The 56,029-nt window shown below is 70.2% G+C and carries 53 protein-coding genes (1 of these 53 cut by a window edge); 25 read left to right on the forward strand and 28 right to left on the reverse strand.

Going from position 1 to position 56,029, the window contains the following annotated elements:
* From RS86_RS14435 to RS86_RS14445, 3 genes are all read right to left on the reverse strand, one after another.
* Positions 1–337: biotin/lipoyl-containing protein (locus RS86_RS14435; RefSeq protein WP_045272984.1), on the reverse strand; the 337-nt coding region annotated here is incomplete at its 3' end.
* Between the two features lie 97 nt (positions 338–434).
* Positions 435–1,808 carry a dihydrolipoyl dehydrogenase gene (lpdA, locus tag RS86_RS14440; RefSeq protein ID WP_045272985.1) on the reverse strand — a complete coding sequence of 458 codons (1,374 nt, stop codon included), beginning with the start codon at positions 1,806–1,808 and terminating at the stop codon, positions 435–437.
* Positions 1,805–3,283, reverse strand: a complete 1,479-nt coding sequence (locus RS86_RS14445) for a leucyl aminopeptidase (protein WP_045272986.1) — start codon at positions 3,281–3,283, stop codon at positions 1,805–1,807. The genes lpdA and RS86_RS14445 overlap by 4 nt, the downstream gene beginning before the upstream one ends.
* A gap of 110 nt (positions 3,284–3,393) precedes the next feature.
* Between RS86_RS14445 and RS86_RS14450 the strand changes: the two genes are divergently transcribed.
* The 4 genes from RS86_RS14450 (at position 3,394) to RS86_RS21100 (ending at position 6,706) form a co-directional block, all read left to right on the forward strand.
* Positions 3,394–4,329 (forward strand): proteasome assembly chaperone family protein, encoded by a 936-nt coding sequence (locus RS86_RS14450; RefSeq protein WP_045272987.1) that lies wholly within the window; start codon positions 3,394–3,396, stop codon positions 4,327–4,329.
* Positions 4,330–4,555: 226 nt separating this feature from the next.
* Complete coding sequence (locus RS86_RS14455) at positions 4,556–5,800, forward strand: RNA polymerase sigma factor (protein ID WP_045272988.1); 1,245 nt, start codon at positions 4,556–4,558, stop codon at positions 5,798–5,800.
* The gene (locus RS86_RS14460; protein ID WP_045272989.1) at positions 5,797–6,501 is read left to right on the forward strand and encodes a coenzyme F420-0:L-glutamate ligase; all 705 of its coding nucleotides are present in this window, start codon (positions 5,797–5,799) and stop codon (positions 6,499–6,501) included. Before RS86_RS14455 ends, RS86_RS14460 begins: the two co-directional genes overlap by 4 nt.
* A gap of 76 nt (positions 6,502–6,577) precedes the next feature.
* Positions 6,578–6,706: a hypothetical protein gene (locus RS86_RS21100; RefSeq protein WP_268747850.1), complete on the forward strand. Its 129-nt coding sequence runs from the start codon at positions 6,578–6,580 to the stop codon at positions 6,704–6,706.
* 84 nt (positions 6,707–6,790) lie between these two features.
* Here RS86_RS21100 and RS86_RS14465 read toward each other — a convergent pair whose 3' ends face one another.
* The gene (locus tag RS86_RS14465; RefSeq protein WP_045272990.1) at positions 6,791–7,813 is read right to left on the reverse strand and encodes a sugar-transfer associated ATP-grasp domain-containing protein; all 1,023 of its coding nucleotides are present in this window, start codon (positions 7,811–7,813) and stop codon (positions 6,791–6,793) included.
* A 118-nt stretch (positions 7,814–7,931) separates the two neighbouring features.
* Here RS86_RS14465 and RS86_RS14470 point away from each other — a divergent pair, with 118 nt between their 5' ends.
* Together RS86_RS14470 and RS86_RS14475 are read left to right on the forward strand one after the other, a co-directional pair.
* On the forward strand, positions 7,932–8,654 hold the full coding sequence (locus RS86_RS14470; protein WP_235281790.1) for an alanine racemase C-terminal domain-containing protein: 723 nt from the start codon (positions 7,932–7,934) through the stop codon (positions 8,652–8,654).
* Complete coding sequence (locus RS86_RS14475; protein WP_152642187.1) at positions 8,642–9,691, forward strand: alanine racemase; 1,050 nt, start codon at positions 8,642–8,644, stop codon at positions 9,689–9,691. The genes RS86_RS14470 and RS86_RS14475 overlap by 13 nt, the downstream gene beginning before the upstream one ends.
* Positions 9,692–9,783: 92 nt before the next feature.
* Here RS86_RS14475 and RS86_RS14480 read toward each other — a convergent pair whose 3' ends face one another.
* Positions 9,784–9,996, reverse strand: coding sequence for a DUF7455 domain-containing protein (locus tag RS86_RS14480; RefSeq protein ID WP_045272992.1), 213 nt, complete (start codon positions 9,994–9,996; stop codon positions 9,784–9,786).
* A gap of 183 nt (positions 9,997–10,179) precedes the next feature.
* Here RS86_RS14480 and RS86_RS14485 point away from each other — a divergent pair, with 183 nt between their 5' ends.
* Genes RS86_RS14485 through RS86_RS14495 form a run of 3 tightly spaced genes read left to right on the forward strand, consistent with a single transcriptional unit; the run spans position 10,180 to position 13,715 of the window.
* Positions 10,180–12,315, forward strand: coding sequence for a DNA gyrase/topoisomerase IV subunit B (locus tag RS86_RS14485; RefSeq protein ID WP_082076808.1), 2,136 nt, complete (start codon positions 10,180–10,182; stop codon positions 12,313–12,315).
* On the forward strand, positions 12,315–12,791 hold the full coding sequence (locus tag RS86_RS14490) for a GNAT family N-acetyltransferase (RefSeq protein WP_045272993.1): 477 nt from the start codon (positions 12,315–12,317) through the stop codon (positions 12,789–12,791). The genes RS86_RS14485 and RS86_RS14490 overlap by 1 nt, the downstream gene beginning before the upstream one ends.
* 12 nt (positions 12,792–12,803) lie before the next feature.
* Complete coding sequence (locus RS86_RS14495; RefSeq protein WP_082076809.1) at positions 12,804–13,715, forward strand: arginase family protein; 912 nt, start codon at positions 12,804–12,806, stop codon at positions 13,713–13,715.
* Between the two features lie 53 nt (positions 13,716–13,768).
* Here the strand turns inward: RS86_RS14495 and RS86_RS14500 are convergent, their stop codons facing one another.
* From RS86_RS14500 to RS86_RS14510, 3 genes are all read right to left on the reverse strand, one after another.
* A complete protein-coding gene (locus tag RS86_RS14500) occupies positions 13,769–15,040 on the reverse strand; it encodes an LCP family protein (RefSeq protein WP_045272994.1) in 1,272 nt (423 codons plus the stop codon).
* A gap of 81 nt (positions 15,041–15,121) precedes the next feature.
* On the reverse strand, positions 15,122–15,643 hold the full coding sequence (locus RS86_RS14505) for an AAA family ATPase (RefSeq protein WP_045272995.1): 522 nt from the start codon (positions 15,641–15,643) through the stop codon (positions 15,122–15,124).
* Complete coding sequence (locus RS86_RS14510) at positions 15,640–18,087, reverse strand: DNA gyrase/topoisomerase IV subunit A (protein WP_045272996.1); 2,448 nt, start codon at positions 18,085–18,087, stop codon at positions 15,640–15,642. The genes RS86_RS14505 and RS86_RS14510 overlap by 4 nt, the downstream gene beginning before the upstream one ends.
* Before the next feature lie 81 nt (positions 18,088–18,168).
* Here RS86_RS14510 and RS86_RS14515 point away from each other — a divergent pair, with 81 nt between their 5' ends.
* Complete coding sequence (locus RS86_RS14515; RefSeq protein WP_045272997.1) at positions 18,169–19,296, forward strand: alkaline phosphatase family protein; 1,128 nt, start codon at positions 18,169–18,171, stop codon at positions 19,294–19,296.
* Positions 19,297–19,352: 56 nt separating this feature from the next.
* On the opposite strand, the gene sepH is transcribed toward RS86_RS14515, so the two are convergent.
* Positions 19,353–20,414: a septation protein SepH gene (sepH, locus tag RS86_RS14520; RefSeq protein WP_045272998.1), complete on the reverse strand. Its 1,062-nt coding sequence runs from the start codon at positions 20,412–20,414 to the stop codon at positions 19,353–19,355.
* Between the two features lie 197 nt (positions 20,415–20,611).
* On the opposite strand from sepH, the gene RS86_RS14525 reads away from it, so the two are divergent.
* Complete coding sequence (locus RS86_RS14525; RefSeq protein WP_045272999.1) at positions 20,612–20,905, forward strand: DUF4193 domain-containing protein; 294 nt, start codon at positions 20,612–20,614, stop codon at positions 20,903–20,905.
* Between the two features lie 137 nt (positions 20,906–21,042).
* On the opposite strand, the gene RS86_RS14530 is transcribed toward RS86_RS14525, so the two are convergent.
* Positions 21,043–21,540, reverse strand: a complete 498-nt coding sequence (locus RS86_RS14530; protein ID WP_045273000.1) for a DUF3093 domain-containing protein — start codon at positions 21,538–21,540, stop codon at positions 21,043–21,045.
* A gap of 12 nt (positions 21,541–21,552) precedes the next feature.
* On the opposite strand from RS86_RS14530, the gene dut reads away from it, so the two are divergent.
* The 4 genes from dut to acnA all read left to right on the forward strand — a co-directional run bounded on the left by dut (position 21,553) and on the right by acnA (position 26,381).
* On the forward strand, positions 21,553–22,008 hold the full coding sequence (gene dut / locus RS86_RS14535) for a dUTP diphosphatase (RefSeq protein ID WP_045273001.1): 456 nt from the start codon (positions 21,553–21,555) through the stop codon (positions 22,006–22,008).
* Positions 22,005–22,613 carry a DUF3710 domain-containing protein gene (locus RS86_RS14540; RefSeq protein ID WP_045273002.1) on the forward strand — a complete coding sequence of 203 codons (609 nt, stop codon included), beginning with the start codon at positions 22,005–22,007 and terminating at the stop codon, positions 22,611–22,613. The genes dut and RS86_RS14540 overlap by 4 nt, the downstream gene beginning before the upstream one ends.
* Positions 22,610–23,386 carry a DUF3159 domain-containing protein gene (locus tag RS86_RS14545; protein WP_045273003.1) on the forward strand — a complete coding sequence of 259 codons (777 nt, stop codon included), beginning with the start codon at positions 22,610–22,612 and terminating at the stop codon, positions 23,384–23,386. Before RS86_RS14540 ends, RS86_RS14545 begins: the two co-directional genes overlap by 4 nt.
* Positions 23,387–23,516: 130 nt before the next feature.
* Positions 23,517–26,381, forward strand: a complete 2,865-nt coding sequence (acnA, locus tag RS86_RS14550) for an aconitate hydratase AcnA (RefSeq protein WP_200892818.1) — start codon at positions 23,517–23,519, stop codon at positions 26,379–26,381.
* A gap of 185 nt (positions 26,382–26,566) precedes the next feature.
* Here the strand turns inward: acnA and RS86_RS14555 are convergent, their stop codons facing one another.
* Both RS86_RS14555 and RS86_RS14560 read right to left on the reverse strand, forming a co-directional pair.
* Complete coding sequence (locus tag RS86_RS14555) at positions 26,567–27,862, reverse strand: serine hydrolase domain-containing protein (RefSeq protein WP_200892819.1); 1,296 nt, start codon at positions 27,860–27,862, stop codon at positions 26,567–26,569.
* A gap of 144 nt (positions 27,863–28,006) precedes the next feature.
* Complete coding sequence (locus RS86_RS14560; RefSeq protein ID WP_045273005.1) at positions 28,007–29,248, reverse strand: MFS transporter; 1,242 nt, start codon at positions 29,246–29,248, stop codon at positions 28,007–28,009.
* 82 nt (positions 29,249–29,330) lie between these two features.
* On the opposite strand from RS86_RS14560, the gene RS86_RS14565 reads away from it, so the two are divergent.
* Entirely contained in the window at positions 29,331–29,786 is a 456-nt protein-coding gene (locus RS86_RS14565) for a winged helix-turn-helix transcriptional regulator (protein ID WP_045273006.1), read from the forward strand.
* A 30-nt stretch (positions 29,787–29,816) separates the two neighbouring features.
* Here RS86_RS14565 and RS86_RS14570 read toward each other — a convergent pair whose 3' ends face one another.
* Positions 29,817–30,977 (reverse strand): citrate synthase, encoded by a 1,161-nt coding sequence (locus RS86_RS14570; protein WP_152642188.1) that lies wholly within the window; start codon positions 30,975–30,977, stop codon positions 29,817–29,819.
* Between the two features lie 131 nt (positions 30,978–31,108).
* On the opposite strand from RS86_RS14570, the gene RS86_RS14575 reads away from it, so the two are divergent.
* Together RS86_RS14575 and dxs are read left to right on the forward strand one after the other, a co-directional pair.
* Positions 31,109–32,413 (forward strand): citrate synthase, encoded by a 1,305-nt coding sequence (locus RS86_RS14575; protein WP_045273007.1) that lies wholly within the window; start codon positions 31,109–31,111, stop codon positions 32,411–32,413.
* A gap of 61 nt (positions 32,414–32,474) precedes the next feature.
* Positions 32,475–34,457, forward strand: coding sequence for a 1-deoxy-D-xylulose-5-phosphate synthase (gene dxs, locus RS86_RS14580; RefSeq protein ID WP_045273008.1), 1,983 nt, complete (start codon positions 32,475–32,477; stop codon positions 34,455–34,457).
* 21 nt (positions 34,458–34,478) lie between these two features.
* Here the strand turns inward: dxs and RS86_RS14585 are convergent, their stop codons facing one another.
* The 7 genes from RS86_RS14585 to RS86_RS14610 form a co-directional block, all read right to left on the reverse strand.
* Positions 34,479–35,045 carry a hypothetical protein gene (locus RS86_RS14585; protein WP_045273009.1) on the reverse strand — a complete coding sequence of 189 codons (567 nt, stop codon included), beginning with the start codon at positions 35,043–35,045 and terminating at the stop codon, positions 34,479–34,481.
* A 95-nt stretch (positions 35,046–35,140) separates the two neighbouring features.
* Complete coding sequence (locus tag RS86_RS14590; protein ID WP_152642189.1) at positions 35,141–35,695, reverse strand: hypothetical protein; 555 nt, start codon at positions 35,693–35,695, stop codon at positions 35,141–35,143.
* Complete coding sequence (locus RS86_RS20445) at positions 35,692–35,874, reverse strand: hypothetical protein (RefSeq protein ID WP_152642190.1); 183 nt, start codon at positions 35,872–35,874, stop codon at positions 35,692–35,694. Before RS86_RS20445 ends, RS86_RS14590 begins: the two co-directional genes overlap by 4 nt.
* Positions 35,871–36,419, reverse strand: coding sequence for a hypothetical protein (locus RS86_RS14595; protein WP_045273011.1), 549 nt, complete (start codon positions 36,417–36,419; stop codon positions 35,871–35,873). Before RS86_RS14595 ends, RS86_RS20445 begins: the two co-directional genes overlap by 4 nt.
* Positions 36,416–37,108: a TetR family transcriptional regulator gene (locus tag RS86_RS14600; protein WP_045273012.1), complete on the reverse strand. Its 693-nt coding sequence runs from the start codon at positions 37,106–37,108 to the stop codon at positions 36,416–36,418. Before RS86_RS14600 ends, RS86_RS14595 begins: the two co-directional genes overlap by 4 nt.
* 66 nt (positions 37,109–37,174) lie before the next feature.
* Positions 37,175–38,701: a glycerol-3-phosphate dehydrogenase/oxidase gene (locus RS86_RS14605; protein ID WP_045273013.1), complete on the reverse strand. Its 1,527-nt coding sequence runs from the start codon at positions 38,699–38,701 to the stop codon at positions 37,175–37,177.
* Entirely contained in the window at positions 38,698–39,297 is a 600-nt protein-coding gene (locus tag RS86_RS14610) for a TetR/AcrR family transcriptional regulator (protein ID WP_045273014.1), read from the reverse strand. The genes RS86_RS14605 and RS86_RS14610 overlap by 4 nt, the downstream gene beginning before the upstream one ends.
* A gap of 20 nt (positions 39,298–39,317) precedes the next feature.
* On the opposite strand from RS86_RS14610, the gene RS86_RS14615 reads away from it, so the two are divergent.
* The 3 genes from RS86_RS14615 to RS86_RS14625 are packed head-to-tail and all read left to right on the forward strand — an operon-like array spanning position 39,318 to position 43,516.
* Positions 39,318–40,976, forward strand: a complete 1,659-nt coding sequence (locus RS86_RS14615) for an FAD-binding oxidoreductase (protein WP_235281791.1) — start codon at positions 39,318–39,320, stop codon at positions 40,974–40,976.
* 3 nt (positions 40,977–40,979) lie between these two features.
* Positions 40,980–41,882, forward strand: coding sequence for a diacylglycerol/lipid kinase family protein (locus RS86_RS14620; RefSeq protein WP_045273015.1), 903 nt, complete (start codon positions 40,980–40,982; stop codon positions 41,880–41,882).
* Positions 41,879–43,516 (forward strand): GMC oxidoreductase, encoded by a 1,638-nt coding sequence (locus RS86_RS14625; protein ID WP_045273016.1) that lies wholly within the window; start codon positions 41,879–41,881, stop codon positions 43,514–43,516. The genes RS86_RS14620 and RS86_RS14625 overlap by 4 nt, the downstream gene beginning before the upstream one ends.
* Before the next feature lie 181 nt (positions 43,517–43,697).
* Here the strand turns inward: RS86_RS14625 and RS86_RS14630 are convergent, their stop codons facing one another.
* The 4 genes from RS86_RS14630 to RS86_RS14645 all read right to left on the reverse strand — a co-directional run bounded on the left by RS86_RS14630 (position 43,698) and on the right by RS86_RS14645 (position 49,060).
* Positions 43,698–45,842 (reverse strand): 3-hydroxyacyl-CoA dehydrogenase NAD-binding domain-containing protein, encoded by a 2,145-nt coding sequence (locus RS86_RS14630; protein ID WP_045273017.1) that lies wholly within the window; start codon positions 45,840–45,842, stop codon positions 43,698–43,700.
* 8 nt (positions 45,843–45,850) lie between these two features.
* The gene (locus RS86_RS14635) at positions 45,851–47,056 is read right to left on the reverse strand and encodes a thiolase family protein (RefSeq protein ID WP_045273018.1); all 1,206 of its coding nucleotides are present in this window, start codon (positions 47,054–47,056) and stop codon (positions 45,851–45,853) included.
* Positions 47,057–47,289: 233 nt separating this feature from the next.
* Positions 47,290–48,486, reverse strand: a complete 1,197-nt coding sequence (locus RS86_RS14640) for an HRDC domain-containing protein (protein WP_045273019.1) — start codon at positions 48,484–48,486, stop codon at positions 47,290–47,292.
* The gene (locus tag RS86_RS14645; protein WP_045273020.1) at positions 48,479–49,060 is read right to left on the reverse strand and encodes a DUF3000 domain-containing protein; all 582 of its coding nucleotides are present in this window, start codon (positions 49,058–49,060) and stop codon (positions 48,479–48,481) included. Before RS86_RS14645 ends, RS86_RS14640 begins: the two co-directional genes overlap by 8 nt.
* Positions 49,061–49,085: 25 nt before the next feature.
* Between RS86_RS14645 and RS86_RS14650 the strand changes: the two genes are divergently transcribed.
* Positions 49,086–50,246 carry an alpha/beta hydrolase family protein gene (locus RS86_RS14650; protein ID WP_045273021.1) on the forward strand — a complete coding sequence of 387 codons (1,161 nt, stop codon included), beginning with the start codon at positions 49,086–49,088 and terminating at the stop codon, positions 50,244–50,246.
* Positions 50,247–50,331: 85 nt separating this feature from the next.
* On the opposite strand, the gene RS86_RS14655 is transcribed toward RS86_RS14650, so the two are convergent.
* Both RS86_RS14655 and RS86_RS14660 read right to left on the reverse strand, forming a co-directional pair.
* On the reverse strand, positions 50,332–50,781 hold the full coding sequence (locus RS86_RS14655; RefSeq protein ID WP_045273022.1) for a SufE family protein: 450 nt from the start codon (positions 50,779–50,781) through the stop codon (positions 50,332–50,334).
* 18 nt (positions 50,782–50,799) lie between these two features.
* Positions 50,800–51,693, reverse strand: coding sequence for a sulfurtransferase (locus RS86_RS14660; RefSeq protein WP_045273023.1), 894 nt, complete (start codon positions 51,691–51,693; stop codon positions 50,800–50,802).
* Between the two features lie 178 nt (positions 51,694–51,871).
* Between RS86_RS14660 and zapE the strand changes: the two genes are divergently transcribed.
* The 3 genes from zapE (at position 51,872) to RS86_RS14675 (ending at position 54,923) form a co-directional block, all read left to right on the forward strand.
* Entirely contained in the window at positions 51,872–52,924 is a 1,053-nt protein-coding gene (gene zapE / locus RS86_RS14665; protein ID WP_045273024.1) for a cell division protein ZapE, read from the forward strand.
* A 131-nt stretch (positions 52,925–53,055) separates the two neighbouring features.
* Positions 53,056–54,291 (forward strand): ammonium transporter, encoded by a 1,236-nt coding sequence (locus RS86_RS14670; RefSeq protein WP_045273025.1) that lies wholly within the window; start codon positions 53,056–53,058, stop codon positions 54,289–54,291.
* A 41-nt stretch (positions 54,292–54,332) separates the two neighbouring features.
* On the forward strand, positions 54,333–54,923 hold the full coding sequence (locus RS86_RS14675; protein ID WP_419177705.1) for a type II toxin-antitoxin system PemK/MazF family toxin: 591 nt from the start codon (positions 54,333–54,335) through the stop codon (positions 54,921–54,923).
* 209 nt (positions 54,924–55,132) lie between these two features.
* Here the strand turns inward: RS86_RS14675 and RS86_RS14680 are convergent, their stop codons facing one another.
* Together RS86_RS14680 and RS86_RS14685 are read right to left on the reverse strand one after the other, a co-directional pair.
* Positions 55,133–55,534: a hypothetical protein gene (locus RS86_RS14680; protein ID WP_045273026.1), complete on the reverse strand. Its 402-nt coding sequence runs from the start codon at positions 55,532–55,534 to the stop codon at positions 55,133–55,135.
* A 4-nt stretch (positions 55,535–55,538) separates the two neighbouring features.
* Positions 55,539–56,029 carry the 3' portion of a CDP-alcohol phosphatidyltransferase family protein gene (locus RS86_RS14685; protein WP_045273027.1) on the reverse strand. Its footprint extends 256 nt past the window's final position, so the window shows 491 of its 747 coding nt (coding positions 257–747); its start codon lies off the right edge, out of view — the gene reads right to left on this strand; the stop codon is at positions 55,539–55,541.

Here is a 56,029-nt window from a genome sequence, read left to right on the forward strand (position 1 = left end):
GTGCGGGCTCTGCCGCGGGCGCGGGTGCCTCGGCGGGAGCCGGAGCCGCGGCCGCGGGCGCGGCCTCGGCGGCGGGTGCGGCCGGGGCGGATGCGCCGGAGCCGTCGCCGATGCGGGCGAGGATCGCGCCGATCTCGACGGTGTCATCCTCGCTGACGAGGATCTCCTCGATCACGCCGGTGACCGGCGAGGGGATCTCGGTGTCGACCTTGTCGGTCGAGATCTCGAGCAGGCCCTCGTCGGCCTGGACGGTGTCGCCCACCTGCTTGAGCCAACGGGTCACAGTGCCCTCGGTGACGCTTTCGCCGAGGGCGGGAAGGACCACGGGTGTGCTCATGACGGAGTCTCCTTAGGAAAAATCGTGATGGTGTTCAGCTTAGTGGGCAACCAGGGCTTCAGCCCAGTTGCGATTTCCACGATGCGCAAGAAAAGTTTCACATTGCGTGAAGCGGCTTGCCTGCAAGCGCGAGGAACGCCTCGCCGAGCGCCTCGCTCTGGGTCGGGTGGGCATGGATCAGCGGGGCGATGTCCTCGGGGTGCGCCTCCCAGCTCACCGCGAGCTGCCCCTCCGTGATGAGCTCTCCGACGCGGTCGCCGAGCAGGTGGACGCCCAGCACGGGACCGTCCTTCTGCCGCACGACCTTGACCAGTCCGCCGGTGCCGATGATCTCGCTCTTGCCGTTGCCGGCGAGGTTGTACTCATAGGAGACCACCGCATCCGCGCCGAATGCCGCGACCGCGGCGGCTTCGGTCACACCGACCGAGGCGACCTCGGGGCTGCAGTAGGTGACGCGCGGGATCTGCGCATCCGGGATGACGGCGGGGGTCAGCCCCGCGATGCGCTCGGCGACGGCGATGCCCTGCAGGAAGCCGCGGTGGGCGAGCTGCAGACCCGGCACGATGTCGCCGACGGCCCAGACGTGCTCCACGTTCGTGTGCAGCTCGGGGTCGGTGAGCACGAAGCCGCGCTCCATGGCGACTCCGGCCTCCTCGAATCCGAGTCCGGCCGTGGCCGGCCCCCGGCCGACGGCGACGAGCAGGTAGTCGGCCTCGTAGGTGGTGCCGTTCTCCAGGGTGACCGTGACGGCGTCCTGGGTCTGGGTCGCGCTCGCGAACCGCACGCCGAGCGAGTAGGAGATTCCGCGGCGGCGGAACGCGCGCTCCAGGCCCTTGCTGAGTGCGAGGTCCTCGTTCGGGGCGAGGTGATCGAGCGCCTCGACGATCGTGACCTCGGAGCCGAACGAGCGCCAGACGCTGGCGAACTCGACGCCGATCACGCCGCCGCCGAGGATGACGACGCGCTGCGGAACCTCCTCGAGAGCGAGCGCCTGCTCGCTGGCGAGGATCCGGCCGCCGATCTCCAGGCCGGGCAGCGACCGGCTGTACGAGCCGGTCGCGAGGATCACGTCGGCGCCGGTGTAGACGTCGTCGCCGACCGCGATGGAGCGATCGGGGCGCAGGGTGCCCTCGCCGCTGACGACGGTGATCCCGCGGGCCTTGACGAGCCCCTCGAGGCCCTTGTACTTCTTCGCGACGATGCCCTCGCGGTAGGCGCGGACGCCGGCCGGGTCGATCCCCTCGAAGGAGGCGCCGACGCCGTACTTGGCCGCGTCGCGCACGTTCTCGGCGATCTCCGCGGAGTGCAGCAGGGCCTTGGTCGGGATGCAGCCGCGGTGCAGGCAGGTGCCCCCGACCTTGTCCTTCTCGATCAGGGCCACGGACTTGCCGAGCTCGGCGGCGCGCAGAGCCGCGGCGTAGCCGCCGCTGCCGCCCCCGAGGATCACGATGTCGAAGGTGTGAGCGGTCATGCGCGTGCTCCGTTCGCGCGCGCCTCGGCGAAGGCGATCAGCGTGCGCACGATCGCGCCGGTGGCGCCCTTGTCGGTGAAGCCGTAGGGGGCGCCCTTGTGCTCGGACGAGCCGGCGATGTCGAGGTGGGCCCAGGGGATGCGCGGTGCGTCGGCCTCGTCGGAGATGCGCCCGACCATGCGGCGCAGGAACAGGCCGGCGAAGAGCGCGCCGCCTGCGGGGTCGCCGATCTTGGCGTTGACCAGGTCGGCGATCGGCGACTTCAGCTCGTCCTCCATGTGCTCGGGAAGCGGCATCGGCCATGCGGCCTCGCCGGTCGCGGATGCCGCGGCCAGGACCTCCTGCACGGTGTCGTCATCTCCGAAGACGCCGGTATGACGCATGCCTAGCGCGACGATGATCGCGCCGGTCAGAGTGGCGACGTCGAGGATCACATCGGGGTTCTCCCGGCTCGCGGCCACCAGCCCATCGGCGAGGACGAGACGTCCTTCCGCATCGGTGTTGAGAACCTCGACGGTCTGGCCGTCGGCGAAGCGCAGCACGTCGCCGGGGCGGATCGCCGAGCCGGAGGGCATGTTGTCCGCGATGCACAGCCAGGTGGTCACGCGGATCGGCAGGCCCAGGGTCGCGACGGCCTTGGTCGCGGCGAGGATGCTGGCCGCTCCCGCCATGTCCGTCTTCATGCCGACCATGCTCGCGGGCGGCTTGAGGGACAGGCCGCCGGTGTCGAACGTGATGCCCTTGCCGACGAGGGCGATGTGCCCCGCGGCGCCGGCGGGGGAGTAGTCGAGGCGGACGAGCCGCGGCGGGCGGTCGGAGCCCTGCCCGACGCCCAGGATGCCGCCGTACCCGCCGGCGGCGAGGGCGGTCTCGTCGAGCACCTCGACGGTCACGTCGAGCCCGGTGAGCTCCTCGACGGCGCGGCTCGCCAGATCCTCGGGGCCCAGCCACTCGGCGGGCGTGGTGACGAGATCCCGGGTCAGCGCGACGGCCTGGGCGAGCGCCGTGGCGTGTGCGGCCTCCTCCGGTGCGAGCTCGGCGTGCAGCACGACCGTTCCGGCGCGCTTCGGCTGGTCACCCGAGCGATAGTCGTCGAAGCGGTATCCGCCCAGCAGGGCGCCTTCGGCGGCGGCCGACGCGTGCTCCGCGACGGCGTCGCCGAGCAGGACGGACACGCGGCCGAAGCCGGTGAGCGTGCGCAGCGCGGCGCCGACGGCCTCGCGCACGGCGTTCGCATCGGGGGCGGATCCGGCGCTCACGACGGCGACCGGCACGTCGGCGACATCGGGTGCGGGGATCCGTGTGTAGGCGCCCGCCTTCCCGGTGAAGCCGACCGCGGTCAAAGCGGCGTGGGTGGAGGAGAAGGGGGACAGGTCTTCCGGGGTGTCCGTGAGACCGGCGACGACGAGCACGACCGCATCTGCGTTCGCGTCCGCCGGAGCGCCTGTGTGCAGCTCGAGCGCAGGAGACGTCATGGTCTCCATCCTAGGTTCGGCACGGTGCGCGAGGAGAGGATGGGCCCTCCGCGTGTTCGCTCTCAGCGCTCAGCGGACCCGGCCGGTGGGGTGCCTCGTAGCATGGAGGCATGCCCATCTCCGGAGAGATCCACGAACGCGTCGCCTACCCCGGCGGCGTGCCGTCCGGCCTGCCGCTCGTCATCCTGCTGACCGGCTTCACGGACGCGGGATCCGCCGTCTCGGGGCTCATCGATCACCTCGCGGAGACGACGGACCCGCAGCCGGTGCTCGTCTTCGACAACGACCTGCTGCTGGACTTCCGCGCGCGCCGGCCCGTGCTCACCTTCGATCAGGATCACATCGCCGAGTTCAAGCCCGCGCGGCTGGAGCTGTCGCTCGCGCACGATGCGCTCGGACGGCCGTTCCTGCTGCTGGCCGGTTACGAGCCCGACTTCGCCTGGAACGCCTTCGCCGACGTGGTGCTCGACTTCGCGGCAGAGTACGACGTGTCCACCGTCACCTGGGTGCACTCGATCGCGATGCCGGTGCCGCACACGCGGCCGATCGGCGTCACGGCGAGCGGCAACAGGGCGGAGCTCACGGCCGCGCACTCGGTGTGGCGGCCGCGCACCCAGGTTCCCGGCACTGCAGGGCACCTGCTGGAGTACCGCTTCGTGCAGGCGGAGCGCAGCGTCGCGAGCTTCGTGCTGCTCGTGCCGCACTACCTCGCCGACACGGAGTACCCGGACGCGGTGCTCACCGCCGCGGAGAAGGTGATGGCGGCCACCGGACTCGTGCTGCTCACGGACGCGCTGCGCGACAAGCGCGCGGAGTACCTCGAGCGGGTGGACGAGCAGGTGCGCGACAACGAGGAGCTCGCGCAGATGGTGCGGACGCTCGAGCACCGCTACGACTCCTACATGTCCGGCCTGGAACTCGAGGACGAGGCGCCCGTCGGGTTCGACGAGAGATCCCTCCCCAGCGCCGACGAGCTGGCCGCGGAGCTGGAGCGCTTCCTGGCCACCCGCCAGGGCGGCGACGAGGACAAGAACGGCCGGATCTGAGCCGATCCCGGGAGTGTCCCGAGAGGATCCACGCGGATTGCGGGATCCGGCGTCTGCGCGCGCAGAGTGTGCGATACTTATCTGACGACCCGTTGTCAATACCCATTCCGCAAGGTCTGGGGACTTGACAAGGGTCTTACTAGTGCCCGCGAGGGCACGGGCTGCAAGGCCCACAGGCCGAAACACCACAGGGCGCCCGCGCAAGCGCTCCGTTGAAAGGCGAGACGTGACGACTGCCACGAAGAAGAACACCCGGACGAAGAACGACCAGGCCGAGCCCGAGGAGGTCGAGGCCCAGGCCGTCGACGCCGCGGAGCCGGTGGCCCCGAAGAAGGCGGCGGCGAAGAAGCCTGCGGCCAAGAGGGCGACCAGAGCGAAGAGCAAGGACGAGGCCGACGGCGACACCGCCGAAGAGGCTCCCGCTGACGCCGCCGATGACGGCGACGACGAGGAGGGCGCCAAGCCCGCCTTCACCGAGCCGCTGCCCACCGGCGCGATTCGGATCAGCTCGACCGACGAGGATGACGTCCCCGTCTACTCGACGCAGATCACCGGCGCCACCGCGGACCCGGTCAAGGACTACCTGAAGCAGATCGGAAAGGTCGCGCTCCTGAACGCGGCCGAAGAGGTCGAGCTCGCGATGCGGATCGAGGCGGGTCTGTTCGCCGAGGAGAAGCTCTCGGTGATGTCGGCGGCCGAGAAGACCGGTCAGCTCGGACTCGATCTGCAGTGGGTCGCCCGCGACGGTCAGCGTGCCAAGAGCCACCTGCTCGGCGCCAACCTGCGCCTCGTCGTCTCCCTCGCGAAGCGCTACACGGGCCGTGGAATGCAGTTCCTGGATCTCATCCAGGAGGGCAACCTCGGTCTCATCCGCGCGGTCGAGAAGTTCGATTACACCAAGGGCTTCAAGTTCTCGACCTACGCGACGTGGTGGATCCGTCAGGCCATCACCCGCGCGATGGCCGACCAGGCCCGCACCATCCGCATCCCCGTGCACATGGTCGAGGTCATCAACAAGCTCGCGCGCGTGCAGCGGCAGATGCTGCAGGACCTCGGTCGCGAACCCACCCCCGAGGAGCTGAGCCGCGAGCTCGACATGACCCCGGAGAAGGTCATCGAGGTGCAGAAGTACGGCCGCGAGCCGATCTCGCTGCACACCCCGCTCGGCGAGGACGGCGACAGCGAGTTCGGTGACCTCATCGAGGACACCGAGGCGGTCGTCCCGGCCGACGCGGTGGGCTTCACGATGCTGCAGCGTCAGCTCGAGCAGCTTCTGGACTCCCTGTCCGAGCGCGAGGCGGGCGTGATCCGCATGCGCTTCGGCCTCGGAGACGGCCAGCCCAAGACGCTCGACCAGATCGGCGACACCTTCGGCGTGACCCGCGAGCGGATCCGCCAGATCGAGTCCAAGACGATGGCGAAGCTGCGTCACCCGAGCCGTTCGCAGTCTCTGCGGGACTACCTCGAGTGAGCGCGGAGGCGAAGCCCAACGACGGCAAGAACCTCGAGATCTCGGTCGAGGGCGCCCGCTGGCTGCGGATTCCGATCCGCACCAAGGTGGTCATGCCCGGCGACGTGCTCGCCGACATCGTCACCGAGTACGCCGCGGGTGAGGTGCAGAAGGGCGACTTGCTCTTCATCACCGAGAAGATCGTCGGCATCACCCAGGGCCGGTCGTTCCTGCTCGAGGAGATCCAGCCGCGCAAGCTCGCGTTCTTCCTGTCGAAGTACGTGACGCGCACGCCCTACGGCATCGGCCTCGGCATGCCCGAGACCATGGAGATGGCGCTGCGGGAGTGCGGCACGCCCCGGATCCTGTTCGCGGCGGCGGTGTCCGCCGTGACCAAGGCGTTCGGCCGCCGCGGCGACTTCTACCGGATCGCCGGCGAGAAGGCCCGCGCGATCGACGGGCCGACGGAGGGCACGATGCCGCCGTACGACCGCTCGGTCGTCCTCGGGCCGGCGCGCCCGCGCGAGGTGGCGCACGAGATGCAGCAGCTGATCGGCGGGGTGTGCGACGTGGCCGTCGTCGACATCAACGACCTCGGCGGCAACATCCTCGGCTCCACGCTCGAGAAGGTCGCTGAGAAGCGCCTCGTCGTGATCCTCAAGGACAATCCGCTCGGCCAGGGCACGGAGTCGACGCCGATGGGCATCATCCGCCCGGCCTGACCCTTCGTCTCGTCGCTGCGCTCCTCGCTCAGGGACCGCCCTTCGTCTCGTCGCTGCGCTCCTCGCTCAGGGACCGATGCTCCGGTCCCTGAGCGAGCGCAGCGAGACGAAGGGCGCTGAGAAGCGCCTCGTCGCGATCCTCAAGGACAACCCGCTCGGCCAGGGCACGGAGTCGACGCCGATGGGCATCATCCGCCCGGCCTGACCCTTCGTCTCGTCGCTGCGCTCCTCGCTCAGGGACCGATGCTCCGGTCCCTGAGCGAGCGCAGCGAGACGAAGGGCGCTGCGCTCAGAACTTGATGGCGGCCTGGTAGCGCGGCTTGTGACCGGTGCGGATGCCGGAGACGCTCGGCTTATTCTCGTAGACGCCGGCGCCCCAGTTGCCCTCGACGAGCACGGGGCCGTCGGGGCCGACCACGATGTCCCATCCGACGTACTGCACCTGCGGCACGACGCGGGCGACCTGATCCACGAAGGCCTTCACCTCGTCGATCATCGGCAGTTGGAAGTCGGCGATGCGGAAGCCGGAGTCGGGGTGCAGCTCGTGCACGTGCCCGTGCGAGTCGTAGCCGGCGCTCACGGCATGGCCGTCCTCGTCGAGCATCGTGTAGAAGCCGCCGAAAGACATCTGGTCGCTGACCTCGCCGCGCCCGAACTTCTGGGCCATCGCGAGGATGTGCGTCTTCTCGCCGTCGAAGAACGCGGTCACGCGGGTCGTGTTGACCGTGCCGGGGCAGACCGCGGCGAGGTCGGGATGCTGCCGGATGACCTCCTCGACGAGCAGACGGCCCTGGCCGAGCAGGTCGGCGTGGAACGCGTCCCAGTCGGAGATTTCGGCGGCGTGGTAGCGGAACACGCCGGATCCGGCCTGTCCCATCGGTGTCTTCACGATGACGGTGCCCTGGCGCTCCAGGAACGCGCGCAGCTCCTCGGCGTTGCCGGGCTTCACGACCATCCACTCGCGACGGAGGAAGTCCGAGAACTTCTCGTCGAACTCGATCTTGTCGTGGAACAGGTGCCGGTAGTCGGGGTGGGCGTACCGCTCCGAGATCTGGTTCGACACGGGGTGCGTCATGTAGGTCGCCCGCTCGGCGCGGTTCAGGATCGCGAAGTCGTAGTCGATGTAGTCCTGGAACCCGACGTTGTGGCGGCCGGCCGACCACAGCATGTCCACCACCACGGCGGGGACGGCCTTGCCGTGCTGCGCGGACGCCTCCTTGGCGCGCTCGATCACCGAGCCGACGTTGATGCGACGGGCGCGCTCGGCGAGATAGCCGAGACGGGACTTGAGGCCGAGGCCGTTCGAGGGCATGCGTACTCCGGGTCGAGGGATCGGGAACCGGTCCATTCTAGGGCGGACCGCCTCCGAGACCCCCGGGCGCGGGTCGGGCGGGCGGATCCGGACAGAGGGGCGCAGGTAGGGTGGAAAGGTGAACGAGCCGCTCCCTGCCACTCCGTCGCGGAGTGCGATGCTGCGTTCGCTGATCTCCCGGTCCGCCCTCGAAGACGGGGCCGCAGCCGCGGTCGCCGCCGGGGGGGCGGGCATCGCCGATCTCCGTCGTGATGCCTGGGGCCATGGGCTCCTGGGCGTCGCCCGAGCCGTCGTCTCGGCCGGGGCGCGCGGCGTGCGCGTGGACGGCGAGGCCGAGGCCGCACTGCTGCGGGCGGAGGGCCTCGAAGCGACCTGCACCGTGGCGCCTGACCTGGATCCTCACCTGCTGTACGGCCTGCCGGACGGAGACGGATCCCTGGTCGGCGCGCCGGTGATGCGCGTGGCGGGTCGGGTGCTCTCGACCAAGGACATCGCGGCCGGCGGCGGCGTCTCCTACGGCTACATCCACCGCGCTCCGGAGGACTCGCGCCTGGCGCTCGTCACCGGCGGCTACGCGCAGGGCGTCGTGCGTGCGCTCGGCGGCCGGGCGTCGGTCGAGATCGACGGCCTCGTGCATCCGATCGTCGGCCGGATCGCCATGGACGTGTGCGTCGTCGACATCGGCACCGCCGACGTTCCCCTCGGCGCCGAGGCGACCTACTTCGGCGGACGCGGTCCGATGAGGGCCGGTGCCGCGGAATGGGCGCGGATCACCGGAATGGGCGTCGACGAACTCGTGGCCGTCGTAGGGCAGCGGACGGAGCGTTCATGGGAGGCCTGACCGGACCCGTGCTGCGCGCCGATGAAGCGGTGCTGCGCGCCAACATCGCTGCCGTGACCGCGCGCGTCGCCCCCTCCGCGCTGATGATGGTGGTCAAGGACGACGGCTACGGACTCGGCGCGCCCTGGGCTGCGCGGGTCGCCGCAGACGCGGGGGTCGGCTGGTTCGGCACCTACGACATCCCCACCGCGCTCCGGCTGCGTGACGAGGTCGGCGCCGCTCCGCGGCTTTTCGCCTGGGTCACCTCGCTCGACGAGGAGATCGACGCGGCCCTGCGCGCGGAGGTGGATCTCGGCGTCGGGACGCTGGACTACCTGCGCCGGGTGATCGCCCGCGCCACCGCCCTCGGCGCCGTGGCGCGCATCCATCTCAAGGTCGACACCGGATTGCACCGCAACGGGCTGTCCGCGGACGAGTGGGACGAGGGCGTCGCGTCCGCCCTGCGCGCCCAGGAGGCGGGACACGTCCTGCTCGTGGGCGCGTGGAGCCATCTCGCCGAGGCGAGCGACGAGGAGGACGACGCCGCGCAGGCCCGCTTCCTCGACGCCGTGCACCGCGCCGGCGAACTCGGCGCTGAGTTGCCCTATCAGCACCTGACGGCTTCGGCCGCGACCTGGGCCCGCCCCGAGCTGCGCGGGTCGCTCGTGCGCGTCGGCGCCTTCTGCTTCGGCGTGCGCTCCGCCGACGGACCGGACCTTCCTGGAATCGCCCCCGCAGCCGAGCTCGTGGCGCCGGTGCGGGAAGTCGACGGCGACGAGGTCGTCGTGGGCGCCGGATCCTTCGACGGACTGCCGAGCATCCTCGCCGGCCGCGTGCACGTGGGCACCCCTGCCGGTGCCCGAGCGCTCCTGGCGATCGGCGCCGACGCTGCGCGCATCGCCGGGTGGGACGGTGCCGCCGTCGGCGACGAGGTCGTCCTCTTCGGCCGAGGCGCGCACGGCGAGTCCTCGCCGACGACCCTCGCGGAGGCGATCGGCACGGTGGGCGAGGAGATCCTCTGCCGGCTCACTCCGCACGTGCGGCGCGAGTACCGCTGAGCGCGGTCTGGATCCGGCCGGTGGAGTCGGCCGTCCGGACATGAAAACGCCCGATGTCGCGGGACACCGGGCGCTTCTGTCTGGGGAGCGGATCAGGACTCGAGTAGTCGCGACGTCTCGTCGTGCCAGCTCGTGGCCACCGCACGGAGCTTCTCTTCGTACTTGCGCCCGTGATGGGCGCAGAACAGCAGCTCGCTGCCGTTGACCTCGGCGGCGATGTAGGCCTGGGCTCCGCAGGAGTCGCATCGGTCCATCGCCGTGAGGCGGGGGATGACTGTGCTATCCCGTTCGGTCGTCGCGTTCATCTCGATGCCTCCTCGTTGTTCGGGTCCGCTGTGTGGAGTGTGCTCAATACAACCACGCAGAGCTGGGAGTCATGCCCGCGAGACGGCGTGTTTCGCTCACCGCGTACGCGCCAGGTGACGAGCGTGTGACGGCAAGGAGTGTCGTCGGGGCGGTGTCCCCGCTCCTCGATACGATGGGGGATTGTGACAGCCGAGTATTCCGCCCATCACCTCCAGGTCCTCGAGGGGCTCGAGGCCGTCCGCAAGCGGCCCGGAATGTACATCGGCTCGAACGGTTCACCGGGTCTCATGCACTGCCTCTGGGAGATCATCGACAACTCCGTCGACGAGGCGGTCGCCGGCAATGGCTCGAAGATCGACGTCATCCTGCACCCCGACGGCAGCGTCGAGGTGCACGACCGCGGCCGAGGCATCCCCGTCGACGTCGAGCCGCGCACCGGGCTCACCGGCGTCGAGGTCGTCTTCACCAAGCTGCACGCGGGAGGCAAGTTCGGCGGAGGGTCCTACGCGGCCTCCGGCGGTCTGCACGGCGTCGGCGCCTCCGTCGTGAACGCCCTGTCCGAGCGGCTCGACGTCGAGGTGGACCGCGGCGGCAAGACCTACGCGATGTCGTTCCGGCGGGGCGAGCCCGGCATCTTCACGGATGCGGGGGAGAAGCGGCGCGACGCTCCGTTCACGCCGTTCCAGGACAACAGCGAGCTGCGCGTGATCGGCAAGGCGCCGCGCGGCGTGACCGGCACGCGGATCCGCTACTGGGCCGACCGGCAGATCTTCACGAAGGACGCCGCCTTCCAGCTCGCCGAGCTCGAGACCCGTGCGCGGCAGACCGCCTTCCTCGTGCCAGGGCTCGAACTCGTCGTGCGCGACGCGCGGGCCTCGACCGCTGCGGAGCCGCAGAGCGGCGCGGAGGGCGAGGCGGCCCCCGGCGTCACGGACGCGGTGAACGAGACCTCGTACCACTACGAGGGCGGCATCGCGGAGTTCGTCGAGTACCTGGCCACGGACGCTCCCGTGACGGACACCTGGCGCGTGCAGGGAGAGGGCACCTTCAAGGAGACCGTCCCGGTGCTGCAACCTGACGGCCACATGGTCGCGACCGAGGTCGAGCGCGTCTGCGCGGTCGACATCGCCCTGCGCTGGGGGACGGGCTACGACACCAGCACGCGCTCCTTCGTGAACATCATCGCCACGCCCAAGGGCGGGACGCACCAGCAGGGTTTCGAGCAGGAGCTGCTGAAGGTGCTGCGCGCCCAGGTCGAGCAGAACGCGCGACGCCTCAAAGCAGGCAGCGACAAGCTCGAGAAGGACGACGTGCTCGCGGGTCTCACCGCGGTGCTGACCGTCAACGTTCCGGAGCCGCAGTTCGAGGGGCAGACCAAGGAGGTGCTCGGCACGCCCGCCGTGCGCACGATCGTCGCGCAGGTGGTGCGCAAGGCGCTCGGCGAGCGCTTCGCCTCGACCAAACGCGACGACAAGAACCAGGCTTCGATGCTGCTGGACAAGATCGTCGCGGAGATGAAGGCGCGCGTCTCCGCACGCGCCCACAAGGAGACCCAGCGCCGCAAGAACGCGCTGGAGTCCTCGTCATTGCCCGCGAAACTCGTCGACTGCCGCTCCACCGACATCGCGCAGACCGAGCTGTTCATCGTCGAGGGCGACTCCGCGCTCGGCACGGCCAAGCACGCCCGCACCAGCGAGTACCAGGCACTCCTGCCCATCCGCGGCAAGATCCTGAACGTGCAGAAGGCATCGGTCAGCGACATGCTGTCGAATCTCGAGTGCGCGTCGATCATCCAGGTGATCGGCGCCGGATCCGGCCGCTCCTTCGACCTCTCCACCGCGCGTTACGGGAAGATCATCCTGATGAGCGACGCCGACGTCGACGGCGCGCACATCCGCACCCTGCTGCTGACGCTGTTCTACCGGTACATGCGCCCGTTGATCGAGGACGGACGCGTCTTCGCGGCCGTGCCGCCGCTGCACAGGGTGATCGTGATGAACCCCGGATCCAAGCCGAACGAGACGATCTACACGTACAGCGAGGGTGAGCTGCACACGCTGCTCGCGAAGCTGCGCAAGCAGAACAAGCGCTGGCACGAGCCGATCCAGCGGTACAAGGGTCTCGGCGAGATGGATGCCGAGCAGCTCGCCTCCACCACGATGGATCGCTCTGGCCGTCTGCTGCGGCGCGTACGCATGGAGGACGCTGAGGCGGCGGGCCGCGTGTTCGAGCTGCTGATGGGCAACGAGGTCGCCCCGCGGCGCGAGTTCATCATCGATTCCTCGGATCGCCTGGCGCGCGAGGCCATCGACGCCTGATGAGCGCGCTGCTGCCGGTCGTCGCGCTGCGGGTGGCCGTTCCGGAGGATGTGGAGCTCGTGGCCGCGCTGAAGGAGCGCGTCCTGCGTCGGGATCTGGAGCCTCTCGTCGGGTGGGATCCTGACAGGTCGCGCGCCAGGGTCGCGGAGCACTTCTCTCCGGACCACACCCGCATGATCCTGCTCGACGGAGAGGTGGCGGGCACGATCACGCTGCGGCCCGACGGCGAGGAGTCATGGCTGGAGATGTTCTACCTGGACGAGCAGCATCAGGGGCGCGGGATCGGATCCGCCGTGCTGCGGGCGGTGCTCGCGGAGGTTCCCGACGAGCGTCCGCTGCGTCTGCAGGTGCTCGTCGGGTCGGCCGCGCGACGGCTGTACGAGCGGCACGGGTTCGTCGTCGAGCACGACGACGGGATCGACATCTGGATGCGCCGGGCGCCTGGCGGGTCTGCCGCCGTGACGGCGACGCCTTGACAGACTGACACGATGGTCGCCGTCGTCTCAGCTCCCACGAACCTGGGCCTCCGCCCTCCCGTGCGCGGCGGCGTGCCGGGGACGGCCAAGGCGCCGGAGGCGCTCCGCGAGGCCGGGCTGCACCGCCTCCTGCATGCGCAGGGCGCGATCGACGGCGGCGTCGTGCTGCCGGGACGCTACGTCGACAACGATGGGCGCCGACCTGCGGGCACGGTCCGCAACCAGGCTGCGATCGTCGACCACGCCCGCCGGCTTGCGCATCGCCTGTTCGAGATCCGAGAGGCCGGTGAAGCGCCGCTCGTCCTCGGCGGGGACTGCAGCCTGGCGATCGCCGCAGGGCTCGCGGCCCGGGTGGGCGGGGGCGGCGGGTTCGTTCACATCGACGGTCATACGGACTTCCGGCATCCGGGCAACAGCGACGGCGTCGCGAGCCTCGCCGGGGAGGACCTCGCCGCGGCGATCGGAATGCACCTCCCGGAGCTCAGCGACATCGACGGACTGGGACCGTACTTCGCGTCCGGGAGCACCGCGCACATCGGCTGCCGGTACGAGGATCCGCACGCGGAGGAGCTGCGCCGGATCATCGGCCTCGTGGTGCCGGCCGACGACGTCATCCTGCACGGCGGCGCCAGAGCCGCGTCCCGAGTGCGCGCGCTCGAAGGCCTGGATCGCGGCTACTGGATCCAGGTCGACGTCGACGTTCTCGACCCGATGCACATGCCGGCCGTGGACAGTCCGGATCCGGGGGGTCTCGCGCCGGATGAGCTGATCGGGCTGCTCGCCGCGCTCGCTCCGCACGCCTGGGGCGCCGCGGTCACGGTCTTCGATCCGGACCTGGATCCGGAGGGCGCGCACGCCCGCACCGTGGCCCGGGTGGTGGCGGAAGGGTTCGCAGGCCTCGGGTCCGCGCTCGCGCCGGAGTAGGTGTCCGTCGGCGTCCGCATCGCTTGCGCCGTCCGTCCGACTCGATGGCGGCGTCAGCCCCCGGTGCCGTTGCCGTTCGAGAACGTCTGCTGCGCCGCCGACTGCCCGGAGATGTTCTGCGGCAGCGCGACGGGTCCGCCGGTCGCATCCGACGTCGGCGTCGTGCTCGCGTCGGCCCCGGTGGAAGGGTCGGGGGGAGAGTCGGTCGGGGCCTCGGTCGCGGAGACGACCGCGTCGCGCTGTCCCGTGACCTGGATCGGCTGGTTCGCCGCGAGCGCCGCCCACAGCTGGTCGGCGCTCGCGTAGTCCGGCACGACCCTGACGCCGGGGTTGCCCGGATCGTCCAGCACCGGGTAGTTCACGAAGTTGATCTGGTCCAGCGGCACATCCTTGATCGCCAGGGCGATCTGTACGAGCAGGGTCGGATTGGTCAGCTTGGCGCTCGGTGTGACGTTGGTCATGACGGTGTTCGCGAGCCTGAGGAGCGTGCCGGGGTTGCCGAGCACCTCGCTCGACGTCATCTTGCGCGCGAGCGAGGACATGTACACCTGCTGGTTGCTGCCGCGACTGAGGTCCCCGTTGTCGCCCACGCCGTGGCGCACCCGGAGGAACTGCAGTGCCCAGTAGCCCTGCAGGGTGTGCGTTCCAGGGGTCAGCTCGAGCTGGGTGTTGTCCGGATCGCTGATGCCGTTCGCAACGCAGACATCGACGCCGCCGATCGCGTCGGTGATCTTCATGACGCCGCCCCAGGTGACCCTGGCGGCGAACTGGATCTCCAGGCCGGAGACCTTGGTGATCGTGCGGGCGACGCACGCCAGGCCGTTCTTCTGGCCGCCGATTCCGATGGCCTCGTTGAGTGCTTCCTTCGAGCGCTCCTCGCTGGCGTTTCCGTCGGAGTCCGTGCAGGACGGGATCGTGATCATGAGATCGCGCGGGAACGTGATGACGGTGACCCGGCGCGGGCTGTCGGAGATGTGCAGCAGGAGGTTCGTGTCGTTGCGCTCGCCTCCGCTCTCGGGGTCGGAGCAGCGGTTGCCGAAACCATCCTTGAAGTCGTCTTCGCAGACGTCGCTGCCGACCAGCAGCATGTTCACTCCGCCCTTGATCGCGCCGATGTCCGGAGGCACAGAATCGTCGCCGTCGAGCGCGACGACCTCGTCGCTGAACGTCTGTCCGAGGTCGTACACGACGTATCCCGCGACGGAGAAGCCGGAGACGAGCACCACGATCGCCACGACGCCGAGCATCTTCAGCAGCTGGCTCCACGCGGCGGGGCGGTGCAGCTGGCCGTGGCCGGCGACAGGACGTCGGGATCGGGGCGTCATCCTCACATGGTGCCGGTCGCCGTGCGGAGGAGCAAATCGCGCGGAGCCGCGGGACGGGATCCGTGTGACTCCGGCCCGCGGTCAGATCAGCGCATCGTCCCAGCGTGCGCGGATCGCGTCGAGCGTCTCGTCGAGGGAGAGCCCGGTCGTGTCCAGACGCAGCCCCGGCGCCCGGAATTCGTCCTGCGCTGCTCGGAGGTGCGCCCACTGCTCGGCGACGTGCTTGTCCCGCGCCGCATCGCGGCCGGCGATCGCCTGCGCCGTCGCGGTGAGGAGCACGAACCTCAGCGGCAGGTCGATCGCCGCGCGATACTGCTCCAGGAGCTCCGGCCAGAGCACGACATCCGAGATGGCGACAACGAATCCCGCCTCGGCGAAGTTGCGGGCGAGATCCGTGAGGTTCCGCCGGCGCAGGGCGAGCTGCCGCTCGGCCTCCTCCGCAGGGTCCTGGCCCGGCGCGACGAGGCCCGAGACGATGAGCGCTTCGCCGATCTCGTCCGTGTCGAGATGCGCGCCCCGCGCCGATCGCGTCGCGAGCTCACGGGCGACGGTGGTCTTGCCGACGCCGGGAAGCCCCGAGACGATCAGAATCGAGCCGCTCATCCGCCCAGCGCCGCGCCGATCGAGCCGATGACGCCGTCGATGGGCTGCCCCGAGCCGTCGCGCTTGGCGCCCGCCTCTGGCAGTTCGCGCGCGGATCCGTCGGGACCGACCGCGAGCGCGGGCTCGACGCCGACCCAGGCCAGGGTCAGGCGGTCCTCGCCCTTCAGGAACGCGTGCGCCCTGACACCGCCGGTGGCGCGCCCCTTGCCGGGGAACTCCGCGAACCGGGACGACTTGGCGCGTCCGGCATCGGTCCCGGCGATCATGCCCGCGGCACCGGACACGGTCACGACGAGGGCGTCGTCGTCCTGTGCGAGCACGGAGAAGGCGATCACCTCGGCCTTCGCGCCGAGCTTGATGCCGGCCATGCCGCCGGCCGGAGCACCCTGCGGGCGGACGCCGGATGCCGGGAAGTGCAGCAGCTGCGCGTCGCTCGTGACGAACACGAGCTCGGCGTCGTCGGTCGCGGTGCCGGCGCCGACGACCGCATCGCCCGGCTTCATGCCGATGATCTCGAGCTCGGGTTTGATCGTGAGGGAGGACGGCACCACGCGCTTCACGACACCCGTGCGGGTGCCCAGCGCGATCGGCGTGTCGTCGTCGAAGCGCAGGAGCGCGAGGATCCGCTCGCTCTTGTCGAGCAGCCCGATGTAGTCGCGCAGCGGCACGCCGGCGGCGAGGTGCACCGACGCGGGCGGTACGGACGGAAGGTCCATCGCCGTGAAGCGCAGCACGCGCCCGGCCGTGGTGACCGCGCCGATCTCGGTGCGGGTCGTCGTGGGGAGCGTGGCGAGGATCGCATCGTGCTTGCTGCGCCGCGTGGCGGGGGAGAGCTCCTGACCGGGTTCGAGGTCCACCCGCACGGCGCGACCGGTCGTGGACAGAACCACCGTGGTCGGGCTGTCCGCGATCTGCGTGTCGACCGGGCCCTTGCTCGCTCGCGCCTTGGGCGGCGCGGCGTTCAGCAGCAGGGTGCGGCGGGGGGTTCCGTAGGCCTCGGCCGCCGCGTCGAGCTCGGTCGCGACCTGGCCGCGCAGCAGGACCTCGCTGCCGAGCAGTTCCTGCAGCGCCGCGATCTCTGCGAGGAGCGCATCGCGCTCGGTCTCCAGCTCGATGCGGGAGAACTTGGTGAGGCGCCGCAGGCGCAGCTCGAGGATGTACTCGGCCTGCCGCTCGCTGAGGTCGAAGACGCTCTGCAGGCGGGTGCGGGCCTGTTCCGAGTCGTCGGAGGAGCGGATGACCTGGATGACCTCGTCGATGTCGAGGATCGCGATGAGGAGGCCCTCGACCAGGTGCAGGCGCTCCTCGCGGCGTGCGAGGCGGTACTGGCTGCGCCGCGTGACGACCTCGAGGCGATGCCGCACGTAGACGCTGAGCAGTTCCTTGAGCCCGAGCGTGCGCGGCTGCCCGTCGACGAGCGCGACGTTGTTGATGCTGAACGAGTCCTCGATCGGAGTCAGGCGGTACAGCTGCTCGAGCACGGCGTTCGGGTCGAATCCGGTCTTGATGCCGATCTGGATCCGCATGCCGTGGTTGCGGTCGGTGAGGTCGTTGACGTCGCTGATGCCCTGGAGCTTCTTCGCCTGCACGGCGTCGCGGATCTTCTCGATCACGCGCTCCGGACCGACCATGTAGGGCAGTTCGGTGACCACGATGCCGGTGCGGCGCGGGCCGAGCGGCTCGATCGAGACCTTGCCGCGCACCTTGAACGCTCCGCGGCCGTTCGCGTAGGCGTCGCGGACGCCGTCGAGGCCCATCACGATGCCGCCGGAGGGGAAGTCGGGACCGGGGACGAACTCCATGAGCTCCTCGGTCGTCGCCTCGGGGTGCTCGAGCAGGTGGATGGCCGCCGCGACGACCTCGATGAGGTTGTGCGGCGCCATGTTGGTCGCCATGCCGACGGCGATCCCGCTCGCGCCGTTGACGAGCAGGTTCGGGAACGCGGCCGGCAGCACGGAGGGCTGCTGGAACTGGCCGTCGTAGTTGGGGACGAAGTCGACCACGTCCTCATCCAGGCTCTCGGTGAGCGCGAGCGAGGAGGGCGCGAGACGGGCCTCGGTGTAGCGGGAGGCGGCGGGGCCGTCGTCGAGGGATCCGAAGTTGCCGTGCCCGTCGACGAGCGGCAGGCGCAGCGCGAACGGCTGCGCGAGGCGCACCAGGGCGTCGTAGATCGCGGAGTCGCCGTGCGGATGCAGCTTGCCCATGACGTCGCCGACGACGCGCGCGCTCTTGACGTGGCCGCGATCCGGGCGCAGGCCCATCTCGGCCATCTGGAACAGGATCCGTCGCTGCACGGGCTTGAGGCCGTCGCGCGCATCGGGCAGGGCGCGGGAGTAGATGACCGAGTACGCGTACTCCAGGAAGGATCCCTGCATCTCGCTCGACAAATCGATGTCCTGGATGCGCTCTTCGATCGGCTCGGGCGGCGTGGTCGTGCGGGGCATGGGCTTCCTGCGGGTGTCGGGCGGCGGCGGAGCGGTTCTCGACGCCGGAGCCGTGCCTGGCTCTATGGGAGACTGGCTCGGATGACCCTCATGCTACCGGCGATCCCGCCGTCGTCCCGGAGCATCACCGGGGTGGCGCACGACCTGTTCGGCGCCCTGGACGGCCGTGAAGGCGTGTTGCCGGCCGTGCGGTCGGTCGTGCTCGTGGTCATGGACGGCCTCGGCGCGATCCCGCTGCGGGGCCACGCGGGTCACGCCCGGCGGCTGACCGGCGCGATGACGAAGAAGGACGTGCTCTCCAGCGTGTTCCCGTCCACGACGGCGGCCGCTCTCACGAGCCTGCTCACCGGAGTGGATCCGGGGCGGCACGGTCTGGTCGGCTACGAGGTCAGGGATCCCCGCACAGGTGTTCTCGTGAACCAGCTCTCCGGCTGGGAGAAAGCACGCGTGGATCCGGCTGAATGGCAGCGCACGCCCACCGTCTTCGAGACCGCGTCTGATTCAGGACGCCCCGCGTTCGCCGTGGGGCTCGCCGAATACTCGGGCAGCGGCTTCTCCGCGGCGACCCTGCGCGGCGCTGCGTTCCGCTCCGCAGGCACCGCGGCGGAGCGCGTGGCGCTGGCCCTGAGCCTCGCCGAGGAGCACGAGGGCTCACTCGTGTACTGCTACCTCCCCGAGGTCGACAAGGCAGGGCACAAGCACGGCATGGCGTCCGCGGAGTGGGTCGCCGCGCTCGAAGAGCTGGACGCTGCGATCCCGACGCGCATGCCGGACGGCGTGGGTGTGCTCGTCACCGCAGACCACGGCATGGTCGACGTCCCTCGCACCAGGCATCTCATCCTCGACGAGGGCAGTCGCCTCCACGACGGTGTCTCGGCGATCGCGGGGGAGCCGCGCATGCTGCACGTGTATCTGGAGGATCCCGCCCGCACCGATGAGATCGCGGCTGCCTGGGCCGCAGGGGTCGAGGGCGCCGCGGATGTGCTCACGAGGACGCAGGCCGTCGAGGGCGGGCTGTTCGGATCCGCGCCCACCGCGGAAGCGCAGGAGCGGGTCGGTGATCTCGTCGTGCCGGCGCGGGGACTGTGGGCGCTGTACGACGGCACTGCGGACGATCAGCGCTCGCAGGGCATGATCGGCCAGCACGGTTCGCTCACCCCCGAGGAGTTGCGCGTGCCACTGCTCCGCTTCGGCGCGTTCGCGCGCTGAACCGCAGGAGCGCCGAGCGCTCTCCGCGAGTGCGCGGCAGTCGGCCCTACGGGGCCTCAGTCGTCGCTGCGCGCTCCGAACACGATCTCGTCCCAGGACGGCATCTCGCGCCGGCGACGCCGCGGTCCTGAGTCGTCGATCGCCACGGGCGCCGGGGAGTCCTCGGGCTCAGGATCGGGCTCGTAGCCGGGCTCCAGGGCCTCGAACAGGGCGAGCGGGCGGGTATCCTCCGGCTCCTCCTCGACCGAGGGGCGCGCTTCGCGCTGGCCGCGGCGGCGACGCAGGGCCTCCAGCAGATCGGCGGTGTCGGACGGCGTCGACGGAGCGAACGACGCGCTGCGCGTGGCCGCCTCCTGGGCGTTCGACGAAGTCTGCGGGTGGCGTGCGGACCTCGGCTCAGGGGCCTCGGTTACGCCGTCGTCCTCCGCTGCGGCGGGGGCGGCAGGGGCCGGGACGAGACGCGGTCCGAACGCTCCCGAGTCGAAGCGGGTCTCGTCCTTGTACGGAGACGAGCGATCCTTGTCGAGCGCGCGGAGCCGGGGGATCAGGCCCTCGGGCAGAGCGCCCTGGCGTGACAACTGCGTGGCGTCGGCGTTGAGCGGCGCGAGCGCGCTGCGTCGCGGATCGAAGCTCCATCGGGCGTCGTGCTCGACGTCGTTCGCGCGGAACTCGAGCTTGATCACCCAGCCCGTGTCGTCCTTCCAGCTCGCCCAGCGCTCGTCGGCGGCCGCGAGGTCGGCGAGCTTGGCGCGGATCGCGACGCCGAAGGTGGGCTGCGCATCCGGCTCGACCTCGCTGCCGATCAGCACGGGCACGGCGAGGGCTTGACCGACGATGTGCTCGCGCTCGGCGAGCACCGGGCTCTCGAAGCGCTGCACTGCCTCGAGCGCGACGCCGAGAAGCTCGGCCACCTCGGTGGCGGACATCCCGGCGCGGATGTGCGCCTGGATCTCGCGAGGACTCGCGGCCAAAGGCGGCGCCTTCTCCTCGCGGCCCGCCTTGGCTCGGCGCAGTTCCGCGCGCAGCACCTCGTCGATCGGGAGCGCGAATCGCTCTCCCGACTCGGTGGCGAGGACGAGGACGTCGTCTTCCGCGCCGACGATCGTGACGTGTTCCATGGCTTCAGCCCCTCAGAATGAGTGTCGGTTCATGGTGTCATGCACTGCGCGTACGGCCGGGAATATCGCGGGCGTGCCGCCAGTTCTGATGCGCAGAGAGAGTGGCATTTGCGATTTGGACGCATGTCATGCAAACTATGGGCCGCCGAACACCCCCGGCACCCGCCACTCGCAGGATGAAAGTGGAGATCCACCCCATGGCAACCGATTACGACGCCCCGCGCAAGAGCGAAGACGAGAGCGAGTCGATCGAGGCTCTCAAGGAGCGCGTCCCCGACAAGCTGTCGGGCTCGATCGACGCCGAAGACTCGGACAACCCCGGCGGATTCGATCTTCCGGGAGCCGATCTCTCCGACGTCGAGCTCGACGTCGTGGTGCTGCCCCCGCAGGAGGACGAGTTCACCTGTGTCAGCTGCTTCCTCGTGAAGCATCGTTCGCAGCTCGACCACGAGGACAAGACAGGCCCGATCTGCAAGGAATGCGCGGCCTGATTCCTCTTCGCTGCTCGCGCCCGGACCATTTCGGTTCCGGGCGCGTTCTGCGTTCTCCGGCGTCCGCCGTCAGCGAACGCGAATCCGAGCCGGCGGCCGTTCGCGCCGGTGCCGGCTCAGGCCTTGCCGGTGCCGTTTCAGGACCGGGGGCTCGCCGAGGCGCGGGCCGCGTCGATCGCGGCAGCCAGGCGGTCCGGCGTGCGGGAGGAGATCGTCCAGCTCGGCGCGGGGTCCGCAGGATCCGTGTTCGGCACCACGACCACGCCGTCGATGCCGCCGCGGATGAGATGCCAGCCGCGGGCGGGGAGACCGGGGCCGCGGGCCTGGCGGGCGTCCTCGCCGGTGCGGATCTCTGGCTCGCCCAGCCAGGAGGCGTCGATCCAGGCGCGACCGGCGCGCAGCACGTTCTGCTCGACAGCGACGCGCGGGGATCCGGCGATCATCAGCGCGATGATCGCGAGCGTCGCGATCACGCCGACGACGAGCGCGATGCCGGACCCGGCAGGCACGAAGACGAGGGTCAGCATGGGGCCGCCGAGGGCCGCGGCCAGGAACAGCCACAGACTGGGCGCGAGACGTTCGCGGTAGCGGACGGCCGCGGATGCGGCCCCGGCTTCGCGTGCTGCGTTCTGCATTAGCCTCTTTCCGTGACCGATTCCGTGGACGTTCCCATTATCGCGCCCCAGCTTCCCGTCTACGCCCATCCCGGCGACGCGGGGGCCGACCTCATCTCGACCCAGGCCCTGCGGCTCGAGCCGGGGCAGCGGGCGCTCGTGGGCACCGGAGTGAGCATCGCGCTTCCCGAGGGCTTCGCGGCGTTCGTCGTGCCGCGCAGCGGTCTTGCCGCGAAGCACGGCATCACCGTCGTCAACTCCCCGGGAACGGTCGACGCGGGCTATCGCGGCGAGATCAAGGTGAGCCTGCTGAACACGGACAGCAATGCGGCGTACGATGTCGCGGTCGGTGATCGGATCGCCCAGCTGATCGTCATGCCCGTCACCCGAGCCCGGTTCATCCCGGTCGACGCGCTGGACGAATCGGTGCGCGGAGCAGGCGGATTCGGATCCACCGGCTATCAGACCCAGAGCCAGGAGAACGCATGAGTGACGACACCACGTCCGGGATCGAGCCCGCGGACGACGCCCAGGAGGCCTCCGTCCACGACCGCGCGGTCGACGGCCCGTTCGACGAGAGCGAGGCCAACCCGGTCCGTCCCTACATCGACCTCGGCGCCATCAAGATCCTCCCGCGAGAGGGGCTGAACCTGCGCCTCGAGGTCGAGGAGCAGACGCAGCGCATCGTCGCCGTGGGCCTCGACTACGCCGATTCGACCCTGCAGGTCCAGCCGTTCGCGGCGCCGCGGACGAGCGGCCTCTGGGACGAGACCCGCGCGCAGATCCAGGAGCAGATCGCCCAGCAGGGCGGCACCGTCACCGAGCGCGAGGGTGCGCTCGGGTCCGAGCTCCTGGCCGAGATCCCGGCCGTCGCCGGCGACACCGCCGTCACGCGCCTCGCCCGGTTCGTGGGCGTCGACGGCCCGCGCTGGTTCCTGCGTGGCGTGATCGGCGGAGCCGCGGCATCCGACGAATCCGCGGCGGCCGCCGTCGAGGATCTGTTCCGGTCGATCGTCGTGGTCCGCGGCGGGGCGCCCATGCCCCCGCGTGACCTCATCCCGTTGCGCATGCCCGCAGCCCCCGGCACGGCGTGAGCACGTCGCGGCCCGAGGAGCCGGAGCGCACGTCCGACGCCGCGCCTGCGGAGCAGTACGCGCCGCCACCGGCGCCCGACGCCGCGCAGAGCCTCGGAGCAGCGCTCGGCGGAGCCGCGCAGCGCCTGGGCATCGACCCGAGCTCCGGTGCGAGCACCGGGCACATCGTGTGGAGCGCGATGGGCGGGTGGCGCGGGGTTCTCGAATCCGTTCTGCCCAGCGCCGCGTTCCTCATCATCTACACGCTGCGACCTGAGCCGCTCTGGCTGTCGCTGGTCGTATCGGTCGGGCTCGCCGCGGTCTTCTCGGTGATCCGTCTGCTGCAGCGCTCGCCCGCCGCGTCGGCGCTCGGCGGACTTGTCGCCGTGGCCGTCGCCGCGGGGCTCGCGCTGTGGACGGGGCGCGGCCAGGACAACTTCGTCCCCGGCTTCTTCACCAACGCCGCTTACGGCACCGTGCTGCTCGTCTCGGCGCTCGTCGGATGGGCCCTCATCGGCCTCGCCGCCGGCTTCCTCATGGGGGACGTGCGCGGGTGGCGGACCGACAAGCGCAAGCGCCGCGCGTTCTTCTGGATCACGATCGCCTGGGCCGCGCTGTTCTACGCGCGACTCGGCGTCCAGCTGCCGCTGTACTTCTCCGGGAACGTGCAGGCACTGGGCACGCTGAAGCTCGTGATGGGGCTGCCGCTGTTCGCGCCGATGGTCGCCGTCACGTGGTTGCTGGTGCGCGCGCTGTACCCGCCGAAGCAGGACGCCGACACGCGCCAGGAGTGAGTCCGCGCGCCGGTCGCCGTGCTAGATTTATCTTGACGTCAAGATAAATCGACACCTTTCGCTCGCTTGTCCGCGGGAGCAGACTGGTAAGGCCCGCCTTGCTAGCCGCGCGGGGGAGCGGGCGAGCAAGATGGAGTCGCCTGTCGCTTCCATCCGAACAGAAGGAGACGGATCCGTGTCCACGGTGAACAGCTTCGGTGCCAAGAGCACCCTGACGGTCGGCAGCACCGACTACGAGATCTTCCGGATCGACACGGTCGAAGGTTTCGAGAAGCTCCCGTTCAGCCTCAAGGTCCTCCTGGAGAACCTGCTTCGCACCGAGGACGGCGCGAACGTGACGAAGGCTCAGATCGAGGCTCTCGGCTCCTGGGACCCCGCGGCTCAGCCCGACACGGAGATCCAGTTCACGCCGGCGCGCGTCGTCATGCAGGACTTCACCGGTGTGCCCTGCATCGTCGACCTCGCCACCATGCGCGAGGCCGTCACGGCACTCGGCGGCGACCCGAACAAGATCAACCCGCTGTCGCCGGCCGAGATGGTCATCGACCACTCCGTCATCGCCGATCTGTTCGGACGACCCGACGCGATCGAGCGCAACGTCGAGATCGAGTACGAGCGCAACGGCGAGCGCTACCAGTTCCTGCGCTGGGGCCAGACCGCCTTCGACGACTTCAAGGTCGTCCCCCCGGGCACCGGTATCGTGCACCAGGTCAACATCGAGCACCTGGCGAAGGTCATCTACGACCGCTCCGTCGACGGCGTGCTGCGCGCTTACCCCGACACCTGCGTCGGCACCGACTCGCACACCACCATGGTCAACGGCCTTGGCGTGCTGGGCTGGGGCGTCGGCGGCATCGAGGCCGAGGCCGCGATGCTCGGCCAGCCCGTGTCGATGCTCATCCCGCGCGTCGTCGGCTTCAAGCTGACCGGTGAGATCCCGGCCGGCGTCACCGCGACCGACGTCGTGCTCACGATCACCGACATCCTCCGCAAGCACGGTGTGGTCGGCAAGTTCGTCGAGTTCTACGGCGCCGGCGTGGCCTCCGTGCCGCTGGCCAACCGCGCCACGATCGGCAACATGTCGCCGGAGTTCGGTTCGACCGCCGCGATCTTCCCGATCGACGACGTCACTCTCGACTACCTCCGTCTGACCGGACGCGACGAGCAGGCCGTGGCCCTCGTCGAGGCGTACGCGAAGGAGCAGAAGCTCTGGCACGACGCCGCGAACGAGCCCGCCTTCAGCGAGTACCTCGAGCTCGACCTCTCGACGGTCGTTCCCTCGATCGCCGGCCCGAAGCGCCCGCAGGACCGCATCCTGCTGTCCGAGTCGAAGGCGCAGTTCGAGAAGGACATCCTGAACTACGCGACCGGCCCGATCGACATCGCGGACTCCGGTTCCTTCCCCGCGTCGGATCCCGGATCCGTCCCCGGCGAGGAGGTCGAGACCAACGAGATCCCGACGCTCTCCTCGGGTTCCCCGAAGGCCGCTTCCAAGCCGGTCAAGGTGAAGACGCCGGACGGGCAGAAGTACATCCTCGACAACGGCGCTGTGACGCTCGCGGCGATCACGTCGTGCACCAACACGTCGAACCCGTCGGTCATGATCGCCGCCGGTCTTCTGGCCCGCAACGCCCTCGCCAAGGGACTGAAGCAGAAGCCGTGGGTCAAGACCACGCTCGGCCCCGGTTCCAAGGTCGTCACCGACTACTACGAGAAGTCCGGCCTCGACAAGGACCTCGAGGGCCTCGGCTTCTACACGGTCGGTTACGGCTGCACGATCTGCATCGGAAACTCCGGTCCGCTGATCGACGAGGTGTCCGCTGCGATCAACGAGCACGACCTCGCGGTCACGGCCGTCCTCTCCGGCAACCGCAACTTCGAGGGCCGGATCAGCCCCGACGTGAAGATGAACTACCTCGCCAGCCCTCCGCTGGTCGTGGCCTACGCCCTGGCCGGGTCGATGAACTTCGACTTCGACACCCAGGCGCTGGGCACCGACGGCGACGGCAACGACGTGTTCCTCAAGGACGTCTGGCCCGACCCGACCGAGGTGCAGCAGATCATCGACTCGTCGATCTCGCGCGACCAGTTCATCAAGCAGTACGCCACCGTGTTCGATGGCGACGAGCGCTGGACGAGCCTGCCCACGCCGACCGGCCCGATCTTCGAGTGGGACGCCGACTCGACCTACGTGCGCAAGGCGCCGTACTTCGATGGCATGGAGGCGACCCCGGCTCCCGTCACCGACATCAGTGGCGCACGCGTGCTGGCGACGCTCGGCGACTCGGTCACCACCGACCACATCTCCCCGGCCGGCAACATCAAGGCCGGCACGCCCGCGGCCCAGTACCTCACGGAGCACGGCGTCGCGCAGAAGGACTTCAACTCCTTCGGCTCCCGTCGTGGCAACCACGAGGTGATGATCCGCGGCACGTTCGCGAACATCCGCCTGAAGAACGCGCTGGTCAAGGCCGTCAACGACGGTCAGCAGATCGAGGGCGGCTTCACCCGCGACTTCACCCAGGCCGGTGGCCCGCAGGCGTACATCTTCGACGCCTCGACCAACTACCAGGAGCAGGGCACCCCGCTGGTGATCTTCGGCGGCAAGGAGTACGGATCCGGATCCTCCCGTGACTGGGCGGCGAAGGGCACCAACCTCCTCGGCGTCAAGGCGGTCATCACCGAGAGCTTCGAGCGGATCCACCGCTCGAATCTGATCGGCATGGGCGTCGTCCCGCTGCAGTTCCCGGCGGGCGAGTCGTGGGAGTCGCTCGGCCTCGACGGCACCGAGATCGTCTCGATCGCGGGCCTGGAGGAGCTGAACAACGGCACCACCCCGAAGACGGTCAAGGTCACCGCGACCCCGAGCGAGTTCTCGCCCGAGGGCAAGCAGCCCATCGAGTTCGACGCGGTCGTCCGCATCGACACCCCGGGTGAGGCCGACTACTACCGCAACGGCGGCATCCTGCAGTACGTGCTGCGTTCGCTGGTCTGATCCACGCGCACGAGTCGGGGCCGGTTCCTTCGGGAGCCGGCCCCGTTCGCGTGTCCGGACTCGCGGCTGACGCGTCTCGGCATCGGCCCCGCCCTGCGACACCTGCACGACCTCGCGACACGTGCAGGGCCTGATCGCCGAGTCGATCGTGCATTCGTCGCGCGATCGTGCAGACGTCGCGCGCGTCAGTTCTTCTTCGGCGGGAGCGGCGGTGGCGGATCGTCCGGGGCGAGTTCGGTGGCGATCTGCCGGAACAGCCGGTCGCTCGAGTTGTCGTAGATGCCATTCGCGTCGAAGGCGCCGGGGAGGAAGGTCGTGGCCACGGCGACCGCCATCTTCTTCGAGGGCAGATACGGCTCGGTGGCGCTGTACCCGCTGAGCAGCGGGTTCTGCAGCTGCCAGGATCCGGATCGCACCACCCCGAGTCCGTAGTTGTAGCCGTTCACCTGGGTGAAGCACGACCCGGCGCAGGCGGGCAGCGGCGTCCCGAAGCCGATGAGCTTCGAGTCGGTCATCTCATGGAAGCTCTTCGAGGAGAGCAGCTTGCCGGTGCCCACGGCGACCGCGGTCGTCGCCATGTCGGTGATCGTGGTGGTCTCAGCCGCACCGATCGGCGTGCCCCAAGCGGGGTTCCAGAAGGTCGACTCCTCGGTGAAGGGCATCGTCGGAGGGATGCCCAGGGCCACGCGGCGTTCCGAGCTGTAGGCGTGCAGCACCGGTTCCGGCACGGTCGCCGTGGTGTAGCCCGCGGTCTGCGTCAGGCCCATCGGGCCGAGGACCTTCTTCTGCAGCAACTGGTCCAGGGGAGCGCCGCCGATCATCGAGAGGATGTGGCCGAGGATCATGAAGTTGGTGTGCGCATAGCTCCAGTTGGTTCCGGGCTCGAACTGCAGGGGGCGATTGAACGCGTCCTTCAATCGCTCCTCGAACGTGAACTCATGGAACGGGTCGGCGTTGTACGCCGCGGTCCACCCCGGGTCTGTCTCGAAATCGGGGTAACCCGTGGTCTGGTTCGTCAGCATCCTGAGGGTGACCTTGTTCGCCTCGGGCAGGCTGGGCATCCACTTGTCGACCGTGTCGTCGAGGGCGATCTTGCCCTCGTCGACGTACTCCAGGAGCAGCGTGGAGACGTACTCGAACGCCACGGCGCCGTTGCGGAAATGCATGTCGGTGGTGGCGGGGACCCCGGTCATCGAGTCCCCGTACGCCTGCATGGCCACGACCTTGCCGTCGACCGTGACCCGCACGATCACGGCCTTGAGGCTGTCGGCCTTCATCGCGTCGCGGACGATCGCGTCGACCCGTTCGTTCTGGACGGTCGGAGGTGCGGCTGATCCATTCGCCGCGGGCGCGGCCGCGCCGGCCGGGCGCCAGATGATCCAGCCGATGGCCACGACCAGCGCGATGACGGCTGCGCCGGCGACGATCAGCGCCGTTCGCCGTCCGGGTGCGGTACGAGATGCCGGTGTCTGCGCGTTCACGTTCGTCCTCTCGGATCCAGAATCGTGGAATGCCCGAGCGCACCGGCGGACGGGTCGGGTCCGCCTGTCCTACGGTGCACGGAGACGATTGCTCGCGTCCCCGTGCTCGCCTGCGCTGAGCATAGACCCGTGTTCGTTCCGCGATCAACGCTCTCCAGGGGCTGCATTCGGCGGCGTGTCACCGGCCGTTCGCGCGGAGGGCGGGATCCGTCGCACGTCGCATCGCGCTCTCGCGACCGTGCGCCGGCTGAGCACCCAGGTGAGCAGGCCGCCGAGTGCGAAGGCGGCGCCGAGAACGGCGGATCCGCTCCATCCCGACACCGCGTAGATCGCGGTGGTGGCGGTCGCACCGAGCGCGGAGCCGAGCGAGTAGAAGATCATGTAGCCGCCGATGACGCTACTGGTCTGTCGGGGATACGCCGCGGTGAGGAGGCTCTGGTTGCTGACGTGCGCCGCTTGGACCGCGAAGTCCAGGACGATCACGCCGACGAACACTAGGAACAGTGACCAGGGCGCCTGTGCGGAAGCGATCCACGACACCGCAAGCAGTGCGAGTGAGACGCCGGTCACCAGGTCTGCTCGACCCGCATCCGCCCATCGGCCGGCGCGCATCGCCCCGAGCGCTCCGACGAGCCCGGCGACGCCGAACGCGCCGATCTGGGCTGGGGTCAGCTGCCAGGGATCGGCGGACAGCGGCAGAGCGAGTCCGCTCCAGAGGGTGCCGAAGGACGCGAACAGGAAGAACGCGATCAACCCGCGCGAGAGGAAGAGCGGTTCGCGGAAGAGCCGCCCGAGAGAGGTCAGCACCCCGCGATAGGTCTCCCGATGCGACCGCGGGTTCGCCGGCAGCCGCCTCAGGACCAGCAGGGAGAGCGCGACGAGCAGCAGGGTCAGCCCGAGGTAGACGCTTCGCCAGCCCCAGAGGTCCGCGACGACGCCGGCGAGCACACGCGCGCCGAGTATTCCGAGGATGACGCCGGAGGTGACGGTCCCCAACGTGCGACCACGCTCCGCCGGGCTCGAAAGATCGGCCGCGAACGCCACGGTGGTCTGGACGACGACCGCGAACAGGCCCGTGACGGCGAGACCGGCGAGAAGCATCCACCACGTGGGGGATAACGCCGCCATCAGCGTGCCGACAGCGGCGAGGAGCAGCTGCATCCCGATCAGCCGGCGTCGATCCCGCATGTCGCCGAGCGGGACCAGAACGGCCAGGCCGACCACGTAGCCGACCTGTCCTGCGGCCACGATCCACCCCACCTCGGACTCCGGCACGCCCAGATCTCGGCCGATCTGCGCGAGCACCGGCTGTGCGACGTAGATCGTCGCGACGGCGACGGCGCAGACCGCTGCGAGCAGGATCCTCCGGCCTGACCTGATGCGCACGTGATCTCCAATCAGTAGTGAATTGCAACTGATCGGAGACTACGGCAGACTGGTTTCGATCTGCAACTCATTAGGAGGCGCGATGAACCCGACGGCCCACATCCACGAGGCGGCCTGGACCGACCCCACCTGTCCGGTCGCGCGCACGCTCGACATCGTCGGCGACCGGTGGAGCCTGCTGATCATCCGCGACGCGATGGACGGTGCACGATCGTTCACCGACTTCCAGCAGCGCACCGGGGTCGCTCGCAACATCCTCACCGACAGGCTCCGTCGCCTCGTCGATCGCGGGGTCCTCCGGCAGGAGCCTGCGGCCTCCGGGCGCCGCCAGGTCTACGTGCTCACCGACGTCGGCCGCGACCTCTTCACCGTCATCGTGGCGATGCGTCAGTGGGGAGAGAGGCACATGTTCGCGCCGGGCGAGGCGCACTCCGTCCTCGTGGATGGGGCCGGTCGCGCCATCGCCCCGTTGCGTCCCGTCGACGCGAACGGTGACGGCATCGACATCGACACGACCACCGTCATCGGACGCGGCTGATCGGCATCGGTTCTCCCCGTACTCGCGACCTCAGGCGGTCGGCCCCACGTACCGGGACGAGGGGCGGAGGATCTTGCCGTCCTGCACCTGCTCGCAGGCGTGCGCACCCCAGCCGATCAGACGCGCCGAGGCGAAGGTCGGCGTGAACAGCTCCCGAGGGATCCCGCACGCCTCCATGACGACCGCAGCGTACAGTTCGACGTTCGTGCGCAGAGCGCGGCCGGGCTTGAGCTCGTCCAGCACGCGCAGCACGGTCTGCTCCACCGTCACGGCGAGGTCGACCCGGTCCGAGGCCAGTCCGTCGGTGCGCAGCTGCTGGACGACGCCGCGCAGCAGTCGGGAACGGGGATCCTCGGTGCGATAGACCGCGTGCCCGAAGCCCATGATCCGCCCGCCGTTCTGCACGCGCTCGCGCACCCATGCCTCCGCGTGCTCCGGGGCGCCGATCTCGTCCAGCATGTCCAGCGTGCGCGCGGGTGCGCCGCCGTGCAGCGGCCCCGACAGGGCGCCAAGTGCGCCGCCGACGCACGAGGCGAGGTCGGCCCCGGTCGATGCGATCACCCGCGCCGTGAACGTCGAGGCGTTGAAGCCGTGATCGATCGCCGCCGTCAGATATGTGGCGAGGGCGGTGGCGAGACGGGCGTCGGGCGCGGTGCCCGTGAGCATGCGCAGGTAGTCGGAGACGGGGTCGAGCTCCGCGTCCGGCGCGATCGGATCCTGTCCCTGGCTCCACCGGTGCAGCGCCGCGATCAGGGACGGCGCGACGGCGGCGAGACGGATCGTGTCGTCGGCGCGCTCCTCGTCGGTCTCGTCGTAGAGGGCGCGCTGTCCGTCCGCGGCGGAGACGAGAGCGAGCCCGGTGCGCAGCTGGGCCATGGGATCCAGACCCGAAGCCGCGATCGCCGACAGCGGTCCGTGCAGGTGCTCCGGGATCGCCCGCGCCGCGGTCGTGCGGGCGCGGAAAGCGGCGGCGCCCGCGTCGTCCTGAGGCAGAGCACCGAGCGCGACAAGGCTCCAGGCGTCCTCGAACCGCGCCGCGGCGGCCAGCTCCACTCCAGACACACCCCGGTAGTGGAAGAACCCCTCCTCGCCGCGCACGTCGCCGACCGCGGTCTCTGCGACGACGACGTTCGTGAGGCCTCGCGGGACGTCGATGAGATGCGTGTCGTTGCGATCGATCGTGATGGCCATGTCGGCTCCTCTCTGGCGAGTCGCGGGTGGCGGCTCTTTTCTGTTCGGAGTCGCGATGCGGCTCTTCGCTCACGATGCATAATGGATCCGGCTATCGTCAATGTTGATCGAATCAATGAGGGGCGGCGGAAATGGACGCGCTCACAGCGGCGCAGACCGCGGCGCGCCTCGGCGTGCGGACCGAGACGCTCTACGCCTATGTCTCCCGAGGGTTGATCGCACGGGAGCGCGGGGCGCACGGCTCCCTTTTCGATCCTCTCGAAGTCGAGCGCTTCGCCCGTGCTCGCCGCCGGGTGACCTCTCCCTCGCACGGCGCGGCACGCGTGGCCGGCGCCGACGGGAGCCCGCTGGCGGTGATCGACACCGACATCGCGTTGATCGAGGACGGCGAACTCTGGATCCGCGGCGTGCCGATCGACGAGCTGGTCGCAGGGGAGGGCGAGGCTCCGAGGTTCGACGCCGTCGTGCGCTGGCTCTTCGCACGCACGGATCTGCCGCCTCGGGACGCTCCACCGCTCGAGGGGCCGGGGAGCGCAGCGGCGAGTCGCGTGCTCGCCGCGCTGCCGCCCGGAGCCGGCGCCTTCAGTCGTCTCCTCGCCGCGGTCGCGGCTCTCGCCGCGGACGACCCGGAGCGCTACGACCTCCGCCCCGAGACGGTGGCCCGAATCGCGACCCGTCTCGTCGCCGGGCTCGTGGACGCGCTCCCGCTGCTCGGCTCAGAGAAGGAGCGCATCGACGGGGCGTCGACGGCAGCCGACATGTCGGTGGCCGCGCGACTCTGGCCCCGTCTCACCGCCCTCCCTGCGACGCCTGCCCGGGTGCGGGTGCTGGACGCCACGCTCGTACTCCTCGTCGACCACGACATGGCCGCGTCGACGCTCGCCGCGCGGGCCGCGGCGTCCGCGCGGGCGCATCCCTACGCCGTCGTCGCAGCCGGTTTCGGCGCGCTCGATTCGGCCCTGCACGGTGCAGTGAGCGTCGCGGTGCACGCGCTCCTGCGACAGGTGCAGGACGGCGCGGATCCCGCTGCGGCGGTGGCGACCGCGACGCGTCTCGGCGGAGCGGGGATCCCCGGATTCGGGCAGCTGCTCTACCCGGACGGCGATCCGCGGGCGCGGCTGCTGCTGCAGGTGATGCGGGAGGCGGCGGATCCGCGGGCCGACGCAGCACTGCGCCTGGCGGAGCAGGTCTCCGCCGTCGTGCACGCCAGGACCGGTCTTCATCCCACCGTCGATCTGGCGCTGGCCGTCATGGCGCTGGCCTGGGAGATGCCCGCCGACGCCGGGGAGACCGTGTTCGCCGTCGCACGTTCCGCGGGCTGGTGCGCGCATGCGCAGGATGAGTACGGGCGCGCCCCGCTGCGGCTGCGGCCGATCGGCCACTACGTCGGCCCGGATGCGGCGGATCTCCAGCGGCCCGGGAGCAATGCTCGGTAGGCTGGATCGGTGCTGCGGGCTCCGGTCCGCCGCTCTCTATTGGCTTCAGGAGGCAGACACGGTGGCGATCCTTCCCGGTATCTCCGGTCCCCGCGACCTCGATCGGCTCACCCCCGAGCAGCTCGCCGAGTTGGCCGCGGAGGTTCGATCGTTCCTGATCGAGAACGTCGCCCGTACCGGTGGACACCTGGGGCCGAATCTCGGGGTCGTCGAGCTCACGATCGCTCTGCACCGGGTGTTCTCCTCGCCGGACGACCCGATCATCTTCGACACCGGGCATCAGTCCTACGTGCACAAGCTGCTCACGGGGCGTCAGGACTTCTCCGCGCTGCGCTCGCGCGGGGGACTGGCCGGCTACCCGCAGCGCTCGGAGAGCCCGCACGACGTCGTCGAGTCCTCGCACGCCTCGAGTTCGCTGAGCTGGGCCGACGGGATCTCCAGGGCCTTCACGGCGACGGGCCGGGAAGACCGTCACGTCGTCGCGGTCGTCGGCGACGGGGCGCTCACCGGTGGCATGACCTGGGAGGCGCTCAACAACATCTCCGACGACAACGAACGCAATCTCGTGATCGTCGTCAACGACAACGGCCGTTCCTACGCGCCCACGATCGGCGGCATGGCGCGGTACATGAACCGCGTGCGGACGGCGGGCGTCTACCGCGACCTGCATCGCAAGTCCGATCGATTCTTCCGAGCCTTCGGCCCCGTGGGCCGTGCGTTCTACCGAGGCGTCCGCGGCGGCACGCACGGCTTCCTCTCGCGCTTCTCGAACAACGAGGAGCTGTACTCGAACCTCGACATCAAGTACCTGGGTCCCGTCGACGGCCACGACATCCCCTCTCTGATGGAGGCGCTGCAGCTCGCGAAGGACTACGGCGCGCCGGTCATCGTGCACGTCATCACCGAGAAGGGCCGCGGCTATCAGCCCGCGCTCGATGACGAGGCCGACCAGTTCCACGCGGTCAACAAGATCGACCCGAAGACGGGAACGCCCCTCGCCGCGAGCGGCACGGGGTGGACCGACGTGTTCGCCGATGCGCTCGTCGACCTCGGCGCGCGCAGGCCCGAGGTCATCGCGATGACCGCGGCGATGCTGCGTCCCACCGGGCTCGCGCCGTTCGCCGAGCGCTTCCCCGACCGCGTCTACGACGTGGGCATCGCGGAGCAGCATGCGGTCACCGCGGCTGCGGGCCTCGCCTACGGCGGCCTGCACCCGGTCGTCGCGTTGTACGCGACGTTCATGGGCCGCGCGTTCGATCAGGTGCTGATGGACGTCGGGCTGCACCGCGCCGGAGTGACGTTCGTGCTGGATCGGGCGGGTGTCACCGGTCCCGACGGCCCGAGCCACCATGGCCTGTGGGACCTCTCCATGCTGCAGATCGTGCCGGGGATCCGCATCGCGGCGCCCCGTGACGCTGAGCGCCTGCGCGAAGAGCTGGAGGAGGCCGTCGCCGTCGACGACGCGCCCACGGTGATCCGCTATCCGAAGGGCGCAGTGGCCCCGGAGATCCCCGCGATCGAGCGCCTGCACGACGGGGTGGACGTGCTGTCCCGCGGTGAGGGCGAAGACGTGCTGCTCATCGGGATCGGGCCGTTCGCGACCCTCGCCCTCGATGTGGCGGACCGGCTCAAGGCGCAGGGGATCGGCGCGACCGTGATCGACCCGCGCTGGGCCATCCCGGTGCAGCCCTCTGTCGTCGAGCTCGCCGCTCGGCACCGCCTCGTCATCACGCTCGAGGACGGCATCCGCGTCGGTGGCGTCGGAACTCGTGTGCGTCAGGTGCTCCGCGAGGCCGGCATCGACACCGCGGTCGACGAGCTGGGCCTGCCGGACGAGTACATCGATCACGCGAGCCGTGAGCAGATCCTCGAGGACGCCGGGCTCACCGCCGGCAAGATCGCGCAGGACGTGGTCGCGCAGGTGCTCGGCACTCGTGTTCCGATCGCCCGCCCGACCGGCGAGGTGCCCCTGCACACGGGGACGGTCGAGATCGTGACGAGCATCCGCGCGGAGCACGGCGCGGAGGAGCGCCGGCGGCGCTGAAGGCGACCTGAGGTCGCGCCTTCAGCGATCGCTGTGCGGAGCAGATCCTGGTGACTCGGTGCCGACGCTGACCGCGCCGTCCGACCGGCGCCGGAACCACCGCAGCGGCTTGAGCCCGCGATCCTTGCGCAGCGCGAGCGATGCCGTCCTCGCCCAGGCCAGCGGGATCGCAGCCGCGCCCGACACGAATCCGGCGATGACGAAGGCGGGCAACGGCGTCAATTGGTCCACGTGCAGGATGTGGGCCACAGCGAAGGACACCGCACCGCAGAAGACGATGCCGAACGCGCACCACGCCAGAAGGTGGTTGCGGAACGCGGGTATGCGCACCATCCAGCGACCCACCATGTAGGCCGGGCACACGCCGATCAGCAAGGCGAGAAGGCTGATCGGCACCGCGTAGATCATGACCAGCATCGAAACGCTGAACGCGCCCGAGAGGGCGGAGCTCGCGCGACCCGGTTCATCGATCATGCTCGTCACGCCGTGGGCGAGGCTGAGCAGTACTGAGGCGATCGCGAACAGCGCGACGTGCAGTGCAACCGCACGTGCCGCCCCGCTGGCGAATTCTCCCCCGTCGAACCCCATGGGTTCCTCGGGCGTCCGCGGTGACGCAGCACGCGGGTCGCTCATGGCTGCACTTCCGAGATCCGGTCGAGCGGGGTGCCGAGACTCTGGGGCTGTCATGCCACGACCCCCGGGAACGTCCACGCGCATCGTGCCGTGATACCGCGATCGGCGTTCAGCGCCCGCGCCGCGGTGAATCTCCAGGCGAGAGGGAACGCGATCGCCCCGGCCAAGGCGCTCGGGAGGGCGATCGTGAGCAAGCCGACCATTCCCAAGAACAGCAACGCGAGGAAAGAACCCGCCGCGCCGACGATGAGGCCGAGGACCGCGTTGACGGCGATGTGCCCGGCGGGGTGGGCGAAGCGTTCGCATATGCGGTTGAGCGCATATGTAGGCAGTGCAAAGAGGAGGAATGTGGGGATGCTGAGGACGGCGCCCACGACCGCGAGCATCACCGCCACGATGAGACGGGACGGGACATCCGACATCGAGCAGGAGACGGAGGATGCATAGGTGGGGCAGCCGAAGATGCTCAGCGCAGCGAACATCAGTGCCGGCAGGAGGAGGAGGGTCAGGCCCCACGCGAGCAGCGCGCCGTTGACGAACTCCTCCGTGGTGAACGCCATCGGCTTCTTGGGCGTCCGCGGCGACGCAGCCCGCTCGTCGCTCATGGCCGCACGTCCGCGATCTGGTCGAGGAGATCGCGGGTCACGCCGCGGACACCGGGGACGCGCAGGAACGGGAGCGCGACGGCGAACAGCCTGCAGGCCCAGACGGCCCCGCGGCTCAGCTCGGCAGCGGTGAACGCCATCGGCCGCTCCGGAGTGCGCGGCGACCCGACCGCGCTCATCGGACGAAACCGATCGAGCCCGCATCGACCAGAGACCGACGGCGCGCATCTCGTCGCAGCGCGATCCGAGCGGTGATATTCCAGCCCGTGGGAAGAGCCAGAGCCACAGCGATGGCGACCCCGATGGCGAACGGTCGCATCGGATCCACCCAGAGGAACCGGCAGAGGACCCACCAAGCCAGGCCGATCCCCGCGCCGAGGATGAGGAACATCGCGCTATGGACATAGACGTTGTCCGTACGGCGAAGTCCATTGCCGACACCAAGTCCGAGCGGCGCCAGGACGCATGCGAGCACGAAGGAGAACGGGGCGATGAACAAGAACGAATTCCCGACTCGTGACCAGAAGAGCGCCTCACCCGTCAGCCCGTTGAAGGACTCGTAGACCAGCCCCGGGACGGGCGTCGCTGCGTCGACCGCGTACGCGAGCTCGGCACCGAGAACGAAGATGATCCACGCGAACGCCGTGCCACGGATGAACTCCTGGATCGTGAACGCCATCGGCTCGCTGGACGTGCGCGGTGATGCGAAGACAGAGGCGCTCATGGCCGCACGTCCGCGATCTGGTCGAGGAGATCGCGCGTTACGCCGCGGACACCGGGGACACGCAGGAACGGGAGCGCGACGGCGAACAGCCTGAGGCCGGTGTCGAGGAGACGCGTCGTCTTCGCCTGGTCCGGCGACTCGTCATAGGTCCACCGGAGGATGAGCGCCAGATACATCGGGAAGATCGCCTCGGGCAGGCGCTCGACGATGTCGTCCGGCACACGATGCGACGCGCCTTCGACGACCTCGCGGAGCAGACCGATGGTCATCTCGCGCGCGGGAGACGACTCCACGGACAGGGGGTTGATCGGGGAGTCGGGGGAGACCATCGCGCTGAGGAAGCCCGGTGCCACGGCGCGGTAGGCGCCGACCGTCTCCAGGCCGGTCTCGAAGAACACGCGCAGTCGGTCCACGAGGCCGGTCACCCCCGTCAGTCGCGGACGCGCGGCGGCACCGTGATCCCGCTGCTGCTGGTCGTAGAGCTCTTGGACCAGGTGCTCCTTGGAGGGGAAGTAGTAGTACGCGTTCCCGACCGAGACACCGGCCTCCTTGGCGATCAGCCGGATCGTGGTGTCCGGGTACCCGCGCTCCACGAACGAGGCCATCGCGGCCGCGCGGATCCGCGCTCTCGTCGCCTCGGCCTTCGGGGTGAGCGGCTTGGCAGTGGCGTCCGACTCTGAACTGAACATGTTCAAAGAATAGCGCGAGGCGAGCCTCACGTCCATTGCGAAGCCCTGGCAGGCGTCGCGATCGAGTCAGTCGGGATCTGCGAGCGTCTCTGCGACGAGCTGCGCGACCGCGGCTTCGGCGCGGGCGCGGTCGTCGTCCACGAGCCCGATGCGCGTGCGCCGGTCCAGGACGTCGTCGGCGGTCATGGCGCCTTCCGCGCGCACGGCGAACTCGACCTCGGCGCGCGTCACGCCGATGCCCTGCGCGATGGGTTCCCTGGGATCCGCGCAGCGGGCGCGGGTCAGCACCAGTCCCGCCTCGGCGCCGTACCGCCAGTCCAGGTCGCTTCTGGGGCGGCTCGGAGAGGCCAGTGCGCCGACCAGGGGCAGGGCTGCGGTGCGGCACGGCGCCGCGGGCAGGTTCGAGAGCGCGACAGCGCGATCCACCGCGTCCTCGGCCATGCGGCGGTACGTGGTGAGCTTGCCGCCCAGGACGTTCACGAAGCCGCCCTCGGAGACGGCCACGAGGTGCCGCCGGGAGATGTCCGCGGTCGAGGCGTCACCCGTGTCGACGAGCGGTCGCAGCCCGGCGTACGCGCCGCGCACCTCATCGCGGCGGATCGGCGTCCTCAGCGCGCGGTTGAGGACTTCCAGCAGGAACGCGATCTCCGGTTCCGTGGGGGCCGCGACCGAGGGGACCGGCCCCGGTGCATCCTCGTCGGTGAGGCCCACGACGACGCGGCCGAGCTGCTGGGGCAGTGCGAACACGAACCGGCTGATGGACCCGGGGTGCGGCACGGTGAGTGCTGCAGATGGATTGCCGAGTGCGGCGGCGTCCAGAACGATGTGTGTTCCGCGACTCGGGCGCATGCGGATCGAGTCGTCGAGCGCTCCGGCCCAGACGCCCGTGGCGTTCACGACCGCGCGAGCGCGGATGTCGAACCGCTCCCCGGTGAGCGCGTCCTCGAGGGATGCGCCCTCATGGCGCAGTCCGAGCGCGCGCACCCGGGTGAGGATCCGTGCGCCGAGCGACGCAGCGGTCCGCGCCACGGCGACGACGAGCCTGGCATCGTCGATGAGCTGCCCGTCGGCTGCGAGCACCGCGCCCCGCAGCCGGTCGGTCTGCACGGAGGGCGCCATCCGTGCGGCCGCGCGCGCGCTGACGAACCGCGGTGCCGGAAGCACGGCATGAGGCGTGCGCACCCGCAGGCGCAGCAGATCCCCGAGCGCGAAGCCCACGACGCCCGTGGCGCGCTGCGTCATCGTCACGGCGGGGGAAAAGGGGAGCAGCTGCCCCATCGGGCGGATGAGATGCGGTGCGATGCGGGTCATCAGCAGGTGGCGTTCGATCGCGCTCTCCCGGGCGGTGGCGACATCTCCGGTCGCGAGATAGCGCAGTCCGCCGTGTACGAGCTTCGAGCTGAAGCGACTTGTGCCGTACGCGAGGTCCTCCGCCTCGACGAGCACGACCGACAGTCCGCGGCTCGCCGCGTCCAGGGCCACGCCGACGCCCGTGATTCCGCCGCCGACCACGAGCAGATCGACGCGATCCGCCGCTGACCGGACGAGCTCGTGCTCCCGCCGCGCCGCGGTCAGCCGCGAGGATCCGCTCATGGCCGGAGCAGGCCTTCGACGGCGGCGCGCAGTTCGCGTTCGAAGGAGGATTCGTCGATCAACTCGCTCACCGTCCCATGCGAGAGCAAGGCGGATTGCGCTACGAGCAGCAGCATCACCGCCATCGCCTGCGGGTCGTCGCCGCGTACTGAGCCATCGTGCTGGGCGGCGCGGATCGCGACGGCGAGCCATCCGAGGATCGCGCGCTGACTGGATCCGACCCGCTCGAGCGTGTAGCGGGTGAACGCCTCCGGCTCCTCGGTCAGGAGGTGCCGGTAGACGTGATCCGAACGGAACAGTGCGGCGAACCGCAGGACGTCGTCGACGATCGCGGCGCGCGTCGTCGCCGGCGCGGGGAATCGGTCGAGGATGAGGGCCACGCGGCGCAGCAGCGCGGCCCGGACCACGTCGTCGGCATCGGACCAGTTCCGGTAGACGGTCGGGCGGCTCACGCCCGACCGCCGGGCGAGCTCGGCGATCGTCATGCCGCGCACGCCCCGGGTCGCGATGAGCGCGTCCGCAGCATCCAGGATCCTGGTCTGAGTGGCATCCCAGGTGGGGAGGACGACCCCCGGAATCGCTTGACGTTTTGTCATGATCTGTCACACTGTAACGCATGACTCACGAGAGCGGCAGAGGCGCCGACGATCCGAGCTCCGAGGCGGCGCAGATGCGCTGGAACGGCTGGGGAGACCCGGATCGTGCAGCGGAACTGCCCTTCGCCGTGCGGTCGCTGCTGCCGCTTCTGCTCGGGCGGATCCGCCGTCCCGAGCCCGCGGTGGCCCTCGCCGACGTCCGACTGAGCCCCTCTGCGTTCACGTCGGAGGACGCGGACGTCTTCGCCGCGGTCCTCGGGGTCGATCAGGTGCGGACGGATGCGGAGTCCCGCGTCCGGCACGCCGGCGGGCGGTCCACGCCCGACCTGCTGCGCCGCCGTGACGCGGTGCAGGCGGCGCCGGACGCGGTGCTGCAGCCCCGCGATCACGACGAGGTCGTCGTGTGCCTGCGGCTCGCTGCCGAGCGCGACATCGCCGTGATCCCCTTCGGCGGCGGCACCAGCGTGGTGGGCGCCCTCGACCCCGAGCGCGGTGGCCATCGCGCGGTCGTCAGCCTGGACCTCGGCCGCATGAGCGGGCTGCTCGGCTACGACGCCGTGAGCGCCGAGGCGGTGCTGGCTGCCGGGACCACGGGTCCGGAGGCCGAGCGGCTGCTTGCGCAGCACGGCATGGAGCTCGGGCACTACCCGCAGAGCTTCCGGTTCGCGACGATCGGCGGGTTCGCCGCCGCCCGGTCGTCGGGGCAGAACTCGGCCGGGTACGGACGCTTCGACACGATGGTCACGGGGATCCGCGTCGCGACGCCGACCGGTGACATCGAGCTGGGACGGTCGCCGGGCAGCGCGGCGGGCCCCGACCTCGTGCGGTTGTTCCTCGGATCCGAAGGCATCTACGGGGTCATCACCGAGGTCAGGGTGCGGGTGCATCCCGTGCCGGTCGAGCGTGTGATGGAGTCGTGGGCGTTCGCCGACTTCGCGACCGGTGCGGCGGCACTGCGCGCCGTGGCGCAGCTCGGCAACGGGCCCACGGTGATCCGCCTGTCGGATGAGGCGGAGACGAGCGTGAGTCTCGCCCAGGTCGGCAAGATCGGCAAGGCCCTCGCCAGGGGTGCGAGCGTCGTTACCGTGTTCGAGGGAGACGACGTTGCCGCGCGCCGGGCGCGCACGGCGGGGCTGCTGCAGGCGGCCGGAGGCACCTCATCGGGCGAGGGCCCGTCCGAGGACTGGCTGCGCACCCGATTCGACGGGCCCTACCTGCGCGACGCGCTGCTCGACGCCGGCGTGTTCTGCGAGACGCTGGAGACCGCCACGACCTGGTCGCGCCTCGAGGGGCTGCGCGAGGCGGTGACGCGCGCGCTCAAGAGCGGTTTCGCCGACGCGGGGCGCAAGGCGTTCGTGATGTGCCACGTCTCGCACGTGTACCCGACAGGGGCGTCGCTCTACTTCACCGTGCTGGCGCCGCTCGGCGCCGACGCCCTGGCGGCGTGGGACGGTATCAAGCACCGCGTCGGCGACGCCATCATGGCAGCAGGCGGCACGATCAGCCATCACCATGCGGTGGGTCGCGATCACGCGCCCTGGCTCGGCGAGGAGATCGGCGAGACCGGCCTGCGGATCCTCGCCGCCGTCAAGCGCGAACTCGATCCCGAGGGGATCATGAATCCCGGAGCGGTGCTCGGCGCGGCGACACCCGTCCCCGCACGGGCCGCGGGAGCCTGAGACGTGACGACGATCGCGCTGATCGCCAATCCGCGCTCCGGCAAGGGGCGCGGCGCCGCTGCGGCGGATGCGGCGGCCGCGGCCCTGTCCGCGGCGGGCGCGGACGTGCGTGTGCACATCGGGGCGTCGGCCGCCGACACGCGGCGGCTCACCGGAGCGGCTCTCGCCGCGCATCCTGACGCGATCGTCGTTGTCGGCGGTGACGGCACTCTGTCGGAGATCCTGTCCGAGCTCGCGGGCACCGAGGTGCCGGTGGCTCTCGTTCCCGCCGGCACCGGGAACGACTTCGCACGAGCCCTGGGACTGCCGCGGCGCGATCCGGCGGGTGCCGCGCTCCTCGCCCTGCGCGGCGTGCGTCGCCGAATCGATGTCGGCGAGATCGTGGCGGATGGGCGGATCACGCCGTTCCTCACCGTCGCGGCGCTCGGCTTCGACGCGAAGGTCAGCGACCGCACCAATCTGCTGCGGTGGCCGCGCGGCGCCGCGCGCTACTACCTCGCGATCCTCGTGGAGGTCGTGCGCCTGCGCCCCACCCGGTTCCGGCTGGCCTGCGACGGCGAGAGCGTCCGGGAGGCCCCGGGCACGCTCGTCGCCGTGGGCAACACGGTGAGTTACGGCGGCGGGATGCCCATCTGCCCCGAGGCGAGCCCCGACGACGGGTTGCTGGATGTCGTCCACGTCGCCCCGCTGGGCCGGGCGAGGCTGCTGCGACTGTTCCCGCTCCTGCTGCGCGGGCATCATCTGGGGCGGCGGGAGGTGGCGCACCGAAGGGTCGCGGAGATCACGGTCTCGGCCCCGGACCTCGTGGTCTACGCCGACGGCGAGCGGGTCGCCGAGAAAGAGTGCACGATCCGGGTGCGTCCGGCATCGCTGACGGTGATGGTCCCGAGCGGAGGAACGGTATGAGCGGCTTCGACGAGGATGTCGTCGTGATCGGATCCGGATTCGGCGGAGCGGTCGCCGCGCTCCGGCTCGTGGAGAAGGGATACCGGGTCCGGGTGTACGAGGCGGGGCGCCGCTTCGAGGACGAGGACTTCGCGAAGACGAACTGGAACATCCGCCGCTATCTGTGGGCCCCCGCGTTCGGCTGCTTCGGCGTGCAGCGGATCCACCGGCTGCCGCACGTCATGATCCTCGCGGGTGCAGGCGTCGGCGGCGGGTCGCTGAACTATGCGAACACGCTCTACCAGCCGGGAGCGCCCTTCTTCGACGATCCGCAGTGGGCGGGCATCGCACCGTGGCAGGCGGAGCTCGCGCCGCATTACGCCACGGCCAAGCGGATGCTCGGCGTCGTGGAGCACTACCCGCATACCGGGCCGGTGGAACGGATCATGGCCGGAGCGGCAGAAGACCTCGGCGTCGCGAAGACGTTCCGCAGGGCGCCGGTCGGGGTGTACTTCGGCGCGCCGGGCGAGACGGTGCCGGATCCGTTCTTCGGAGGCGAAGGGCCCGCGCGGACCGGTTGCACCCTGTGCGGGAACTGCATGGTCGGCTGTCGGGTCGGTGCGAAGAACACCCTCATGAAGAACTACCTCGCCCTCGCCGAGCGTCGTGGCGCGGTGATCGAGGCCCTCCGCACCGTCGTCGAGGTGCGCGAGCTCGCAGGAGGCGGGTTCTCGGTCACCACCCGTCGCAGCGGCGCCTGGGGCCGGGGACGGCGGCGCACCATCACCGCGGAGCGCGTGGTGCTCGCCGCCGGGACGTGGGGGAGTCAGCAGCTCCTGCACCGGATGAAGGCCAGCGGCGCCCTGCCGCGGATCCCGGATGCGCTCGGCCGACTCACGCGCACCAACTCCGAGGCGCTGGACGGCGCGGTCTCGACCGCGGTGCCCGAGGAGGCCGGCTTCGCCCACGGCGTGGCCATCACGACTTCATTCCACGTCGATGAGCGCACCCACGTGGAGAACGTGCGCTACGGGCCGGGGTCCAACCTCATGGGCGCCCTCGCGACGGTGCTCGTTCCTGGGGACGTGCCGCTGCACCGACGGCTGGGCGCGCTGCTCGGCGCCGTCCTGGGCCATCCGATCCGCCAGTTCCGGCTCGGCACGCTGCGGCGCTGGAGCGAACGGGGCATCATCGCGCTCGTGATGCAGACCGCCGACAACTCGCTCACGCTCTCGCTGCGGCGCCGGTTCGGGCGCGATGTGCTGACGAGCGCACAGGGTCACGGCGCCCCGAACCCGAGCCATCTGCCCGAGGCGCATCGCGCGGCGGAGGCGATCGCCGCCCGCATGACGCAGGAGACCGGCGTCCCTGCGTCGGCGCGGGGTTCGTGGCCCGAGGTCTTCGGGATCCCGCTCACCGCCCACTTCCTGGGCGGGGCGGTGCTCTCGGAAGCCCCGGAGCACGGCGTCGTCGATCCGTACCACCGCGTGTGGGGTCATCCAGGGCTGTCGGTCGTGGACGGATCCGCCGTTCCGGCGAACCCCGGGGTCAACCCGTCGCTCACGATCACGGCCCTCGCCGAACGCGCGATGTCGTACTGGCCGCGACGGGGCGAGGCGGATCCGAGGCCTGCTCAGGTGCCCCACGGTCGTTGAGCGAGCCCAGCCGGACCAGCACCGGTGTGCTCCCCGGTCGTTGAGCGATCACGGCCGGAGGCCGAGCGAGACGAAACGCCGCCTCCCGGAGGAAGCGGCGTTTCGTCTCGGTCGCGCGGAGACCTGCACTGAGCGAGCGGAGCGAGACGAAGTGTCGTCCTCGCTCGACGACCCCGAGGGGTCAGCGGTTCGCGATCCCGCGGATCACCGGCGTGTGGAACGTCGCGCCGGACACGCGCTCGGACGCGCCTTCGCGGTCGAGGTACGGCGAGGCGCCGCCGTCGATGAACGGCCAGCCCGCGCCGAGGATGAGGCACAGGTCGATGTCCTCGACCTCGGGGACCACGCCCTCGTCGAGCATGAGCCTGATCTCCTGCGCGAGCCCGTCCTGCACGCGGCGGAGGATCTCCGCGGCGGGCGTCGGGGCGGAACCCGCGGCCTGCTTCACGATCTTGTCCGCGGCCTTGGTGAAGCCGGTGACCCGACCCCCCTTGTCCTTCTCGACGACCTCGGGCAGATCCGCCAGCGCGTGGAAGTTCTCGTTCGCGTAGAAGCGATCCGGGAACGCGTGCACCATGGTGTCCTGCACGTGCGCGGCGACCTTCCAGCCGACCAGGTCGATGAGCTGGAACGGACCCATCGGCAGGCCGAGCGGCGCGAACGCCTTCTCGACCTCGGCGACCGGCGTGCCCTCGTAGACCGCGCGGGCCGCCTCGCCCATGACCTTGGCGAGCAGGCGGTTCACGACGAAGCCGGGGGCGTCGGCGGTGAGGACGGCGTTCTTGCCGAGTCCCTTCGCGACCACGAACGCGGTCGACAGAGCGGCCTCGGTCGTGGTGGCCGTCTTCACGATCTCGATGAGCGGCATGACCGCGACCGGGTTGAAGAAGTGGAAGCCGACCAGGCGCTCGGGGTGCGCGAGCTTCGAGCCGATCTCCTCGACCGAGAGGGACGAGGTGTTGGTCGCGAGGATCGCGTCCTCGGCGACGATCTTCTCGATCTCGCCGAACACCGCCTGCTTGACGCCGACCTCCTCGAACACGGCCTCGATCACGAAGTCGCAGTCCGCGTACAGGGACTTGTCGGTCGTGCCGGTGACCAGACCACGCAGCTTGTTGGCGCTGTCCGCGTCGAGGCGGCCCTTGGCCTCGAGCTTGCCGATCTCCTCGTGGATGTAGGCGACGCCCTTATCGACGCGCGCCTGGTCGAGGTCGGTGATGAGCACCGGCACCTGCAGTTTGCGCACGAACAGCAGCGCGAACTGGCTGGCCATGAGGCCCGCTCCGATGATGCCGACCTTGGTGACCTTCTTGGCGAGGGCCTTGTCGGGGGCGCCGACCGGGCGCTTGGCGCGCTTCTGCACGAGATCGAAGGCGTACATCGACGCGGCGAACTGGTCGCCGGTGACGAGATCGGCGAGCGCCTCGTCCTCGCGGGCGAAGCCCTCCTCGCGGGTGCCGCTCTTCGCCTTGTCGAGCAGGTCGAGCGCCACGTACGGCGAACGGGGCACCGTGCCGATCTTCGACTCGAGCATGCCTCGGGCCATCTTGATGGCGATCGGCCACTTGGTGAGGCGCTCGATCTTGCCCGGCTCGTTCTTGCGGTCGACCTTCTTGCCGCCGAGCACGGCGTCGGCCCAGCGCAGCGAGTCCTCCAGGAAGTTCGCGGCCGGGAAGATCGCGTCCATCATGCCGAGCTCGAACGCCTGCTGCGGCTTGAGCATGCGGTTCTGCTTGAGCGGGTTCGAGATGACGACCTCGAGCGCGTTCTCGATGCCGATGAGGTTCGGCAGCAGGTAGGCGCCTCCCCAGCCGGGGATGATTCCGAGGAACACCTCGGGCAGCGCGAGGGCCGCCGCCGAGGCGTCGACCGTGCGGTACGTCGAGTTCAGCGCGATCTCGACGCCGCCGCCGAGGGCGAGCCCGTTGACGAACGCGAATGACGGCACACCGAGGGAGCTGAGGGATCCCAGCACCTTGTGACCGAGCTGCGCGATGAGGCGCGCGTTGTCACGGGATCCGACCCGGCTGATGTCGGAGAGGTCGGCACCGGCCGCGAGGATGTACTGCTTGCCCGTGATGCCCACGGCGTGGATCTCACCGGCGGCGGCGCGAGCCCTGAGACCGGCGAGCGTCTCACCGAGCTCGGTGAGGGTCGCGGGGCCGAGCGTGTTCGGACGGGTGTGGTCGCGGCCGTTGTCGAGCGTGACGAGGGCGAGCACCTTGCCGGAGGGCAAGCGCACGTCGCGCACGGGGGAGTGCGTGACGACCTCGCCCTCGGTGAGGGCCATGATGGGCGAGAAGTCGATGGCGTCGTAGTTCGTCATTCCTGCACTCACTTCCGCTTCTTGCCGTCGAAGTAGGGGTTCTCCCAGATGACCGAGCCGCCCTGACCGAGGCCCACGCACATCGCGGTGAGGCCGTAGCGGACGTCCGGACGCTCGGCGAACTGCGCCGCGAGCTGGATCATGAGGCGCACGCCGCTCGCCGCGAGCGGGTGACCGACGGCGATCGCGCCGCCCCACGCGTTGACCCGGGGGTCGTCATCGGCGATGCCGAAGTGGTCGAGCAGCGAGATGACCTGGATCGCGAAGGCCTCGTTGAGTTCGAAGAGGCCGATGTCGGAGATGTCGAGGCCGGCCTTCTTGAGCGCCTTCTCGGTGGACGGGATCGGTCCGATGCCCATGATCTCCGGCTGCACGCCGGCGAACGCGAACGACACCATGCGCATCTTCGGGGCGAGCCCGAGCTCCTTGACCGCTCCGCCGCCGGCGAGCAGCGACATGGTCGCGCCGTCGGTGAGCGGCGAGGAGGTGCCGGCCGTGACGCGGCCGTGCGGGCGGAACGGGGTCTTCAGCGCTGCCAGATCCTCCATCGTGGTCTGCGGGCGACGCCCCTCGTCCTCGGTGGCGAGGCCCCAGGCGCCGTCGGCGCCCTTGATCGCGACCGGCACGAGGTCGGGCTGGATCTTGCCCGCGTCGTAGGCGGCCTGCACCTTGTGCTGGCTCAGCATGCCGAAGCGGTCGGAGCGCTCCTTGGTGAGGTGCGGGAAGCGGTCGAAGATGCGCTCCGCGGTGACGCCCATGTTCAGGGCGCCGGGGTCGACCATCCTCTCCGCGACGAAGCGCGGATTGGGGTCGGCGTTGCCGCCGATCGGGTGATGGCCCATGTGCTCGACGCCGCCGGCGAGGGCGAGGTCGTACATGCCGACGCCGATCGACGCGCCCATCGTGGTGACGCTGGTCATGGCGCCCGCGCACATGCGCTCCACGGCCAGGCCGGGGACCGTCTGCGGGAGGCCGGCGAGGATCGCGACCGAGCGGCCGAGGGTGAGACCCTGGTCACCCGTCTGCGACGTCGCCGCGATGGCGACGTCGTCGATCCGATCCAGCGGGACGTTCGTGTTCCGCTCCATCAGGCCGATCGTGGCCTTGACGGCCAGGTCGTCCGCGCGGGTGTTCCAGTACATGCCCTTCTCGCCGGCGCGCCCGAAGGGGGTGCGCACTCCATCGACGAAGAAGACGTCCGAGATCTCGGCCACTCTGCCTCCAATGTCCGGTCCGCTGCGCGGACAGGGCCTCCAATATCCGGACCGCTGCGCGGAACGGATGGTCGCCGGCGCGCAGCTGCGCGCCGGACTTACAGTTTCGCACGTTCCGAGGAACGCGGTTCCCGAATTCGTGAGACCGAGTGTCAGCTCGATCCCGGACTTCGGGAGTGTTCCCTCAGCCTAGGAGCGGTGGGGGATCCGTGGAGGAATCGGTTGGGCTGAACCTACGAAGCGGTTCCGGGTGCCTCGTCCACTGTTTGCGCGGCTTCCACAAAAGCATCCGCGATCCGCTGTGCGGTTTCCTCAATCTGCCAGGTCCTTGCATCGCGTGCGGCGAGGGCGAATCCGATCGACGCGGCGTTGATCTCGGTAGGCGGCTCCCAGGCGACCCGGCGCAGCGTGTCGGGCGTGAGCAGGTTCTCCGTGGGCATCCCGAGCTCTTCGGCGCGCGCCTCGACGGCCGCGCGAGCGGCCTTCAGCCGGGCGTCGGCCTCGGGGTTGCGATCGCCCCAGGCGCGGGGCGGCGGGGGCGCGTCGCTGGGCACGCGCTCGCGCGGCGGGTCGGTGCGCTCACGGCCCCGCTCGATCGCGCTCCACCACCGGTCCAGCTGGCTGCGGCTCGCGCGCCCGGTGAAGGCGGAGACGGCCGCGAGCGCGCCCTTGTTCTGCGGATTCGCCTGCACGGCGGCGATGAGGGCGCGGTCCGGCACGAGGCGACCGGGGGAGACGTCGGACTCGCGGGCGAACTCCTCGCGCGCCTCCCACAGCTCACGGGCGACCGCGAGGTTCTTGGCGCCGCGCACCTGGTGCAGGCCGCTCAGGCGCCGCCACGGCTCCTCGCGCGGGGGCTTGGGCTGGCGGATGCGCGTCGCCTCGAACTCCTCGGCGGCGAATGCCGTCTTGTGGGCGGTCTCGAGCTCGGAAGCGATGAAATCGCGCACGTCCACCAGGTGCAGGACGTCCAGCTCGGCGTACTCGAGCCAGGAGTTCGGCAGTGGTCGGGTCGACCAATCCGCGGCGGAGTGCTCCTTGGCCAGGACGATGCCGAGGGCGCGCTCGACGACGGCGGCGAGGCCCACGCGCTCGTAGCCGAGCAGACGCGCGGCGAGCTCGGTGTCGAAGACGCTCGCGGGGTCGAGGCCCAGCTCGTGCAGCGACGGCAGATCCTGGCTCGCGGCATGGAAGACCCACTCCTCGGCGCCGATCGCCTCCTGCAGCGGGACGAACGAGCTGATCGAGATCGGATCGAACAGGAACGCGCCGGCGTCGCGGCGGAAGGCCTGGACGAGATAGGCGCGCTGCGAGTAGCGGAAGCCGGAGGCGCGCTCCACGTCGACGGCGACGGGTCCCTGCCCCACAGCGAGCGTCTCGGCCGCTGCGACGAAATCCTTGTCGTTGTCGATGACGACGTAGTCAGTCACGGATGGTTCTCCTGGCGCCGAACACGGCGATGTCCTCTGAGCCCGGCGGCAGTCCCGCCAGCATTCCGACCAGCTCCGCCCATGCCTCGGCATGCGGGGCGAGGGGGCCGGTCGGCGACCACGACGCACGGAGTTCGATCTGCGCGCCGTCCCCTTCCGCAGCAAGGCCCCCGAATCCCTTCGAGAGGGTCTTCGTCGAGGTTCCGGATGCGGAGTGATGCGTCGCGCCGCGCGAGCCGAGCGCGTCGATCAGCCAAGACCACGCTACATCCGCCAGCAGCGGATCGGTGCCGATCTCGGGCTCGAGCGGCGCCTGCGCGAACGCGACGATGCGCCACGGTCCGCCCCAGGCGTCGGGCTCTGCCGGATCGTGCAGCAGCACGAACCGTCCCGTGCCGTAGAGGGAGTCGCCGTTCTCGTCGGGGCGCACGTCCGCCGCGAGCGCCAGAGCATCGGGCGCGAGGCCGGACGGCGCGGGAATCTCGCGCACCACGATGTCGTCGCGGAATCGCAGCGCCCGCAGTTGCTCAGCAGCAAGCGCGAAGACGCCGTCGGGTCCGGGATGAGCGCTCACGCGGACAGACTAGAGTCAGGAGGCGATGAAGAGTCTCAGGCACGCCGCGACGATCGGCGCGATCGCGCTGGCAGGCGCCGCGGCTCTCGGCGCGGCGATCGGCGGAGCCCTGGTGCTGCGCATCGCGCGGCAGGTGATCACCCCGGCCCCGCGCAAGAACGACACCGACGTGCTTGCCGTCGACACGGGGGCCCAGACGATCGAGCTCGCGCGCACCCCGGACACCGAACTGCCGGGGCGCTACGGCCTGTACGTCGAGGGAACGCCCGGCTACGTGAAGCTGGGCGCGGTGCTGCACGCGGACGCGCTGAGCGTGCGCCGCAAGCTCCTGACCCAGATCGAACCCGGCGCGGAAGTGGGGCGCAGGGCCGGCTTCAGCGGCTACTACTACCTCGCGCCCGGGGAGCTGCACCTGCCCTATGAATCGGTGCTGATCGGGACGCCGGCGGGGCCGTGCCCTGCATGGCTGTTCCCCGCGGAATCGAAGACCTGGGTGATCCAGGTGCACGGCCGGGGCGCCACCCGTTCCGAGTGCCTGCGCGCCGTCCCCGTGCTGCACGCCGCGGGACTGCCGGTGCTCATCGCCTCCTACCGCAACGACGGGGAGGGGCCGCGCACCCGCCCAGGATCCTACGGACTCGGGGCGACGGAATGGCGCGACATCGACACCGCGATCGCCTACGCGCTGCGTCATGGCGCGGAGCGGATCCTGCTCATGGGCTGGTCGATGGGCGGAGCGATCGCGCTGCAGACCCTGGTGACCTCCGATCACGGCGGCGCGGTCGTCGGCATGATCCTGGACTCGCCGGTCGTGGACTGGCGCACGGTGCTGCGCTTCCAGGCGAAGGCCATGAAGCTGCCGGATCCGCTTCCGCAGCTCGCGATGGATGCCCTGGAGCAGCCCTGGTCGGCGCGGCTCAGCGGCGCGGACGAGGCCATCGCCTTCGACGCCCTGGACATGGTCGCCCGGTCCGCCGAGCTGGATGTGCCGATCCTGCTGATGCACAGCGACGACGACGGCTTCGTGCCCTCGGACGCCTCTCATGCACTGGCGCTGGCGCGTCCGGATCTGGTGACGATGCCGCCGTTCACCGGAGCGCGCCACACGAAGCTCTGGAACTACGACCAGAACCGCTGGACCGACGCGATCACCGATTGGCTCGGAGAGCACGGCTTCGCGGACTGACAGCGACACTCCACCTGGGCGACGAGACTTCGCTCCGGCGGTGCTGTCTCGCCGCGGAGATGGAGTCTCGCGGTCAGGCGGCGGCTCAGGCTGCGGCGAGGCGGGTGCGCACCTGACGCTTGGCGCGCATGAGCATGCCGGTCATGCCGGAGATGCGCAGCGGCGAGACCACCCTGGTCAGCCCGATCGACTGGGGGAAGTCATCGGGGATCGCGAGCACGGCCTCGGGGCTGAGACCCGCGATGCCCTGCGCGAGGATGCTCGCGAAGCCCCGGGTGGTGGGCGCCTCAGCGGGCGCCGTGGCGTGCATCGTCACGGCGCCGTCGGTCAGCTCGAGGTAGATGTACACCGGCGACTGGCACTCGGCCACGCGCTCGGTCATCTCGGGGTGCGTCGCGACCTCGTCCGAGACCGCGGGCAGCTCGTTCGAGAACTCGAGGAGGAGCTGCAGCCGGTCGGATTCGGGGAGCTCGAGGAACTCGTCCCTGATCTCGGCGAGGGAGTCGGGGAGGACGAAGGCGGGGGTGTCGGACATCCCCGCCATTCTCCCACGTCAGAGCGTCCCGGGCTCCTCGCCCGTGACGATCGGGACGCGCACCGCGCTGCCCCACTCGGTCCAGGAGCCGTCGTAGTTGCGCACGTTCTCGAAGCCGAGCAGGTGCTTCAGCACGAACCAGGTGTGGGCGGAGCGTTCGCCGATCCGGCAGTACGCCACGACGTCGTCGCCGGCCTTGAGGCCCGCGCCGTCGAGGTAGATCGTCTCCAGCTCGGTGCGGGGCTTGAATCCGCCGTCCTCGGCGACGGCCTTGGCCCACGGCACGTTCTGCGCGGTGGGGATGTGGCCGGCGCGCAGCGCGCCCTCCTCGGGGTAGGCGGGCGCCGAGGTGCGCGAGCCGTTGTACTCCTCGGGCGAGCGCACGTCGATGAGCGGGTTGCCGAGGTGTGCGAGCACGTCGTCCTTGTAGGCGCGCAGCACCGAGTCGTCGCGCTCCACGACCGGGTACGCGGTCGCGGCCCGCTCCGGAAGCGCCGTCGTGATCTCTCGACCCTCGGAGATCCAGCGGTCGCGCCCGCCGTCGAGCAGCCGCACGTCCTCGTGGCCGAAGAGGGAGAACACCCAGAGCGCATAGGCGGCCCACCAGTTGTTCTTGTCGCCGTAGATGACGACGGTGTCGTCGCGCGAGATGCCCTTGCGGCCGAGGAGAGCGGAGAAGCCCTCGCCGTCCACGTAGTCGCGCACGACGGGGTCGTTGAGCTCGGTGTGCCAGTCGACCTTCACGGCGCCGGGGATGTGCCCGGTCTCGTAGAGCAGCACGTCCTCGTCGGACTCCACCACGACCAGGCCCGGTTCGCCGAGGTGCGCGGCGAGCCAGTCGGTGCTGACGAGCCGGCCGGGCTCGGCGTATTCGGCGAACGATGCGGATGTGGTGTCGAACTCGACGGTCACAGGGGGCTCCCTCAGAGGTGATGATGCAGGGCGACGATGTCCGTGAACGGCCCGTCGCGCGCGATGACGCGCGGTGAAACCGGTGACGGCGACGGCGTAGGGTTGATCCGTCTCTTCGACACTAGAACCCCGTGCGCCACTGCGCACCCGCCGGGTAAGACTTCGACACAGGATCCGAATGACCGATCAGGCCGCCACCTCCGGCGTCGTCCACCTCATCGACCGCCAGCCGCAGATGACCGGCACCGAACTGCTGACGGGGCTTGTGCCGCCGCCGCAGTTCGACGGAGCGACGTTCGACAGCTACCGCTCCGACGCGGCCTACCCGTCTCAGGAGGAGGCCAAGCAGCATCTCATGGCGTTCGCCACCGGTGCGCAGCAGGTCAAGCGCGGCGGCCTGTTCCGGCGGGCGCCGAAGGTCCCGGAGGTGAAGCCCGGCGTCTACCTCGACGGCGGATTCGGCGTCGGCAAGACCCACCTCCTCGCCTCGATCTACCACGCGATGCCCGCACGGCGTAAGTACTTCGGATCCTTCATCGAGTACACCGCGCTCGTCGGCGCGCTCGGCTACCGCAACACCGTGGATCTGCTCCGCGGGTCCGATCTGCTCTGCATCGACGAGTTCGAGCTCGACGATCCGGGCGACACCATGGTCATGACGCGCCTGCTCGGCGAGCTCGTCGGCAGCGGCACGAAGCTCGCGGCCACTTCCAACACCCCGCCGAACGCGCTGGGCGAGGGCCGTTTCGCCGCGCAGGACTTCCTCCGGGAGATCCACGCGATGTCGGACAGCTTCGAGACGATCCGCATCGACGGCGTCGACTTCCGACAGCGCGCGCTGGACGGGCACGCCGTCGCGCTGTCCGCCGAGGACTACGACGAGCAGATCGCAGCGCTGAGCGCGGGCCATCGCGTGTCGGACGATGCGTTCGACGACATCGTCAAGCACCTCGCGCAGGTGCACCCTTCGCGCTACATCCGCCTCATCGCGGGCGTCGAAGCGCTGGGGATCCGCGAGGTGCGCCAGCTCACCGATCAGTCGGAGGCGCTGCGGTTCGTCGCCTTCGTCGACCGCGCGTACGACGCGCAGCTCCCGGTGCTCGCGACGGGACGCCCCCTCGACGAGGTGTTCAGCGAGGAGATGCTCGGCGGCGGCTACCGCAAGAAGTACCTGCGCGCCATCTCCCGCCTGAACGCCCTCTCGCACGCCGAACGCCCCGCCGCGGGCTGAGGGCGACGTGCGAAACACGCTGTTCACACAGCGGCGGATCCTGTAACACCGCCGCAACATCCGCCTCGTTCCCGCGAAACACGGCGCGGCCACACTGAAACGCACGACGCGATCAGGTGGAGGCGCACAGCATGGAAGCAACAGGGAACATCTCCTGGGGAGTGACGGCGACGGCGCTGGTCCTGCTCATGACGCCGGGGGTGGCGTTCTTCTACGGCGGCCTCGTGAAGGCCAAGAGCGTCGTCAGCATGATGATGATGAGCTTCGGCGCGATCGGGCTCGTCGCGGTGCTGTGGATCCTCTTCGGCTCGTCGATGGCGAGCGTGACGTCCCCCACCCAGTTCGCAGGCGACCCGTTCGCCGACTTCGGTCTCGCATCGCTCGCGAGCGGCAAGGGGTCCAACGTGGCTCTGCTGACCGTCGGCTACGGCGCCACCTTCGCGATCATCACGGTCGCCCTCATCTCCGGTGCCATCGCGGACCGGGCGAAGTTCGGCCCCTGGTTGATCTTCGTCGGGGTCTTCGCGACAGTTGGCTACTTCCCGATCGCCGCCTGGGTCTGGGGCGGCGGCTGGATCATGCACCTGGGCGCGATGCTGTTCGGCGCCGACAGCGGCATCGAGTTCATCGACTACGCCGGCGGCACCGCCGTGCACATCAATGCGGGCGCCGCCGCCTTCGCCCTGGCACTCGTGCTCGGCAAGCGGATCGGATTCCAGAAGGGGATCCAGAAGCCGCACAACGTGCCGCTCACGCTCCTCGGTGCCGCGCTGCTGTGGTTCGGCTGGTTCGGCTTCAACGCCGGCGCGCAGTGGACCACGAAGGGCATGGACGGCGTCGGCCTCATCACGATCAACACGTTCGGAGCAGCGGCTGCGGGCATCCTCGGCTGGATCCTCGTGGAGCGGATCCGCGGCGGCAAGGCCACCTCGATCGGCGCGGCCAGCGGCGCGGTCGCCGGTCTCGTGGCGATCACCCCGGCGTGCGCCAACCTGACGCCCGGATGGGCCTTGCTGCTGGGTGCTCTGACCGGTGCGGTGTGCGCCCTGGCGGTCGAACTGAAGTTCCGCCTCGGCTTCGACGACTCGCTCGACGTGGTCGGCCTGCACCTGGTCGGCGGCTTCATCGGCACGATCTACCTCGGCTTCTTCGCCACGGGGCAGGGCCTGTTCACGGGCGGCGACATCCGGCTGCTCGTGGTGCAGGTCCTGGCGTCCGGTGGCGTGCTGATCTACTCCTTCGTCGTGGCCCTGGCGATCGGCCTCGCCATCGAGAAGACCATCGGATTCCGTGTCACCAGCGAGGACGAGATCGCCGGCGTCGACCTCGTGGTGCACGGCGAGGAGGGCTACGCGCTCACCTCCTGAGACCCGCGGGGATGCGGGACAGGCGCGGATAGGGTGTCGTTGTGACCACCAATGGCAACGGCATCCTGTCCGCGCTCTTCTCCGCCGTCGCGGCGATCGCGAAGGCTCTCACGAGCTCGTCCTCCCGTGCGGGGACGCCGCAGGGGAGCACGGGCCGCGGGGGAGTGCGGCCCACCTCCGGGACAGCGACGCTCGAGCCGACGCCCGGCCATGGCGGAGCCACCGAGACCATCGAGCTGGATCCTCGCTCGGTGCGCGCGCTGCGGGTCGCATACGCGCCGCATCGCGACGGTGCACCGGACGCCGGCGAGATCGTATGGACCTGGGTGCCCTACGCGGAGCGGGATGGGCGGGGCAAGGACCGGCCCGTGCTCGTGATCGCCACGCAGTCGGCGGAGCGGGTGTACGCGGTCAAGCTGACCAGCAAGTCGCACGACGGGGACCGCGATTTCCTCTCGCTCGGATCCGGCCCCTGGGATGGCCAGGGCAGGGAGAGCTGGGTCGACATCGACCAGCTCTACAGCGTGCACGTCTCCGGCGTGCGGCGCGAGGCAGCCGCCCTGGACCGCAACCGCTTCGAGCGCGTGGCGAGCGTGCTGGAGCGCCGCTTCGGATGGACCGCGGTCGCCTGAGGGCCGTCTGAGCGCGGCTGCGACACATACTTGTCGCCCCCGCCCTGACCCACGAGCGCACGGCTAGCTGCCGAGTGCACGGCCTGTTGGCGCGCGGAACCCGTACACCCGGCAGGATCCCGTGCACTCGGGCTCGGGCTCGGGACGCGACACGAGACCGTGATCGGCCGCGTACCCCCGGCCGCCTGGGGGCCGTCTGCGCGCGCTGCTCAGCGACGCGTCGGCGATCCGCTCCGCAGCACGAGCACGGTCGTGACCGCGAGCACGACGATCCCGATCGCCTCCACGACGACGGTCTGGGGCACGAGGGTGAACGTCCAGACCTCGGTGATCCCGAACAGCCCCACGGTGAGAGCGAGCAGGAGCGCGCCGAGCGTCGCGATCAGGAACAGCAGGGACAGCACCGTCGAGGCCTGCAGGAGCCTTCCGCGGAGCAGGGCCATCGCCACCGCGAGCGCGAGCGCCGCGACGGCGTTGAGCACGAACAGCACGCCGAGGATCCCGCCGACCCCGTCGAACACGAGGAAGAGGTGGATCCCGCCGGTGGCGAGGAGGACGAGCGTGCTGAGGATCCGCATGACCCGCAGCGCCGGGGTGGTGGTCGACGTCATCGTGCTACCTGCTTCCGTCTCGAGCCGAGGCCTTCTGGAGTGACACGAGGCGCGCGTCCGTGCGGTTCATCCGCACCGTCCAGAGGACGTCGCGCCCGAACGACTCGAGCAGCAGCAGGAGCGCCCCGGCCGCCACGATGACGGCGACGACCGGGGGCAGCACCTGCGCCGCGATGACGGCGAGCACGATGCCGCAGACCGCGGCGACGACCTTGCGCCAGTACCGGTACGGCAGGGTGCGACCGAGGGACGGCAGCACCCACGTGGCGGCGACGAACGCGTAGCGCATGAGACCGATCGCGAGCACCCAGCCGCCCACGAACCGCGCGTCGTACACGCACAGCACGAGCAGCAGGAACGCGTCGACCTCCATGTCGAAGCGGGCGCCGAGCTCGCTCACGCTGTCGGTGCGGCGCGCGACATACCCGTCCACGCCGTCGAGGGCCAGCGCGACGGCCACGATCGTCACGAGGAGCACGGAGGGGATCCCGCCGG

Source organism: Microbacterium azadirachtae (genome assembly GCF_000956505.1).
Lineage (GTDB): Bacteria > Actinomycetota > Actinomycetes > Actinomycetales > Microbacteriaceae > Microbacterium > Microbacterium azadirachtae_A.

Excerpts from the sequence above, each read along its gene's own strand:
- lpdA (WP_045272985.1), bottom strand. The coding sequence starts at position 1,808 with ATGACCGCTCACACCTTCGACATCGTGATCCTCGGGGGCGGCAGCGGC.
- RS86_RS14445 (WP_045272986.1), bottom strand. The coding sequence starts at position 3,283 with ATGACGTCTCCTGCGCTCGAGCTGCACACAGGCGCTCCGGCGGACGCG.
- RS86_RS14450 (WP_045272987.1), top strand. The coding sequence starts at position 3,394 with ATGCCCATCTCCGGAGAGATCCACGAACGCGTCGCCTACCCCGGCGGC.
- RS86_RS21100 (WP_268747850.1), top strand. The coding sequence starts at position 6,578 with ATGCTCCGGTCCCTGAGCGAGCGCAGCGAGACGAAGGGCGCTGAGAAG.
- RS86_RS14465 (WP_045272990.1), bottom strand. The coding sequence starts at position 7,813 with ATGCCCTCGAACGGCCTCGGCCTCAAGTCCCGTCTCGGCTATCTCGCC.
- RS86_RS14475 (WP_152642187.1), top strand. The coding sequence starts at position 8,642 with ATGGGAGGCCTGACCGGACCCGTGCTGCGCGCCGATGAAGCGGTGCTG.
- RS86_RS14480 (WP_045272992.1), bottom strand. The coding sequence starts at position 9,996 with ATGAACGCGACGACCGAACGGGATAGCACAGTCATCCCCCGCCTCACG.
- RS86_RS14490 (WP_045272993.1), top strand. The coding sequence starts at position 12,315 with ATGAGCGCGCTGCTGCCGGTCGTCGCGCTGCGGGTGGCCGTTCCGGAG.
- RS86_RS14495 (WP_082076809.1), top strand. The coding sequence starts at position 12,804 with ATGGTCGCCGTCGTCTCAGCTCCCACGAACCTGGGCCTCCGCCCTCCC.
- RS86_RS14500 (WP_045272994.1), bottom strand. The coding sequence starts at position 15,040 with ATGACGCCCCGATCCCGACGTCCTGTCGCCGGCCACGGCCAGCTGCAC.
- RS86_RS14505 (WP_045272995.1), bottom strand. The coding sequence starts at position 15,643 with ATGAGCGGCTCGATTCTGATCGTCTCGGGGCTTCCCGGCGTCGGCAAG.
- RS86_RS14510 (WP_045272996.1), bottom strand. The coding sequence starts at position 18,087 with ATGCCCCGCACGACCACGCCGCCCGAGCCGATCGAAGAGCGCATCCAG.
- RS86_RS14515 (WP_045272997.1), top strand. The coding sequence starts at position 18,169 with ATGACCCTCATGCTACCGGCGATCCCGCCGTCGTCCCGGAGCATCACC.
- sepH (WP_045272998.1), bottom strand. The coding sequence starts at position 20,414 with ATGGAACACGTCACGATCGTCGGCGCGGAAGACGACGTCCTCGTCCTC.
- RS86_RS14525 (WP_045272999.1), top strand. The coding sequence starts at position 20,612 with ATGGCAACCGATTACGACGCCCCGCGCAAGAGCGAAGACGAGAGCGAG.
- RS86_RS14530 (WP_045273000.1), bottom strand. The coding sequence starts at position 21,540 with ATGCAGAACGCAGCACGCGAAGCCGGGGCCGCATCCGCGGCCGTCCGC.
- RS86_RS14540 (WP_045273002.1), top strand. The coding sequence starts at position 22,005 with ATGAGTGACGACACCACGTCCGGGATCGAGCCCGCGGACGACGCCCAG.
- acnA (WP_200892818.1), top strand. The coding sequence starts at position 23,517 with ATGGAGTCGCCTGTCGCTTCCATCCGAACAGAAGGAGACGGATCCGTG.
- RS86_RS14565 (WP_045273006.1), top strand. The coding sequence starts at position 29,331 with ATGAACCCGACGGCCCACATCCACGAGGCGGCCTGGACCGACCCCACC.
- RS86_RS14570 (WP_152642188.1), bottom strand. The coding sequence starts at position 30,977 with ATGGCCATCACGATCGATCGCAACGACACGCATCTCATCGACGTCCCG.
- RS86_RS14575 (WP_045273007.1), top strand. The coding sequence starts at position 31,109 with ATGGACGCGCTCACAGCGGCGCAGACCGCGGCGCGCCTCGGCGTGCGG.
- RS86_RS14585 (WP_045273009.1), bottom strand. The coding sequence starts at position 35,045 with ATGGGGTTCGACGGGGGAGAATTCGCCAGCGGGGCGGCACGTGCGGTT.
- RS86_RS14590 (WP_152642189.1), bottom strand. The coding sequence starts at position 35,695 with ATGAGCGACGAGCGGGCTGCGTCGCCGCGGACGCCCAAGAAGCCGATG.
- RS86_RS20445 (WP_152642190.1), bottom strand. The coding sequence starts at position 35,874 with ATGAGCGCGGTCGGGTCGCCGCGCACTCCGGAGCGGCCGATGGCGTTC.
- RS86_RS14595 (WP_045273011.1), bottom strand. The coding sequence starts at position 36,419 with ATGAGCGCCTCTGTCTTCGCATCACCGCGCACGTCCAGCGAGCCGATG.
- RS86_RS14600 (WP_045273012.1), bottom strand. The coding sequence starts at position 37,108 with ATGTTCAGTTCAGAGTCGGACGCCACTGCCAAGCCGCTCACCCCGAAG.
- RS86_RS14605 (WP_045273013.1), bottom strand. The coding sequence starts at position 38,701 with ATGAGCGGATCCTCGCGGCTGACCGCGGCGCGGCGGGAGCACGAGCTC.
- RS86_RS14610 (WP_045273014.1), bottom strand. The coding sequence starts at position 39,297 with ATGACAAAACGTCAAGCGATTCCGGGGGTCGTCCTCCCCACCTGGGAT.
- RS86_RS14615 (WP_235281791.1), top strand. The coding sequence starts at position 39,318 with ATGACTCACGAGAGCGGCAGAGGCGCCGACGATCCGAGCTCCGAGGCG.
- RS86_RS14625 (WP_045273016.1), top strand. The coding sequence starts at position 41,879 with ATGAGCGGCTTCGACGAGGATGTCGTCGTGATCGGATCCGGATTCGGC.
- RS86_RS14630 (WP_045273017.1), bottom strand. The coding sequence starts at position 45,842 with ATGACGAACTACGACGCCATCGACTTCTCGCCCATCATGGCCCTCACC.
- RS86_RS14650 (WP_045273021.1), top strand. The coding sequence starts at position 49,086 with ATGAAGAGTCTCAGGCACGCCGCGACGATCGGCGCGATCGCGCTGGCA.
- RS86_RS14655 (WP_045273022.1), bottom strand. The coding sequence starts at position 50,781 with ATGTCCGACACCCCCGCCTTCGTCCTCCCCGACTCCCTCGCCGAGATC.
- zapE (WP_045273024.1), top strand. The coding sequence starts at position 51,872 with ATGACCGATCAGGCCGCCACCTCCGGCGTCGTCCACCTCATCGACCGC.
- RS86_RS14670 (WP_045273025.1), top strand. The coding sequence starts at position 53,056 with ATGGAAGCAACAGGGAACATCTCCTGGGGAGTGACGGCGACGGCGCTG.
- RS86_RS14680 (WP_045273026.1), bottom strand. The coding sequence starts at position 55,534 with ATGACGTCGACCACCACCCCGGCGCTGCGGGTCATGCGGATCCTCAGC.